The organism is uncultured Devosia sp. (assembly GCF_964244875.1).
GTDB lineage: Bacteria > Pseudomonadota > Alphaproteobacteria > Rhizobiales > Devosiaceae > Devosia.
Genome location: NZ_CAXTKA010000001.1, coordinates 394,566 through 449,952, shown reverse-complemented (window position 1 = coordinate 449,952; position 55,387 = coordinate 394,566). Strand labels below are relative to the sequence as shown.

At 64.0% G+C, this 55,387-nt stretch carries 57 protein-coding genes and 2 riboswitches (2 of these 59 only partly in view); of the genes, 30 read left to right on the top strand and 27 right to left on the bottom strand.

What is annotated here, in order from left to right:
- The 4 genes from ACFE8X_RS02165 to edd all read left to right on the top strand — a co-directional run.
- Window positions 1-119, top strand: partial view of a BadF/BadG/BcrA/BcrD ATPase family protein gene (locus ACFE8X_RS02165; protein ID WP_375449787.1) — the 3' end only. It extends 829 nt beyond the left edge of the window; only the last 119 of its 948 coding nucleotides appear in the window; its start codon lies off the left edge, out of view; it ends in the stop codon at window positions 117-119.
- Window positions 120-134: 15 nt separating this feature from the next.
- Window positions 135-1,616, top strand: a complete 1,482-nt coding sequence (zwf, locus tag ACFE8X_RS02160) for a glucose-6-phosphate dehydrogenase (RefSeq protein ID WP_375449786.1) — start codon at window positions 135-137, stop codon at window positions 1,614-1,616.
- A 207-nt stretch (window positions 1,617-1,823) separates the two neighbouring features.
- Window positions 1,824-2,519, top strand: coding sequence for a 6-phosphogluconolactonase (gene pgl, locus ACFE8X_RS02155; protein WP_375449785.1), 696 nt, complete (start codon window positions 1,824-1,826; stop codon window positions 2,517-2,519).
- A 63-nt stretch (window positions 2,520-2,582) separates the two neighbouring features.
- Complete coding sequence (gene edd, locus ACFE8X_RS02150; RefSeq protein WP_375449784.1) at window positions 2,583-4,397, top strand: phosphogluconate dehydratase; 1,815 nt, start codon at window positions 2,583-2,585, stop codon at window positions 4,395-4,397.
- Between the two features lie 3 nt (window positions 4,398-4,400).
- Here edd and ACFE8X_RS02145 read toward each other — a convergent pair whose 3' ends face one another.
- From ACFE8X_RS02145 to mutL, 3 genes are all read right to left on the bottom strand, one after another.
- Window positions 4,401-4,706, bottom strand: coding sequence for a HigA family addiction module antitoxin (locus ACFE8X_RS02145; protein ID WP_375449783.1), 306 nt, complete (start codon window positions 4,704-4,706; stop codon window positions 4,401-4,403).
- A gap of 12 nt (window positions 4,707-4,718) precedes the next feature.
- Window positions 4,719-5,000 (bottom strand): type II toxin-antitoxin system RelE/ParE family toxin, encoded by a 282-nt coding sequence (locus ACFE8X_RS02140; RefSeq protein ID WP_375449782.1) that lies wholly within the window; start codon window positions 4,998-5,000, stop codon window positions 4,719-4,721.
- Between the two features lie 65 nt (window positions 5,001-5,065).
- On the bottom strand, window positions 5,066-6,859 hold the full coding sequence (gene mutL / locus ACFE8X_RS02135) for a DNA mismatch repair endonuclease MutL (protein ID WP_375449781.1): 1,794 nt from the start codon (window positions 6,857-6,859) through the stop codon (window positions 5,066-5,068).
- 155 nt (window positions 6,860-7,014) lie between these two features.
- Here mutL and fabV point away from each other — a divergent pair, with 155 nt between their 5' ends.
- Together fabV and ACFE8X_RS02125 are read left to right on the top strand one after the other, a co-directional pair.
- On the top strand, window positions 7,015-8,190 hold the full coding sequence (gene fabV / locus ACFE8X_RS02130; RefSeq protein ID WP_375449780.1) for an enoyl-ACP reductase FabV: 1,176 nt from the start codon (window positions 7,015-7,017) through the stop codon (window positions 8,188-8,190).
- A gap of 5 nt (window positions 8,191-8,195) precedes the next feature.
- Window positions 8,196-8,660: a nucleoside deaminase gene (locus ACFE8X_RS02125; protein ID WP_375449779.1), complete on the top strand. Its 465-nt coding sequence runs from the start codon at window positions 8,196-8,198 to the stop codon at window positions 8,658-8,660.
- Here ACFE8X_RS02125 and ACFE8X_RS02120 read toward each other — a convergent pair.
- Both ACFE8X_RS02120 and purD read right to left on the bottom strand, forming a co-directional pair.
- On the bottom strand, window positions 8,657-9,529 hold the full coding sequence (locus tag ACFE8X_RS02120) for a patatin-like phospholipase family protein (protein WP_375449778.1): 873 nt from the start codon (window positions 9,527-9,529) through the stop codon (window positions 8,657-8,659). The genes ACFE8X_RS02125 and ACFE8X_RS02120 overlap by 4 nt on opposite strands.
- A 96-nt stretch (window positions 9,530-9,625) precedes the next feature.
- Complete coding sequence (gene purD / locus ACFE8X_RS02115) at window positions 9,626-10,900, bottom strand: phosphoribosylamine--glycine ligase (RefSeq protein WP_375449777.1); 1,275 nt, start codon at window positions 10,898-10,900, stop codon at window positions 9,626-9,628.
- Between the two features lie 240 nt (window positions 10,901-11,140).
- Here purD and xseA point away from each other — a divergent pair, with 240 nt between their 5' ends.
- The 3 genes from xseA (at window position 11,141) to ACFE8X_RS02100 (ending at window position 14,228) form a co-directional block, all read left to right on the top strand.
- Window positions 11,141-12,760: an exodeoxyribonuclease VII large subunit gene (gene xseA, locus ACFE8X_RS02110; protein WP_375449776.1), complete on the top strand. Its 1,620-nt coding sequence runs from the start codon at window positions 11,141-11,143 to the stop codon at window positions 12,758-12,760.
- A gap of 97 nt (window positions 12,761-12,857) precedes the next feature.
- On the top strand, window positions 12,858-13,079 hold the full coding sequence (locus ACFE8X_RS02105) for a DUF2093 domain-containing protein (protein WP_375449775.1): 222 nt from the start codon (window positions 12,858-12,860) through the stop codon (window positions 13,077-13,079).
- Window positions 13,080-13,082: 3 nt separating this feature from the next.
- Window positions 13,083-14,228: a hypothetical protein gene (locus ACFE8X_RS02100; protein WP_375449774.1), complete on the top strand. Its 1,146-nt coding sequence runs from the start codon at window positions 13,083-13,085 to the stop codon at window positions 14,226-14,228.
- 16 nt (window positions 14,229-14,244) lie between these two features.
- Here the strand turns inward: ACFE8X_RS02100 and ACFE8X_RS02095 are convergent, their stop codons facing one another.
- Together ACFE8X_RS02095 and ACFE8X_RS02090 are read right to left on the bottom strand one after the other, a co-directional pair.
- Complete coding sequence (locus tag ACFE8X_RS02095) at window positions 14,245-14,484, bottom strand: DUF4170 domain-containing protein (RefSeq protein ID WP_375449773.1); 240 nt, start codon at window positions 14,482-14,484, stop codon at window positions 14,245-14,247.
- A 43-nt stretch (window positions 14,485-14,527) separates the two neighbouring features.
- Window positions 14,528-15,334: a 3'(2'),5'-bisphosphate nucleotidase CysQ gene (locus ACFE8X_RS02090; protein WP_375449772.1), complete on the bottom strand. Its 807-nt coding sequence runs from the start codon at window positions 15,332-15,334 to the stop codon at window positions 14,528-14,530.
- A 320-nt stretch (window positions 15,335-15,654) separates the two neighbouring features.
- On the opposite strand from ACFE8X_RS02090, the gene ACFE8X_RS02085 reads away from it, so the two are divergent.
- Complete coding sequence (locus ACFE8X_RS02085) at window positions 15,655-16,167, top strand: DUF6101 family protein (RefSeq protein WP_375449771.1); 513 nt, start codon at window positions 15,655-15,657, stop codon at window positions 16,165-16,167.
- Window positions 16,168-16,273: 106 nt separating this feature from the next.
- Here the strand turns inward: ACFE8X_RS02085 and ubiA are convergent, their stop codons facing one another.
- Window positions 16,274-17,212 (bottom strand): 4-hydroxybenzoate octaprenyltransferase, encoded by a 939-nt coding sequence (gene ubiA / locus ACFE8X_RS02080; protein WP_375449770.1) that lies wholly within the window; start codon window positions 17,210-17,212, stop codon window positions 16,274-16,276.
- Between the two features lie 177 nt (window positions 17,213-17,389).
- Between ubiA and ACFE8X_RS02075 the strand changes: the two genes are divergently transcribed.
- Window positions 17,390-18,139, top strand: coding sequence for a 16S rRNA (uracil(1498)-N(3))-methyltransferase (locus ACFE8X_RS02075; protein WP_375449769.1), 750 nt, complete (start codon window positions 17,390-17,392; stop codon window positions 18,137-18,139).
- A gap of 73 nt (window positions 18,140-18,212) precedes the next feature.
- Window positions 18,213-19,583 carry a glutamate--cysteine ligase gene (locus ACFE8X_RS02070; RefSeq protein WP_375449768.1) on the top strand — a complete coding sequence of 457 codons (1,371 nt, stop codon included), beginning with the start codon at window positions 18,213-18,215 and terminating at the stop codon, window positions 19,581-19,583.
- Window positions 19,584-19,636: 53 nt separating this feature from the next.
- On the opposite strand, the gene ACFE8X_RS02065 is transcribed toward ACFE8X_RS02070, so the two are convergent.
- Entirely contained in the window at window positions 19,637-20,527 is an 891-nt protein-coding gene (locus ACFE8X_RS02065) for a LysR family transcriptional regulator (RefSeq protein WP_375449767.1), read from the bottom strand.
- Window positions 20,528-20,674: 147 nt separating this feature from the next.
- On the opposite strand from ACFE8X_RS02065, the gene ACFE8X_RS02060 reads away from it, so the two are divergent.
- A complete protein-coding gene (locus ACFE8X_RS02060) occupies window positions 20,675-20,935 on the top strand; it encodes a hypothetical protein (protein ID WP_375449766.1) in 261 nt (86 codons plus the stop codon).
- Window positions 20,936-21,161: 226 nt separating this feature from the next.
- Here ACFE8X_RS02060 and ACFE8X_RS02055 read toward each other — a convergent pair whose 3' ends face one another.
- Together ACFE8X_RS02055 and ACFE8X_RS02050 are read right to left on the bottom strand one after the other, a co-directional pair.
- Complete coding sequence (locus tag ACFE8X_RS02055; protein WP_375449765.1) at window positions 21,162-21,419, bottom strand: PilZ domain-containing protein; 258 nt, start codon at window positions 21,417-21,419, stop codon at window positions 21,162-21,164.
- Window positions 21,420-21,436: 17 nt separating this feature from the next.
- Window positions 21,437-22,057: an invasion associated locus B family protein gene (locus ACFE8X_RS02050; protein ID WP_375449866.1), complete on the bottom strand. Its 621-nt coding sequence runs from the start codon at window positions 22,055-22,057 to the stop codon at window positions 21,437-21,439.
- 189 nt (window positions 22,058-22,246) lie between these two features.
- On the opposite strand from ACFE8X_RS02050, the gene coxB reads away from it, so the two are divergent.
- From coxB to ACFE8X_RS01990, 12 genes are all read left to right on the top strand, one after another.
- Entirely contained in the window at window positions 22,247-23,197 is a 951-nt protein-coding gene (gene coxB, locus ACFE8X_RS02045) for a cytochrome c oxidase subunit II (protein WP_375449764.1), read from the top strand.
- A 24-nt stretch (window positions 23,198-23,221) separates the two neighbouring features.
- Window positions 23,222-24,919 carry a cytochrome c oxidase subunit I gene (gene ctaD, locus ACFE8X_RS02040; protein ID WP_375449763.1) on the top strand — a complete coding sequence of 566 codons (1,698 nt, stop codon included), beginning with the start codon at window positions 23,222-23,224 and terminating at the stop codon, window positions 24,917-24,919.
- Window positions 24,920-24,973: 54 nt separating this feature from the next.
- On the top strand, window positions 24,974-25,909 hold the full coding sequence (cyoE, locus tag ACFE8X_RS02035) for a heme o synthase (RefSeq protein WP_375449762.1): 936 nt from the start codon (window positions 24,974-24,976) through the stop codon (window positions 25,907-25,909).
- The gene (locus ACFE8X_RS02030) at window positions 25,906-26,088 is read left to right on the top strand and encodes a hypothetical protein (RefSeq protein ID WP_375449761.1); all 183 of its coding nucleotides are present in this window, start codon (window positions 25,906-25,908) and stop codon (window positions 26,086-26,088) included. Before cyoE ends, ACFE8X_RS02030 begins: the two co-directional genes overlap by 4 nt.
- Window positions 26,088-26,651: a cytochrome c oxidase assembly protein gene (locus tag ACFE8X_RS02025; protein WP_375449760.1), complete on the top strand. Its 564-nt coding sequence runs from the start codon at window positions 26,088-26,090 to the stop codon at window positions 26,649-26,651. Before ACFE8X_RS02030 ends, ACFE8X_RS02025 begins: the two co-directional genes overlap by 1 nt.
- A gap of 2 nt (window positions 26,652-26,653) precedes the next feature.
- Window positions 26,654-27,502: a cytochrome c oxidase subunit 3 gene (locus ACFE8X_RS02020; protein ID WP_375449759.1), complete on the top strand. Its 849-nt coding sequence runs from the start codon at window positions 26,654-26,656 to the stop codon at window positions 27,500-27,502.
- A gap of 69 nt (window positions 27,503-27,571) precedes the next feature.
- Window positions 27,572-28,336, top strand: coding sequence for an SURF1 family protein (locus tag ACFE8X_RS02015; protein ID WP_375449758.1), 765 nt, complete (start codon window positions 27,572-27,574; stop codon window positions 28,334-28,336).
- A gap of 116 nt (window positions 28,337-28,452) precedes the next feature.
- The gene (gene thrC / locus ACFE8X_RS02010; protein ID WP_375449757.1) at window positions 28,453-29,850 is read left to right on the top strand and encodes a threonine synthase; all 1,398 of its coding nucleotides are present in this window, start codon (window positions 28,453-28,455) and stop codon (window positions 29,848-29,850) included.
- A gap of 42 nt (window positions 29,851-29,892) precedes the next feature.
- Window positions 29,893-31,155: a M16 family metallopeptidase gene (locus tag ACFE8X_RS02005; protein WP_375449756.1), complete on the top strand. Its 1,263-nt coding sequence runs from the start codon at window positions 29,893-29,895 to the stop codon at window positions 31,153-31,155.
- Window positions 31,156-31,172: 17 nt separating this feature from the next.
- On the top strand, window positions 31,173-31,781 hold the full coding sequence (locus ACFE8X_RS02000) for a GNAT family N-acetyltransferase (protein WP_375449865.1): 609 nt from the start codon (window positions 31,173-31,175) through the stop codon (window positions 31,779-31,781).
- A 174-nt stretch (window positions 31,782-31,955) separates the two neighbouring features.
- A complete protein-coding gene (locus ACFE8X_RS01995) occupies window positions 31,956-32,126 on the top strand; it encodes a hypothetical protein (RefSeq protein ID WP_375449755.1) in 171 nt (56 codons plus the stop codon).
- Between the two features lie 217 nt (window positions 32,127-32,343).
- Window positions 32,344-35,211, top strand: coding sequence for an EAL domain-containing protein (locus tag ACFE8X_RS01990; RefSeq protein ID WP_375449754.1), 2,868 nt, complete (start codon window positions 32,344-32,346; stop codon window positions 35,209-35,211).
- 86 nt (window positions 35,212-35,297) lie between these two features.
- Here the strand turns inward: ACFE8X_RS01990 and ACFE8X_RS01985 are convergent, their stop codons facing one another.
- Window positions 35,298-35,873: a YqgE/AlgH family protein gene (locus ACFE8X_RS01985; protein ID WP_375449753.1), complete on the bottom strand. Its 576-nt coding sequence runs from the start codon at window positions 35,871-35,873 to the stop codon at window positions 35,298-35,300.
- A gap of 129 nt (window positions 35,874-36,002) precedes the next feature.
- Between ACFE8X_RS01985 and ACFE8X_RS01980 the strand changes: the two genes are divergently transcribed.
- The 3 genes from ACFE8X_RS01980 to ACFE8X_RS01970 all read left to right on the top strand — a co-directional run bounded on the left by ACFE8X_RS01980 (window position 36,003) and on the right by ACFE8X_RS01970 (window position 38,022).
- On the top strand, window positions 36,003-36,809 hold the full coding sequence (locus ACFE8X_RS01980; RefSeq protein WP_375449752.1) for a protein-disulfide reductase DsbD domain-containing protein: 807 nt from the start codon (window positions 36,003-36,005) through the stop codon (window positions 36,807-36,809).
- Between the two features lie 89 nt (window positions 36,810-36,898).
- Window positions 36,899-37,396 carry a peroxiredoxin gene (locus tag ACFE8X_RS01975; protein WP_375449751.1) on the top strand — a complete coding sequence of 166 codons (498 nt, stop codon included), beginning with the start codon at window positions 36,899-36,901 and terminating at the stop codon, window positions 37,394-37,396.
- 23 nt (window positions 37,397-37,419) lie between these two features.
- Window positions 37,420-38,022 carry a hypothetical protein gene (locus tag ACFE8X_RS01970; protein ID WP_375449750.1) on the top strand — a complete coding sequence of 201 codons (603 nt, stop codon included), beginning with the start codon at window positions 37,420-37,422 and terminating at the stop codon, window positions 38,020-38,022.
- A 57-nt stretch (window positions 38,023-38,079) separates the two neighbouring features.
- On the opposite strand, the gene gcvPB is transcribed toward ACFE8X_RS01970, so the two are convergent.
- The 12 genes from gcvPB to ACFE8X_RS01910 form a co-directional block, all read right to left on the bottom strand.
- Window positions 38,080-39,627, bottom strand: coding sequence for an aminomethyl-transferring glycine dehydrogenase subunit GcvPB (gcvPB, locus tag ACFE8X_RS01965; protein ID WP_375449749.1), 1,548 nt, complete (start codon window positions 39,625-39,627; stop codon window positions 38,080-38,082).
- Complete coding sequence (gcvPA, locus tag ACFE8X_RS01960; protein WP_375449748.1) at window positions 39,624-40,967, bottom strand: aminomethyl-transferring glycine dehydrogenase subunit GcvPA; 1,344 nt, start codon at window positions 40,965-40,967, stop codon at window positions 39,624-39,626. The genes gcvPB and gcvPA overlap by 4 nt, the downstream gene beginning before the upstream one ends.
- A gap of 62 nt (window positions 40,968-41,029) precedes the next feature.
- The gene (gene gcvH / locus ACFE8X_RS01955) at window positions 41,030-41,395 is read right to left on the bottom strand and encodes a glycine cleavage system protein GcvH (RefSeq protein WP_375449747.1); all 366 of its coding nucleotides are present in this window, start codon (window positions 41,393-41,395) and stop codon (window positions 41,030-41,032) included.
- Between the two features lie 14 nt (window positions 41,396-41,409).
- Complete coding sequence (gene gcvT / locus ACFE8X_RS01950) at window positions 41,410-42,573, bottom strand: glycine cleavage system aminomethyltransferase GcvT (RefSeq protein WP_375449746.1); 1,164 nt, start codon at window positions 42,571-42,573, stop codon at window positions 41,410-41,412.
- A gap of 49 nt (window positions 42,574-42,622) precedes the next feature.
- A riboswitch (glycine riboswitch) is annotated at window positions 42,623-42,726 on the bottom strand.
- Between the two features lie 9 nt (window positions 42,727-42,735).
- Window positions 42,736-42,823: riboswitch (glycine riboswitch) on the bottom strand.
- An 80-nt stretch (window positions 42,824-42,903) separates the two neighbouring features.
- Window positions 42,904-43,389, bottom strand: coding sequence for an ATP F0F1 synthase subunit B (locus tag ACFE8X_RS01945; RefSeq protein WP_375449745.1), 486 nt, complete (start codon window positions 43,387-43,389; stop codon window positions 42,904-42,906).
- A 6-nt stretch (window positions 43,390-43,395) separates the two neighbouring features.
- Complete coding sequence (locus ACFE8X_RS01940) at window positions 43,396-44,016, bottom strand: F0F1 ATP synthase subunit B (protein ID WP_375449864.1); 621 nt, start codon at window positions 44,014-44,016, stop codon at window positions 43,396-43,398.
- A gap of 98 nt (window positions 44,017-44,114) precedes the next feature.
- The gene (locus ACFE8X_RS01935; protein ID WP_236896378.1) at window positions 44,115-44,342 is read right to left on the bottom strand and encodes a F0F1 ATP synthase subunit C; all 228 of its coding nucleotides are present in this window, start codon (window positions 44,340-44,342) and stop codon (window positions 44,115-44,117) included.
- A gap of 64 nt (window positions 44,343-44,406) precedes the next feature.
- Window positions 44,407-45,183 (bottom strand): F0F1 ATP synthase subunit A, encoded by a 777-nt coding sequence (locus ACFE8X_RS01930; RefSeq protein WP_375449744.1) that lies wholly within the window; start codon window positions 45,181-45,183, stop codon window positions 44,407-44,409.
- A 21-nt stretch (window positions 45,184-45,204) separates the two neighbouring features.
- The gene (locus ACFE8X_RS01925) at window positions 45,205-45,594 is read right to left on the bottom strand and encodes an AtpZ/AtpI family protein (protein WP_375449743.1); all 390 of its coding nucleotides are present in this window, start codon (window positions 45,592-45,594) and stop codon (window positions 45,205-45,207) included.
- Between the two features lie 268 nt (window positions 45,595-45,862).
- Window positions 45,863-49,318, bottom strand: coding sequence for a chromosome segregation protein SMC (gene smc / locus ACFE8X_RS01920; RefSeq protein ID WP_375449742.1), 3,456 nt, complete (start codon window positions 49,316-49,318; stop codon window positions 45,863-45,865).
- A gap of 216 nt (window positions 49,319-49,534) precedes the next feature.
- On the bottom strand, window positions 49,535-50,311 hold the full coding sequence (locus ACFE8X_RS01915; protein WP_375449741.1) for a thioredoxin domain-containing protein: 777 nt from the start codon (window positions 50,309-50,311) through the stop codon (window positions 49,535-49,537).
- Between the two features lie 88 nt (window positions 50,312-50,399).
- Complete coding sequence (locus ACFE8X_RS01910; protein WP_375449740.1) at window positions 50,400-50,921, bottom strand: DUF721 domain-containing protein; 522 nt, start codon at window positions 50,919-50,921, stop codon at window positions 50,400-50,402.
- Window positions 50,922-51,039: 118 nt separating this feature from the next.
- Here ACFE8X_RS01910 and ACFE8X_RS01905 point away from each other — a divergent pair, with 118 nt between their 5' ends.
- Window positions 51,040-52,092, top strand: coding sequence for an A/G-specific adenine glycosylase (locus ACFE8X_RS01905; protein ID WP_375449739.1), 1,053 nt, complete (start codon window positions 51,040-51,042; stop codon window positions 52,090-52,092).
- Window positions 52,093-52,182: 90 nt separating this feature from the next.
- Here ACFE8X_RS01905 and ACFE8X_RS01900 read toward each other — a convergent pair whose 3' ends face one another.
- The 3 genes from ACFE8X_RS01900 to ACFE8X_RS01890 all read right to left on the bottom strand — a co-directional run bounded on the left by ACFE8X_RS01900 (window position 52,183) and on the right by ACFE8X_RS01890 (window position 55,157).
- A complete protein-coding gene (locus tag ACFE8X_RS01900; RefSeq protein WP_375449738.1) occupies window positions 52,183-53,316 on the bottom strand; it encodes a site-specific DNA-methyltransferase in 1,134 nt (377 codons plus the stop codon).
- Window positions 53,317-53,430: 114 nt separating this feature from the next.
- The gene (locus ACFE8X_RS01895) at window positions 53,431-54,078 is read right to left on the bottom strand and encodes a ribonuclease HII (RefSeq protein ID WP_375449737.1); all 648 of its coding nucleotides are present in this window, start codon (window positions 54,076-54,078) and stop codon (window positions 53,431-53,433) included.
- A 191-nt stretch (window positions 54,079-54,269) separates the two neighbouring features.
- The gene (locus ACFE8X_RS01890; RefSeq protein WP_375449736.1) at window positions 54,270-55,157 is read right to left on the bottom strand and encodes a phosphotransferase family protein; all 888 of its coding nucleotides are present in this window, start codon (window positions 55,155-55,157) and stop codon (window positions 54,270-54,272) included.
- 77 nt (window positions 55,158-55,234) lie between these two features.
- Here ACFE8X_RS01890 and ACFE8X_RS01885 point away from each other — a divergent pair, with 77 nt between their 5' ends.
- Window positions 55,235-55,387: the start of an HAD family hydrolase gene (locus tag ACFE8X_RS01885; RefSeq protein ID WP_375449735.1), read on the top strand. The gene runs 543 nt beyond the window's last position; 153 of the gene's 696 nt are visible here — the first part of the coding sequence; it begins with the start codon at window positions 55,235-55,237; its stop codon lies beyond the right edge, outside the window.

The window sequence follows — 55,387 nt, the reverse complement described above, 5'->3', positions numbered from 1 at the left end:
AACGCATTTTTCCGCTGTTGCAGCAACGTTATGGCGACTTTGTCGCCTTGCCGCTTTATGAACCGCTGCATGGCGCGGTGATCCTCGCCAAGCAGAATTTTGCCCAAAGCCCGACTTGAGAAGGACTTAACCTCGTGTCCAGCCGCATCATTCCGGTTCAGCCTTTCGATTACGTGGTGTTCGGCGCCACCGGCGATCTGACCAAGCGCAAGCTTATTCCCGCGCTTTATCATCGTTTCAAGGATGGCCAGTTCGACGAGCAGTCCCATATCATCGGCGTTTCGCGCTCCAAGCTCAGCGATGCCGATTTCCAGAAACTGGCGCGCGATGCGGTCACGGAGTTCGTGGAAAAGGAATATCAGGATGCCGCGGTCATCGACCGCTTCGTCACCATCTTTTCCTATATTCCCAACGATGTCAGCGATCCGGCGAAATGGACCGATATCGGCAAGGCGCTGCGCGACGACCCCAAGATCGTGCGCGCCTTCTATTTGGCCGTGGCGCCCGACCTGTTCGAGCCGATTGCCGAATACCTGTCCAAAAAGAAATACTATCGCCGCGACGCTCGCGTCGTCATCGAAAAGCCGTTGGGCCATGATCTGGCCTCATCGATGGAAATCAACGATGGCGTGGCCAAGATCTTCCGCGAAGATCAGGTTTACCGGATCGATCATTACCTGGGCAAGGAGACGGTCCAGAACCTCCTGGCGCTGCGCTTTGCCAATACGCTGTTCGAGCCGATCTGGAACTCGGCCCATATCGACCATGTGCAATTGACCGTGGCCGAGTCAGTCGGCGCCGGTACGCGCGGCTATTACGACGAGTCCGGCGCTCTGCGCGACATGATCCAGAACCACATGCTGCAGCTATTGTGCCTCGTGGCCATGGAGCCTCCCGCATCCGACGACGCCAATGCGCTGCGCGACGAAAAGCTCAAGGTGCTGCGCTCGCTCAAGCCCATCGTCAATGGCGATGTGGCGCGCATGACCGTGCGCGGCCAATATCGCGGCGTGAAGTCGGAAACCACTTCGGTGGCCGGCTACCAGGATGAATTGCCGCCCGAAAAGAAGGGCAGCCGCACCGAGACCTTCGTGGCGCTCAAGGCCGAAATCGAGAACTGGCGCTGGGCCGGCGTGCCGTTTTACCTGCGCACCGGCAAGCGCATGGCCAGCCGCGTGTCGGAAATCTGCATCCAGTTCCGCTCCATTCCCCATTCGATCTTCGATCATGCCGAGGGCGCGCCCAAGGCCAACAAGCTGATCATCCGCCTGCAGCCCGACGAGGGTGTCAAGATGATGATGATGATCAAGGACCCGGGCCCCGGCGGCATGCGCCTGCGCGAAGTGCCGCTCAACCTGAGCTTTGCCGCCACCTTCACCGAGCGCACGCCCGAAGCCTATGAGCGGCTGTTGCTCGACGTGATCCGGGGCAACCAGACCCTGTTCATGCGCCGCGACGAGCTGGAAGCGGCCTGGCAATGGGTCGATCCGATCCGCGAAGCCTGGGACAATTCGCCCGAGCCGACCCAGCCCTATACCGCCGGCACCTGGGGCCCGACGGGCGCCATCGCCCTGATCGAGCGTGACGGCCGCACCTGGTACGAGGGTGATAATTAATCCCATGATACGTGGACCGATCATCGATTGTCAGGACTGCCTCACCTCGCCCCTCCGGGGAGAGGTCGGCGCGTCAGCGCCGCATGAGGGCTGCGATGCTGCAGAAATGAGTGTTCTCCTCGCATCGCACCCCTCACCCTGGCCCTCTCCCCGGAGGGGCGAGGGGACGCAAGAACTGAAGCATCCCTTGCCCAGCGAGTCGGTCCAATGACGATCGAGCGCCGCAGCTTCGCCGATAAGCCGACTCTGGCCAAGGAGCTGGCCGAGGCCGTTGCCGAGCGCATCCGGACGGCAATCGCCGAGCGCGGCGCGGCGGCTGTAGCGGTCAGCGGCGGCTCGACGCCCGGCCGGTTTTTCCAGGCCTTGGGCAAGACCAGGGACATCGACTGGTCCAAGGTCATCGTCACCCTGGTCGACGAACGCTGGGTGGATGAAACCAACGACCGCTCCAACGCCCTGCTGGTCAACGAGCGCATGCTGCAGGGACCGGCAGCGATCGCCCGCTTCCTGCCGCTCTATTCGGGCGGCGACGAGCCGACGCCTGAGCAGGTCGAAAAAACCAATGCCGCGCTGGCCAATCTGCCGCGCCCGTTTGCCGCGGTCATTCTCGGCATGGGCGGCGATGGCCATACGGCCTCGTTCTTTCCCGGCGGCGATACGCTCGTCGCAGCGCTGACCGAACCGGGTCCCGCGCTTGCCATCCACGCTCCCGGCGCCGGGGAGGCGCGCATTACCCTTACCCTTCCGTATCTGCTGAACACGGATGGGCTCTACCTTCATATCGAAGGCGAAGAAAAGGCCGTCGTTCTCGACACGGCATTGAGTGAAGGTCCCACAGAGGCCATGCCCATCCGTGCCGTGCTGCGCTCCGGCCAGACTGTAACCGTCTATTGGTGCCCATAGTCCCCGTCGCGGTCCCCAATCGACCGCCTCGGCCACTATAGCGGCTCCACCAAAGGAGCTCCGATGTCTGTCCGCCAATCCATCCTGGATGTCACCGATCGTATCGCCGCCCGCAGCCGCGACACCCGCCGCGATTACCTCAACCGGCTCGACGCCGCCAAGGAAGCCGGCGTCTATCGCTCCAGCCTCTCCTGCGGCAATCTCGCTCATGCCTTTGCCGCCTGCACCCCCGCCGAAAAGGCCGCGCTCGCCGGCAGCAAGACGCTGAACCTGGGCATCGTCACCTCCTACAACGACATGCTCTCGGCCCATCAGCCCTACCAGTTCTATCCCGATATCATCAAAGCCGCTGCCCGCGAGACCGGCGCGACCGCCCAGGTCGCCGGGGGCGTGCCGGCCATGTGCGATGGCGTGACGCAGGGGCAGCCCGGCATGGATCTGTCGCTGTTTTCGCGCGACGTGATCGCCATGGCCACCGCCATTTCGCTCAGCCACAACATGTTCGACGCCGCCGTCTATCTGGGCATCTGCGACAAGATCGTGCCGGGCCTGTTGATCGGGGCCCTCAGCTTCGGCCACCTGCCGGCCGTGTTCGTGCCCGCCGGACCAATGCCCTCCGGCATGCCCAACGACGAAAAGAGCCGCATCCGCCAGCTCTATATGGAAGGCAAGGTCGGCCGCGCCGAACTGCTCGAGGCCGAGGCCAAATCCTACCATTCGGCCGGCACCTGCACCTTTTACGGCACCGCCAATTCCAACCAGATGCTGATGGAAATCATGGGTCTGCACCTGCCGGGCGCCAGCTTCGTCAATCCCGGCACGCCCTTGCGCGACGCGCTGACCCGCGAGGCGACCCGCCGCGCCCTGTCGTTGACCGCGCAGGGCAACGACTATACCCCGGTCGGCCATGTCATCGACGAGAAGTCCATCGTCAACGGTCTGGTCGGCCTGCATGCCACCGGCGGCTCGACCAACCACACCATGCACCTGATCGCCATCGCCGCCGCCGCAGGCCTGCAGGTCACCTGGGATGACATGAGCGATCTTAGCGACGCCACCCCGCTGCTGGCCCGCGTCTATCCCAATGGGGTTGCCGACGTGAACCATTTCCATGCCGCCGGCGGCATGGGGTTCCTGATCCAGGAACTGCTGGAAAGCGGCCATCTGCACGAAGACGTCAAGACGGTCTGGGGCAATGGCCTGAGCGGCTACGCCGTCGAGGCCAAGCTGATTGAGGACAAGCTGACCTTTGAAGCGTCACCCAGGCAATCGGCACTGCCCAAGGTGCTGACCACGGTGGCCAATCCGTTCCAGACCTCTGGCGGGCTCAAGCTGCTCACCGGCAATCTGGGCCGTTCGGTCATTAAGGTCTCGGCCGTCAAGCCCGAGCACCGCGTTATCGAGGCGCCCGCCCGCGTCTTCCACGGCCAGGAGGGCCTGCAGGCCGCGTTCAAGGCGGGCGAACTCAATGGCGACATGATCGCCGTCGTTCGGTTTTCCGGTCCCCGCGCCATCGGCATGCCCGAGTTGCACAAGCTGACGCCCGCACTCGGCGTCTTGCAGGATCGCGGCTTCAAGGTCGCGCTCTTGACCGACGGCCGCATGTCCGGCGCCTCGGGCAAGGTGCCCGCCGCCATCCACATGACCCCCGAAGCCGTCGACGGCGGCCCCATCAGCAAGCTGCGCGATGGCGACATGATCCGCCTCGATGCCAATGCCGGCACGCTGACCTTCCTCGGCGACGAACGCGAACTGCTCTCGCGCACCCCGGCCACCGAGGACTTGCGGCCGCAGCATTTCGGCATGGGTCGGGAGTTATTCGCTGGGTTCCGGAGCCTTGTGGGCGTGGCGGACCGGGGGGCGAGCGTGTTTCAATAAGGCTCAGGCGGCCGGAAGACGCATCGGCTCGATCGCCTGGATGTCGGCATTGGCCGCCATTTCGGTGATCGTCAGGTCGTAGAGGCCCTGCATGTTGATCCAGAATTCCGGCGTCATCGAGAAGAACCGGGCCAGCCGCAAGGCTGTGTCCGGGGTAACGCCGGTGTCTTCCCGCACCAGCCGCTCGATCCGCGTTCGCGGCACGCCGAGCTTTCCTGCCAGCCCATAGGGCGTCAACCCGAGCGGTTCGAGAAACTCCTCGCGCAAATACTCGCCCGGATGAACGGGCGGCGTGATCCGAACTGTCATGGTGCAGACTTTCTAATGGTAGTCGACAATTTCAACATCCTCCGCCCGTCCCTCGCTCCAGCGAAAGCAGATGCGCCACTGGTCGTTGATCCGGATCGAGTGTTGACCCGCGCGACTGCCGCTGAGTGCTTCCAGCCGATTGCCTGGCGGCACCCTCAAGTCCGCCAGTTCCGAAGCCGCAATCAGCGCCGCTAGCCGCCGTTGAGCCGGTCGCACCAGGTCGGCTGGATATCCCTTGGGACACCGCCCGGTCGCGACTGCCGCGCTGAACTTTCCCTTGAACGATGCTATCAATGCAGCCTCGCGTATCTGTGGATGATACTATCGCCATTGAGACGACGGATCAAGTGCTGATACGTTTACCGGCTTCGCCCGAACAGCCTTTCGATATCGCGCTTCTTGAGCTCAACATAGGTCGGTCGGCCATGGATGCATTGCCCGGAATGGGGCGTGGCCTCCATGTCGCGGAGCAGGGCGTTCATTTCATCGACCCGGAGGCGCCGACCCGAGCGGACCGAGCCGTGGCAGGCCATGCGGCCGATTATGGCATCCATGCGATCGGCCAGCGCCGAACTGGTTTCCCATTCGGCCAGGCCATCGGCGAGATCGCGGACGAGGCTGGAGACGTCGGTTTGCCCCAAAAGGGCAGGGGTCTCGCGCACGGCGATGGCGCGTGGACCGAAGCGCTCGAGATAAAGCCCGAAGCGTTCCAGCTCGGGCGCGGCGTCTTCGAGGCGGGCGCAGTCCTCCTCGGGCAGTTCGATGACGACGGGAATCAGTTGCGCCTGGCTGGCGATCGGGCCGGAGGCGAGCTGGGCCTTGAACCGCTCATAGACCAGGCGTTCGTGGGCGGCGTGCTGGTCGACCAGCAGCAGGCCCTCGGCGTTCTGGGCGATGATGAAATTGTCGAACATCTGAGCTCGCGCCGTGCCGAGGGGGAACGCGACTGGGGCGCTTTCGCTCTCGGCCATCATCTCGACGCGAGCGCTCGGTTCGGTGAAGCCGGCCAGTGTGGAGGCGAAGCCCGGCTCCTGCATGTGCCGCGCGAATTCGGTGCCGTGTGCGGCCTGCACGAAGGACGTGGGCTCGGGTGCTGGCTGGTAGGCAGGCGCCGTGAAGGCGCCCAGCACATCGTCGGCCACGCTGCTCGAGGCCTTGAACCCTCCCGCGTGCAGCGCCTCGCCGATGGCGCGGATCACCGCGCCGCGCACGCCGCCGGCATCGCGGAAGCGCAGTTCGGCCTTGGCCGGATGCACGTTGACATCCACATCGGCCGGATCGATCGCCAGATAGAGCGCGATCACCGGAAAGCGGTCGCGGAAAACATAGTCGGCATAGGCGGCGCGCACGGCCCCGATGAGCACCTTGTCGCGCACCGCGCGGCCATTGACGAAGTAGAACTGCGACAGCGAACTGGCGCGATTATAGGTCGGCAATCCTGCAAGGCCGGCGACCACGACGCCATGGCGGGCCGTTGCCAGCGGCACGGCATTGCGCGCGAAATCGTGGCCGATCACCTGCGCCAACCGGGCTTCGAGTGCTCCGCCACCGGCCATGGCGGGCCAGTTGGCGGGGCTGCGATCGCTGCCATCGAGCACGAAATGCACGCCGGGATTGGCCATGGCGAGCCGCTTGACCACATCGGTGATGGCACCGGCCTCGGCCCGGTCGCTCTTGAGAAACTTGAGGCGCGCCGGAATATTGGCGAAGAGGTTCTTGACCTCGACGACGGTGCCCCGGTTCATCGCCTGCGGCACCGGGCCGTGGCTGACGCCATTGCGGACCTCGAGCCGAAGTCCGTTTTCCCCGTCACTTGTGCGCGACGCGATGCTGAGCTCGCCAACCGAGCCAATCGAGGCCAACGCCTCGCCGCGAAAGCCCAGCGTACGGATATCGTCCAGCGCGTCGGCGCCCAGCTTGGAGGTGGCATGCCGGGCCACCGACAGCATCAGATCGGCCCGGTCCATGCCATGGCCATCGTCGGCGATGCGGATCAGGCCCTTGCCGCCCATGGCGGTGGTGACCACGATCCGGCCAGCCCCAGCGTCGATGGCATTTTCCACCAGTTCCTTGACGACGCTGGCGGGCCGCTCGACGACTTCGCCGGCGGCGATGCGGTTGATCAGGTCTTCGGGCAGTTGGCGGATGGGCAAGGGTGATTCTCCTGGGCCGCAATATAGGCGATACACGCAGGGTTTCCGACCCGGTTCGCGCTCTTGCACATTTCGCTGCAGTGCTCTTCGCACCGGTGTGACAGACCACCGCTCGTCTGCTATGTGCGGTTGCAGATCTTTTGCGGAGCGCTGCCTTGATCATCGAACCAAAAATTCGCGGTTTTATCTGCACCACGGCCCATCCGGTCGGCTGCGCCACCAATGTGCAGCGCCAGATCGACCATGTCGTGGTCAAGGGCCCCGTTCCGTCCGGCTTCAAGCGGGTGCTGGTGCTGGGTTGTTCCACGGGCTATGGCCTGGCCTCGCGCATCGTCACCACCTTTGGCAGTGGCGCCGACACCGTTGGCGTGTCCTTCGAGCGGCCCCCGGCCGAAGGCAAGACGGCGAGCGCCGGCTGGTACAATAACCGCGCCTTCGAACAGCGGGCGAAGGCGGCCGGCCGCGTGGCGGTCACGGTGGAAGGCGATGCCTTTTCCAACGCCATCAAGGCCGAGGCGATAGAGGCCGTCAGGACCAATCTGGGCCAGGTCGACTTAATCGTCTATTCCGTTGCCTCCCCGGTTCGCACCGATCCGGTGGACGGCATGACCTATCGCTCGGCCATCAAGCCCTATGGCAGCGCGGTCACCTCCAAGACGCTCAATACCGGCACCGGCGAAGTCTCCGAAATCGCCGTCGAGCCGGCGACCGAGGAGGAGGCCGCCTCCACGGTCAAGGTGATGGGCGGCGAAGACTGGGAACTCTGGATTGCGGCATTGTCCGAAGCCGGGGTCCTCGCCGATGGTTTCCAGTCGCTGAACTACACTTATCTGGGCAGCGAACTGACCTGGCCGATCTATCACAAGGGAACGCTGGGCAAGGCCAAGGCGGATCTGGATCGCGCCGCTGCCGCCATCCGCGCCCGGTTCGGCGCGCACGCCGCCCATGTCGTGGCGCTCAAGGCCGTGGTGACGCAGGCCAGCTCCGCCATTCCGGTGGTGCCGCTCTATGGCACCCTTCTCATCAAGGTGATGGATGAAATGGGTATTGGCGAAGGCACCATCGAGCAGATCGACCGCCTGTTCCGCGTCAAGCTGCAGGGCGATATCGCGCTCGACGAAGACGGCCGCGTCCGCGTCGACGACTGGGAACTGTCCGGCATCGTGCAGGCCGAACTCAAGAAGCGCTGGGCCGCGTTGACGACCGAGAGTCTGCCCGCGCTGGCCGACCTGCCAAAATATCGCCAAGAATTCCTCAAGCTGTTCGGGTTCGGCCTGGGTGGGGTCGATTATAGCGCCGATGTCGATCCGCAGGTCGTTCCCGCCAACTGACTGGCATGACCACCCCAATCGCACCCATGGACCTTGCCCTGGCGCTCGCCCAGGAGGCGGCAGCCGATGGCGAAGCGCCGGTGGGGGCGGTGGTGGTGGAGAATGGCGTCGTGCTGGCCGCCGAGCGCAACCGCATGCGGGCACTCGCCGACCCCACCGCCCACGCCGAAATGCTGGCGATCCGCGCGTCCTTGGCCAGGCGCGGCAGCGGGCGGCTGGATGGCTGCGATCTCTACGTCACGCTGGAGCCCTGCGCCATGTGTGCCGGGGCCATCGCCCACGTCCGGCTGCGGCGGCTCTATTTCGGGGCCGAGGACAGCAAGGCGGGCGCGGTGGAGAACGGGGTGCGGCTGTTCACCCAGCCCAGCTGCCACCATGTGCCCGAGGTGATCGGCGGTATCGGGGCCGAACGATCCGAAACCCTGCTCAAGGACTTTTTCGCCGGCCTGCGTCGACGCATGACGCCTTAGCTCGGCAGCACCGGCTGCCGGTTGGCGATCCAGGCTTCGATCTTGCTGTCGAGGATGCGCTTGAAGCGGTCCTTTTCCTTTTCAGCATGCATGACGATTTCCCTGACCCGCCAGAATTCCATGGCCCCGAACGTGCCGACATGGGGGCGGATATAGATATCGGGCGGATAGGCGGCCATCATGTGGGCGGTCAGCGAGTGCATCATGATCTGAGCCGAGCCGAACCACAGGTCGAGCGCCTTGTGGTCGGTCTTGCTGATGCCTTGGGAGGGATCGCCATTGACGTCGATGCCGATCAGGAAATCGGTGTCGATATCGGCCTGGTCCAGCGGCAGCGGATTGACCACGCCGCCATCCACCAGGATGTGGTTGGCATAGACCACCGGCTTGAACAGGCTCGGAATGGCGATCGAGCCGGCAATGGCGGGCCGCAGATGGCCGGTATTGAACACCACCTGGTGCCAGGACTGGAAATCGGTCGCTACGACGTAAAGCGGGATTTTAAGCTCCCGGAACTCCAGTGGAAAGCCGGGCGGTGTGAACGCGTCGACAATGCTGGTGGCATCGAGCTGGATGGAAATGCCATTCTTGAGAATGCCGCCAAGGCCACGCAATTGCGTGGCCCACAGCTTGCCGGCGATAATGCGCATGGTGCCCAGCACCTGGTAGGAATGCTCGCGCAGCTCCGCTCCGGTCATCCCGGCAGCCCAACCCGCCCCGATCAGCGCGCCGATCGAGGTGCCCGCAATCACCGCGGGCCGGAGGCCCAATTCGTCCATGGCCTCGATATAGGGAATATGGGTAAGCCCGCGCGCCGAGCCTCCGCCCAGGGCAACACCGATGCGTGGACCTGAAAATGTGCCTGCCATGTCCCGCTCCTTGCCCTCGCGCTCGATCGGCGCCGGGCCGGTATCTGCGCAAAAGCAGTTCACAGATAGGGTAGGCTCGCGAGGTTTACGAAGGGTTCAGGCCTGGTTACGCAGGATTTCGCGCCAGCCGATGTCGCGCCGGCAAAAGCCTTCCGGCCAATCGATGCGCTCCACCGCCGCATAGGCACGCCGCTGCGCCTCCGCCAGATCCGCCCCCAGCGCCGTGACGTTCAGCACCCGCCCGCCATGGGCCAGCACGCGCTTGCCCTCGCGCCGCGTTCCGGCATGAAAGACCTGCACTGTGTCGCTGTCGAGCCCGTCGGCCCCCCTGATTTCCGAGCCGTTGCCGTAGGGGCCGGGATAACCCTTGGTGGCCAGGATCACCGTCAGGGCATAGCGGTCGCTCCAGCGCACCTCGCGGCCCGCCAGGTCGCCGGTGGCGGTCCACACCAGCAATTGCAGCAGGTCCGACTGCAGGCGCAGCACCATCGCCTGCGTTTCCGGATCGCCGAAGCGGGCATTGTACTCCACGAGCTTGGGCCCCTCTTCGGTCAGCATCAGCCCAGCATAAAGCACGCCCTGATAGGGGGTGCCGCGGGCGCGTAGGCCCTGCACGGTGGGCGCGATGATCCTGGCCAGGACCTCTTCATACACTGCACGCGTCAGCACCGGAGCCGGCGAATAGGCGCCCATGCCCCCGGTATTGGGTCCGTTGTCGCCATCGAATGCGCGCTTGTGATCCTGTGCCGTGGTGAGCGGCAGAATGTTTTCGCCATCGCAGAGCACGAACAGGCTGACCTCCTCGCCCTGCATGAACTCCTCGATGACCACCGAGGCGCCCGAGGCACCGAACGCGCCGGCAAAGCAGTCGATGATGGCTTCCTCGGCCTCTTCCACGCTCATCGCCACCGTGACGCCCTTGCCGGCGGCCAGGCCATCGGCCTTGATGACGATGGGCGCGCCATGGGCGTAAAGATAGGCGAGCGCCGATGCTTCATCATCGAAGCGGCCATAGGCGGCGGTGGGGATGCCCATCTCGTCGCACAAGGCCTTGGTGAAGCCCTTGGAGCCTTCGAGCTGCCCCGCAGCCTTGCTCGGGCAAAAGCAGGTAAACCCGGCGGCGCGTACGTCATCGCCAAGCCCGGCCACGACTTGCGCATCGGGGCCGACGACGACGAAATCGATCGCTATCAGCTTGCAAAAATCTATGACCGCCTTGTGGTCGGCGATGTCCATAACGACGTTTTCCGCAACCGATCCGGTGCCGCCATTGCCCGGCGCGATGAACAGTTTGGTCAACAGCGGCGACTGCGCGATTTTCCAGGCCAGCGCATGCTCGCGGCCGCCGGAGCCGATGATCAGGACGCGCATATAGTTCTCCTGGCTCGCGGTGGTTCCCTTGTCCCCTTGTGGGAGAAGATGCCCGAAGGGCGGATGAGGGGGCTTGTTGCAGGCAGCAAAGCATGGGCTTGTGCAGAACCCCTCACCCTGGAATTCTGCTGGACGCAGAATTCCTGTCCCTCTCCCACAAGGGGAGAGGGGGAGCAAGAGCCCAGTGCGCCGCTGTCGCCAACTCTTGACGCCTCCGCCCCGATGGCGCACCACACAGCCATGGCCGAAACCCTCACCAATGCTGCCGAATATACCGTTTCCGAGATTGCCCAGGCAGTCAAACGCGCGGTCGAGGAGGAGTTCGGCTCTGTGCGGGTGCGCGGCGAAATCTCGGGCTTTCGCGGCCAGCATTCCTCGGGCCACGCCTATTTCACGCTCAAGGACGAGAACGCCTCGATGGACGCCGTGGTCTGGAAGGGCAATTGGGCGCGGCTGGCCTTCAAGCCCGAGGAAGGGCTCGAAGTCATCGCCACCGGGCGGCTGACGACCTTTCCGCGCTCGTCCAAGTACCAGATCGTCATCGACAATATCGAGCCGGCCGGGGCCGGGGCACTGATGGCCCTGCTGGAGGAGCGGCGCAAGAAGCTGCTGGCCGAGGGCCTGTTCGACCGCGAGCGCAAGCGCGAACTGCCCTATCTGCCGCGCGTCATCGGGGTGATCACCTCGCCGACGGGCGCCGTGATCCGCGATATCCTGCATCGCCTGGCGGACCGGTTCCCCAGCCACGTGCTGGTCTGGCCAGTGCGGGTGCAGGGCGATACCTGCGCCCCCGAAGTGGCCAACGCCATCGAGGGGTTCAACGCCATGCGGCCCGATGGCGCCATTCCCCGGCCGGACCTGTTGATCGTGGCGCGCGGTGGCGGCTCGATCGAGGATCTCTGGGGCTTCAACGAGGAAGCCGTGGTCCGCGCCGTGGCGGCCAGCGGCATCCCTGTGATTTCGGCCGTCGGCCACGAGACCGATACCACCCTGATCGATTATGCCGCCGACATGCGGGCGCCCACGCCGACAGCGGCGGCCGAGGCGGCGGTGCCGGTGCGGGCAGAACTGGTGGGCTATGTCGACGATCTGGGATCGCGGCAGCGCCAGACGGCGCGGCGGCTGTCCACCAGCGCCCGCGACCGGCTGCGGGCGGCGGTGGCGGGATTGCCGCGGCCAGCCGATCTGGTGGCCACCCAGCGCCAGCGCCTCGACCATGCGGCAACCAACCTGCTCAGTTGCCTGCGCCATTCGGTGCAAGGCCAGCGTGTCCGGTTCACCCGGATCGAGCCGCGTCTGGGGCCCCAGGTGTTGCAGCGGCGCAGCCTGGACCTGGGCACGAGGCTGGCCAATGCGGCGATGCGCGGTGGGGCCGGGCTGCGCCAGACCATCGATCGCGCGCGGTTGACTTACGATCCACGCGCCGGGCGGCTGGAAGTTTCGGCGCGGTTGCTGCTCGAGCGCAAGGGCAGCGTCTTGGCAGCGCTCGGCCCCAAGCTGTCGCCAACCGTGCTCCGCGCCGAATTGCGCCAGACCCGCACACAATTGGCGCCGCTGTCACCGCGTCTGCTGGCCGGTTTCGGCGCGGGTCTGACGCAGCGACGATCCGCGCTGGAACAGGCGGGTAAGCTGCTGGCATCGGTGGGATATCACAGCATTCTGGCGCGCGGCTTTGCGATCGTCACCGACGCCGACGGCCACCTGGTCAGAAGCAGCGCTGGCCTTGCCCCCGGCGATCCCCTGACCATCCGCCTTGCCGACGAGCAGACCGTCCCGGTTGTCGTGGCCGGCGCTTATGCGCCACAACGGAAAAAGCCGCGCTCTCGCAGCCCCGACGATCCGCAGGAAAGCCTGTTTTGAGCCGCCCCGCCCCTCGGCCTTCGCGGCCCCGCGCCGAAAACCGCGTCGCACTTTTTTTCATGATGGTCTATAGCCTTGGCCAGCAAGGAATTGTGCCATGAACATTTTCGACAAGGGCTTTACCCCCGCCGAGGCGGTGGTGCGCTATCTCGACGGTGACTATGTCGTGATCAAGCCGGGCAGCTTCGTGCGCTGTGCCCTGACCGGCAAGCCCATCCCGCTCGATGAGCTGTTTTACTGGAGCGTCGACCGCCAGGAAGCCTATGCCGATGCGGTGGTGGCCAACCAGGCGCTCGAACGGTTCGGCCGCGGGATTTGAGGCGTGGCTGTAGCGTCCGGCCGATCCCGATTGCTGTTTGTTTCCAACGGTCATGGCGAGGATGCGATCGCCGCGGCCATCATTAGCCGCCTGCCCGACAGCGTCGCCGCCGAGGCCTATCCGATGATCGGCTCCGGCGCGGCCTATGTCCATATCTGCCCCGTGGTCGGCCCCCGCGCCGCCCTGGCCTCGGAGGGCTGGCGCAACGTCAAGGGTTCGCTGCGCCGCGACCTCACCACCGGCGGATTGGGGACGATACCGCCGGCACTGCGCTTCCTGCGCCATATCCGCGGCAGCTACGATCGCGTCGTCATCGTCGGCGACATGGTGGGCGTGTTTGCCTGCCAGACCACCGGCCATCGCGACCTGTTCTATCTCGATGTCTATAAAACCGGCGCGGCGCGGCTGTATTCGACCCTGGAGCGCTGGGCGATCAAGGCCAGCTGCAAGACCGTCTTTTGCCGCGCCGACAACCTGGCCGCTACGCTGCGCGCTGTCGGCATCGATGCGCGCTGCGCCGGCAACGTGATGATGGACAGCATTCCGCACGGTCACTACGACGCGGCCAGCCGCCGGGCGCGGGCGCTGGCGGTCACCCTGCTACCGGGCAGCAGGGCACTGACCGCCGAAAGCTTCGCCCTGCAGATCGCCGCTTTGCGCAAGCTCGACGCGGCCACCTTGCCCGACATTTTCCTTGCCGTGGCGGGCGGCGTTACCATCGACGATCTGGCGCGCAAGGCAGGCCTGCAGCGCACCCCCACGCTCAGCGCCGACCCCGATGACCTGGGCGAACTGGCCGATGGCCGCCTCAACGTGCATATGGCGCGCGGCCGCGCGATGGGCAATTTGCTGGAGCAGTCCGACCTGGTCCTGTCGCAGGCCGGAACGGCCACCGTGCAGGCCTTGGGATCGGGTATTCCCGCCATCACCTTCCTCAATCCCCGCGACCGCCGCTCGCGCTTTCGCGACGAGCAGGCCTTGTTCGGGGAGGCCCGCGTGGTGGTCCCCGCCGAGGTCGATGCCGTCGGCGACATGCTGGCCCAGTTGCTGGCCGAGCCCGCCGATCGCATGCGGCTGGGCCGGCTGGGTCGCGACCGCATCGGCGGCCCTGGCGCGGTGGAGGCCATCATCGGCGCGCTGCTGGGGTAGCGCTGGTCGGAAAGGATTATTCCTTGTGCGTTTCCGGCTCCAGCAGCCGATGCAGGTGCACGATGAAATAGCGCGTCTGGGCGCTGTCCACGGTCATCTGCGCTTTCTGTTTCCAGGCCGCATAGGCGGTGGCGTAATTGGGATAGAGCCCGACGATGTCGACGGCGCCCAGGTCCGAGAAGGTCACGCCCTCGATGCTCGACAGCTCGCCGCCGATCACGAGATGGAGCAATTGCTTGGGAGAATCGGTTGCCATCTTTGTCGTCCGTTTTATGGGGTTGGGCCTTGCGTCGCCGGCTCTAGCCGGGACAGCCGTAAACCTTGATCAGCGCCGCATGCACCAGCGGTTGTAAGCTCATGTCGCCAAGCGCCGCAAGCGCACCGTGGCGCACATCTCGTTTGTTGAATTGGGGGAACCCGACACACACATCGGCAAAGCCGATGCCGGCCTCGTCCAGGATCAATGCCGCCGCCGCGATGTCCCAATCCTGCGAGCCGCGCCGCGATACGGCGGCATCGATCTTGCCGGTCGCCACCTGCACCAGCCGATAGGCCAGCGATGGATAGGCCGGTCCCCGCACATAGTCGAGCCCCGCCGCCTGCATCTCCTGGTGCACGGCCCCGGGCGCCGGTATCAGCGGCGCTGCGCCAGCGCGCCGTCGCCGGACGAGCGGCGCGCCGTTGAAACGGGCCCCGCCGCCGCGAATGGCGTCATAGAGCTCGTTGCGCGCCGGCGCATAGACCACCCCGGCGATGGGCACGCCATGCTCGACCACGGCCAGGCACACCGTCCAGCTGTCCTCGCCATTGATGAAGCCGCGCGTGCCATCGATCGGATCGACGATGAAGACGCGATCGCAACCGAGGCGCGATGGATTGTCCACCGTCTCTTCGCTCAGCCAGCCATAACCTGGCCGCGCCGCCAGCAGCGTCGCCGCCAAATAGCGGTCGACCACGATATCGGCCTCGCTGACCGGGGAGGCATTCTCCTTGGTCCAGGTCTTGACGTCATGGCGGAAATAGCCGCTGGCGATGATGCCCGCCGCCACCGCACAGGAGCGCAGCAGTTCCAGATCCTCGGTGGCGGTGGGGAGCGGCTTGGTCATTGCGCTGGCTTTTAGGCGTGCGCCGCGCTTTGGACAAGGGCAGGGCGCGGGTGCTGCATCAACACCGGTTGATGGCTGTCGCTGCATCCTCAAGGACATAGCGGCCGAACGCGCCCGATTGTACCAAACCGGCTGGTTAACGTGTCGCAATCAGACCCGGTTAATTGCTTCCTACACCTGGTCAGACACTGCTAACCCTCTCGGAAAACAACATAAACTTAACCGAACGGATTAAGCTGGCGGGTAACGGGACGCGCTATGGTGAGCCCACTAAAGAGAGCGCCAACAAGCTCTCGAAGTTGACAGAAAGGCAGTTTCAGATGGTTCAAAGCGTGGGAATGGAGGGTGCCTCGGTCGTGCTGGCTTTCGGGCGGCCGGCCGTGACGGACAAGCGCTTCGTGGCGGCCAACGACAATGGCCCCAAGCAACCAGTCAAGACCGTGACCGTGCGCAAACAGCTCGAAAAGAGCGGGGTCGCCATCAAGATCAAGGTGCCGGTCGATGAATTCATCGGCGTCGCCGTTTCCACCAATATTTCCGAGGATGGCGTGCTGCTGTCCTCCATCGAGCTGGTGCATGGCGACAGCGAATTGAACTACCAGGTGTTCGAGGAAATGGGCAATCACAACGTCGTCGCCGAGTGGCAGAACTGGGGCCGCAAACTGCGCCTGCCGCTGCTGATCAAGGCCGGTGACGGCAACTACCTGCCCTATTCGCAGCAGGTCGACGGGGTGGCCCTGGGCACCTCCGCTGCCCGCCGCAAAATGGCGGCGGCCGCCAATCGTCGCCCGCGCTTCCTCAACCGCCGCAAGCCCGGCCAGGAAGCCAACTAAACCCCTTTTGGAGCGGCGCCCCCGCCGCTCCCACGCGTTCTACCCTGCCTCCAAAGCAACGAAAGACCGGTCGGTGGTGCGGCCGGTCTTTTCGTTTAGCAGGAGGCTACCACACCCATTCGGCCAGCATCGCCAGCGCCAGCGCCAGGCCCACCAGGTGGTTGGATCGAAAACGCGCCAGCGCATTGCCGGGCAGCCTGGCATCGAGCGACTGCACTTGCCAGGCCAGCAATCCCGCCGGCACCAGCGACAGCACGAAATACAGGATGCCCCCGCCGGCCATGATCGCGGCGGCTAGCCAGAACAGCCAAGCGGCGGCATAAAATCCCGCAACGATTGCCCGCGCACGACGGCCAAACAGCAGCGCGGTGGATTTGATCCCGACCAGCGCATCGTCCTCCACGTCCTGCATGGCGTAGATGGTGTCATAGCCGATGGTCCACAGGATGCAGCCGAAATACAGCAGCAGCGGCACCACCGAAAGCCCACCCATCAGCGCGCTCCAGCCCACCAGCGCGCCCCAGGAAAAAGCCAGGCCCAAGAACGCCTGCGGCCACCACGTTACCCGCTTCATGAACGGATAGATCGCCACCAGCGCCAGCGAGGCGATGGCCAGGATGATCGTGAAGATGTTGAACTGCAGCACGATCAGCAGCCCCACCAGCGCCTGCAGCCCCAGAAAGATCGCCGCATTGCGCACGCTGACCTGGCCCGAAGGAATAGGCCGCGAGCGGGTGCGCGCCACTTTGGTGTCGATATCGCGATCGACGATGTCGTTGAAGGTGCAACCGGCGCCCCGCATCACCACCGAACCGAACAGCATCAGGATCGCTTCCCGCCATGGCAGGCCCAATCCGGCGCCTGCAAGGCTGGCCAGCGACAACCCGAACGCGCATGGCCAGAACAGCAGCCAGAACGGCAGCAGCCGGTCCCACCGCGCCAGCCGCGCATAGGGCTTGAGCCATGGGGGCGCGTACTGATCCACCCAATTGCCGGCTGGGGCATCGGCGACCTTGCCGGGTCGCGGGAAATTGGTGTCGCTCATTGTCCGTCCCACATCACCACGTCATGCCCGCGAAGCGGGGAAACCATTCGCCCATGCACCAGGCCGAGACGGGGTTTCCGCCTAAGGGAATGGTGTTCCCGAGCGCAAGCCCGGTCTTGAATCCATGGCCGCTTCAGTCCTAACTGCGCCATCGGCCCCGCGCAACTCACCAGACCCATGCCCCGCACCCATGCCAGCCTGCCGCGCCTTTATGTCGAGCCCGACCTGGGGCAGGACACCCCGATCACGCTCGGCAAGGAGCAGTCGCTTTATCTTGCCGCCGTGTTGCGCAAGACGGTTGGCGATACGGTCGTGCTGTTCAATGGCCGCGACGGCGCCTGGCTCTGCCGGCTGACGGGTGATGCAAAGAAGGCCGTGGTACTGCACGCCGTCGAGCAGATCGCGCCGCAGACCCCGGGGTCCGATCTCTGGTACGGTTTCGCCCCGCTCAAGACCGAGCGACTCGACTATGGAATCCAGAAAGCCACCGAAATGGGCGTCGGCGTGATCCAGCCGGTGCTGACCCAATTTACCCAGGTGAGCCGGCTCAAGCACGAGCGGCTGGTGGCCAATGCCATCGAGGCGGCCGAGCAATGCGAGGTGCTGAGCGTGCCCACCGTGTGTGGCGAGGTCACGCTCGACCGGCTGCTCGATGGCTGGGCAGGCGAGCAGGGCAGCCGGCTGCTGGTCCTGGCCGATGAGGGGGAGGGTTCGTCCTCCCCGCTGGAGGCGCTTGCTGCGCTCAAGGGCAATCCCGTCGGGCTGCTGATCGGCCCCGAGGGCGGGTTTTCCGATGCTGAACGGCAACGCTTGCGAGCCCAGCCCTTCGTCGTGCCGGTGAGTCTGGGCCCCCGGATTTTGCGGGCCGATACCGCCGCCGTCGCCGCGCTGGCGGTGATTCAAGCGACCATCGGCGATTGGCGATAAAAGGCGATTGCTTTCAGCGGAGTGGGCGTTATGGTCGCGCGCACTTCCTGACCCCTCAACACCAGAGGACCCTATGGCCGGCGCCGACACTTCCTCGCCTCCCATCGAATCACGCGCCGACCTGATCGAGGCAATGGCAAGGGGCGCTAAACCCGCCAGCGAATGGCGCATCGGCACCGAACACGAAAAGCACGTTTTCCACACCGATCCGCTGCGGCCCGTCATCTATGACGGGCCCGACGGTATCCATGCCCTGCTGACGGGCGTCGCCGAGCAGACCGGCTGGGAGCCGTTCTACGATGGCGATAACCCCATCGGCCTGCGCAATGACGGCGTGGCCGGCGGCATCTCGCTGGAGCCCGGCGGGCAATTCGAACTGTCGGGCGCGCCCCAGATCGATCTGCACGGCACCGCGGCCGAAACCGCTGAGCATCTGCGCATCGCCAAGGATGTCGCCGCCCCGCTCGATATCCATTTCCTGGGCCTGGGCGTGACGCCGCTCTGGTCGGTCGGCCAGATTCCGTCCATGCCCAAATCGCGCTATGCCATCATGGCGCCCTATATGGACAAGGTCGGCACGCTGGGCACCTCCATGATGTTCCGCTCCTGCACGGTGCAGACCAATCTGGATTTTTCCTCCGAAGCCGACATGGTCAAGAAGCTACGCGTCTCGCTTGCCCTGCAGCCGGTGGCCACCGCCCTGTTCGCCAATTCGCCCTTCGTCGATGGCAAGGACAGCGGCTTTCTGAGCTTTCGCAGCCACATCTGGCTCGACACCGACAAAGCCCGTACCGGCATGCTGCCTTTTGCCTTCGAGCAGGGCTTCGGCTTCGAGCAATATGCCGACTACGCGCTCGACGTGCCGATGTATTTCGTCATTCGCAACAAGCAATACGTCAACGTGGCCGGCGAGAATTTCCGGGCTTTCCTCGAAGGCCGGCTGCCCCAATTGCCGGGCGAAAAGCCCAGCATCAAGGACTGGGAAGATCATTTGTCGACCCTGTTCCCCGAGGTGCGGCTCAAGCAGTTCCTCGAAATGCGCGGCGCCGACATGGGCGACGAGCAATCGGTCACCGCGCTGTCGGCCTTCTGGGTCGGCTTGCTGTATGACGATATCTCCCTCGAAGCGGCCTGGGAAATGGTCAAGCCCTGGACCGAGGCACAGCGCGAACACATGCGCCGCGAGGTTCCGCGCCTGGGCCTCGCCACCCCGTTCGATCGCTCCAACCTCTACGACATTGCCGCCCAGGCCGTCGGCATCGCCGAAGCAGGCCTGGTGCGGCGCGATATTCGCAACGCGCAAGGCAATGACGAGACGATCCATCTGGCCCCGCTCGAGCAAACCATCCGCCTGGCCAAATCCCCCGCCGACCGCTGGCTGGACCTGTATCGCGGCGCGTGGAACGGGGATCTGACGCGGATCTTCAAGGCGGCGGAGATTTAAGCGGAAGTATCGGGGCTAAACCGTCACTCCTCGGTCTATCACTCACCCAATGACTACTCCGCCGCCTGTGCCGCGACCGCGCGCGTATTCAGGTTGCCCATGCTTTGCACGATGTGGTTGGCCAAGACGTCGTAAATGCCGCCATAGGCATGGCTGCCGCGCATCAGGGCGATCTGGGCGTCGGCCAGCCGGGGCATGCCCTGCTCGTCGCCCAGAACCCGCATGCCCGGCTGCAATGCACTTTCGGGCAGGAAGCCAACGGCGAGGTCCGACAGCACCGCGCTGGAAATCGCCGTAGCGTTCGAGGAGGTATAGGCGATGCGGTAATCCTTGCCGACACGGTTGAGCGCTTCCACCGCCTCCGTCCGCCAGATACAGGTCTGCGATCCGCTGGCCAGCGCCAGTGGCTCGCTCGCCAGCGCCCGGCCGCCATGGCTGGCGACCCAGAACATCTTTTCGGTGCGGAACAGTTCGCCGAAATTCTGATCGGTCCCCTGCGTGAAGACGATCAGATCGTATTTGCCCGCCTTCATGCCCTCCAGCAATTGCTCCGATGCCATGCAGGCGACATCCACCCCGATCTTGGGATGGGTGCGCTGGAAGCTGGACAGGATGACCGGCAACAGGCGCACGGCGTAATCGTCGGGAACCCCGAAGCGGATCGAGCCGGTCAGGTCGCCCTTGGAAAAATGGTCGAGAATCTCGGCATTGGTGCGCAGCATCTTGCGGGCGCGGGCATAAAGCACCTCGCCATGCTGCGTCAGCGCCACGCTGCGCCCGTCGCGCGTCAAAAGCGGGTGGCCCAAACGCTCCTCCAGGCGCTTGATCTGCATCGACACGGCCGACTGGGTCTTGTTCACCCGCCGCGCCGCTTCGGTAAAGCTGCCGCAATCGGCAATAGCGCAAAAGCTTTGCAATTGGTCCAGATCGAGGGGAGCAGTCATCGCATCATCACTGAAATTGATCGGTTGGATGAAATCTATTTGTTAGACGAATAGATGTCCAGCACGATATTGCTCTATCCATCGGCACCAAAACGGTGCTGGACCGCGCCGGTCTCCCCCGGCACAACCACATTTTCGAGACTTCCCATGGCTCTCTCGCTGTTTGGCGAGCGGCCCCACGCGGCCGCCATGCCCGCCGATCCGTTTGCCAAGTTTGCCCGCTGGCTTGCCAAGGCCCAGGCCGCGCGAACCCGACGGACCGCGCTGGCGGCTTTGCTCGAACTCGATCACGCCCGGCTTAATGATTTGGGCATCGACCGGCGCGATGTACTCGACGCCTTGCAGGCCCGGGGCAGTGGGCTGGGCCATCGCCTCAATGCCGCACGCGCCGCCAGGGCGCGCCTCTAGCCCGCTTGCGCCACGATTTCGCCGAAACCGGCGCGCACGAGACGGACAGCGACAGTTGGCCCTTCAAGGGTCGTCGCGCTTGAATTTGCCCATGGCCCGCGCCATGTGCCTCAGCGTTGGCATGAATTGTCCGTCCGGACCGCTCGTGCCATCTCCCGGGCCGGTTTTGCCACCGGCCTTGTTTCCTGAAAACTTGCCGGATGGGCGCGTGCGCTTGTCCGGCTTTTTATTGCGGCGCGATGAAGCTGACGCCCAATTCGCTCTCGCGCCGCCAGATCACCTTGCAATTAAAGCTTTGCCCGTCGTCCAGCACCAGCTTGAACTGCTCGGGAATGCCGATGATGCTGGCAATGCGCAGATTGGCGCCGATCTCCGAGAAATTGCGCACGGTGCAGGCAAAAGTCGAAAAACCGTCATTGATCACGATCTTGGCGCCCTTGAGCACCCGACGCCGCGCGATCTTGCGTTTTTCTTCTTCGTCCATCACCCAATCTCGACACGCTATGGAAGTTGCGCGAAACCATCCTTGAAGCCGTTGAGCGACACCGGAATGCCAATGCCCTCCTCCGGAGTCTTGAACACCACGAAAATCGCGTCCGTGCCGCTCGAAAGGGTCTGGATCATGGTATCGTCCAGCACCACTTCGGCCACGCAGCCATTGGGCAGGCAGCGCACGAAGGCGACGCGGCCCATGTCCTTGCCGTCCACGTTCAAGCCCAGTCCGTTGGGCAACAGCACCCCCAGCGGCGCCAGCACGCGCAACAGCCGCGCCTGCTGATCGGCCGTCTTCAGCACGATCACCGACAGCCCCACATTGGGCTGGTCCTCGGCCATGACGTTCTGGATGATGGCGCATTGCTCAAAACTGGCGCCGGGAGGCGTATCGCAGCTCATCTGCCAGTCGCCGAACTGGGCGCGGACCACGCCTTGCCCGCTCGCGGCGCTGCCGCCAAGCGCCAATATCGTCGCGGCAAGGCCGGCTAACACCAGATTGCGCTTCAAAATCGCCTTCACTCGATCAATTCTCCCCTCGAATCGCGCATGCGCGAGGACTGTTGTCTGTTTCGGACAGCCATGAGGCCCTGTCAACCAAGCCCCGGTTTGCGGGCGATATGGGCTCATAAGTGCGGCGGCGATGAGGCCATTCCGCCCCGTGCGGGGCGCATTATGACGCATGCCGGAGCCGATTGGCAGAATGGACTTGGTGCATGCGATGTGATTTAGCTCAAGGCCGAGTTTAGCGCTCCGAAGTTGAGTCGGGGCGGCGTTTGCTATGCCGCACATCCCCCCTCAATCCGGCGCCGCATGATAATGGCAGTCCATAGGGGGTTTTCAGTGACCGGGCAGTTCAAAAGGCGTTTAGGAGCCGTAGCCGCCACCGCGCTGGCATGTGTCCCCGCGCTGGCCTATGCGCAGGACGCGGCGCCCGAGCCGACCGGCCATCCCAATCCGGGCCAATTCCACCTGCAGCGCTCCGTTACCCCCATCATGGACTCGATCGTGACGTTCCACGATGGCATCCTGATGTGGACCATTTCGCTGATCGTGCTGCTGGTGCTGGTGCTGCTGGTCGTCGTGGCCGTTCGCTTCAACGCCAAGGCCAATCCGACCCCGTCGCGGACCACGCACAATACGCTGGTGGAAATCCTGTGGACCGTGCTGCCGATCGTCGTGTTGATCATCATCGCCATCCCCTCCTTCGGCGTACTCTCCGATCAGTTGACCACCCCTGACGGCGAACGCAAATATCTGGGCTCCAATATTTTCTCGTTCGGCGAGGTCGATGTCCCGGCCCCGGGCCTGACGGTCAAGGCGACCGGCCAGCAATGGTATTGGGACTATGAATATGTGGATCAGGCGCAGTCCTTCAGCTCCTCGATGTTCAACGAGACCGACCGCACGGCCAACAAACCGAACCAGCCGCGCTTGCTCGCCGTTGACAACGAATTGGTGGTGCCGGTGGACACGACCGTGCGCATGCAGGTCACATCCGATCCCACCGGCGTGATCCACGCCTTCGCCGTGCCCTCGTTCGGCATCAAGATCGACGCGGTGCCAGGCCGCCTCAACGAAACCTGGTTCAACGCGCGTGAAACCGGCATCTTTTATGGCCAGTGTTCCGAGCTCTGCGGGCAGAACCATGCCTTCATGCCGATCGCGGTGCGCGTTGTCACCAAGGACGAATTTGCCGCGTTCATGGCCAGCTACGAGAGCAGCGGCGACTACGCGACCGCCAATGCCACCCTCGCAGCAGTGCAGTAAGATCAAGGGTTAGGGACCTCAGCCATGGCCGATACAACTCATCTCGAAGCGCACGCGACCGGCCATGACAGTGCCGACGCCCATGAGCATCACCTGCCCAGCGGCTGGCGTCGCTATGTCTATTCCACCAACCACAAGGACATCGGCGTGATGTACCTGGTCTTCGCGATCGTCGCGGGGATCATCGGTGGCTTGCTGTCGGGCTTCATGCGCATGGAGCTGCAGGAGCCGGGCATCCAGATTTTCCACGGCCTGGCCGCCATGACCTATGGCCTGGAAGGCGACGCTGCGCTGGACGCCGGCAAGCATATGTACAACGTTTTCACCACCGCGCACGCGCTGATCATGATCTTCTTCATGGTCATGCCCGCCACCGTGGGCGGCTTCGGCAATTATTTTGCGCCGCTGATGATCGGCGCGCCCGACACGGCGTTCCCGCGCATCAACAACATCGCCTTCTGGCTCCTGCCGCCGGCATTCATCCTCTTGCTGATGTCCCTGTTCTTCGAAGGCCCGGCCGGCCTTTACGGCACCGGCGGCGGCTGGACCATCTATCCGCCTTTGTCCACCACCGGCCAGCCCGGCCCGGCCATGGACTTCGCCATCCTGGCGCTCCATGTGGCCGGTGTGTCGTCCATCCTGGGCGCGATCAACCTCATCACCACGATCTTCAACATGCGCGCACCCGGCATGACCATCCACAAGATGCCGCTGTTCGCCTGGTCCATCCTGGTCACCGCATTCCTGCTGCTCTTAGCGCTGCCGGTGCTGGCGGGCGGCATCACCATGCTGCTGACCGATCGCAATTTCGGCACCGCCTTCTTCAAGTCCGATCAGGGCGGCGATCCCGTGCTGTTCCAGCACCTGTTCTGGTTCTTCGGCCATCCCGAAGTCTACATCATGATCCTGCCGGGCTTCGGCATCGTCAGCCACATCATCTCGACCTTCTCCAAGAAACCCGTCTTCGGCTATCTCGCCATGGCCTATGCCATGGTCGCCATCGGCTTCGTGGGGTTCGTCGTGTGGGCCCACCACATGTATACGACCGGCCTGAGCCTTGACGTGCAGCGCTACTTCGTGGCCGCCACCATGGTCATCGCGGTGCCCACGGGCGTCAAGATCTTCTCCTGGATTGCCACCATGTGGGGCGGCTCCATCAGCTTCGAGACCCCCATGCTGTGGGCCATCGGCTTCATCTTCCTGTTCACCGTCGGTGGCGTGACCGGCGTGGTGCTGGCCAATGCCGGTGCCGACCGCGTGCTGCACGATACCTATTACGTGGTGGCCCATTTCCACTACGTGCTGTCGCTGGGCGCGGTGTTCTCGATCTTTGCCGGCTGGTACTACTGGTTCCCCAAGATGTTCGGCTATCTCTACAACGAGACGCTGGGCAAGATTCACTTCTGGTCCATGTTCATCGGCGTGAACCTGGTGTTCTTCCCCCAGCATTTCCTAGGCCTTGCAGGCATGCCGCGCCGTTATATCGACTATCCCGACGCCTTCGGCATGTGGAACCGCGTGTCCTCGATCGGCTACTACATCACCTTCCTGTCGATGGCGCTGTTCTTCTACGCCACCTGGGAAGCCTTCCGGAAAAAGCGCCCGGCAGGCGACAGCCCGTGGGGCGAGGGCGCGACGACGCTGGAATGGACGCTGAGCTCCCCGCCGCCGTTCCACCAGTTCTCGACACTGCCCAAATTCGACTCGACCGACGCGCACTAGGCGCAATCGACATCCCGGATCGCCCCTGGCGGTCCGGCCAACAAGGCAAGGCGTGTGGCATATATCGACGATAGCGGCAGCATTCCCGTCCTGGCGGGTGAAGCGCGAGTGGAAGATTACTTCGCGCTGCTGAAGCCGCGTGTCATGTCGCTGGTGGTGTTCACCGCCATTGTCGGCCTGCTGGTGGCGCCTGGCGCCATCAATCCCGTTATCGCGGTCATTGCCATGCTTTGCATCGCCATCGGCGCCGGCGCCTCGGGCGCACTCAACATGTGGTACGATGCCGATATCGACGCCGTCATGAGCCGCACCGCCAATCGCCCGATCCCGGCCGGCCGCATCTCGCGCCAGGAAGCCCTGGTGTTTGGCCTGGTGCTGTCCGTGTTTTCGGTAACGCTGCTCAGCCTCGCCACCAATTGGGTGGCCGGCGCGTTCCTGGCCTTCACCATCGTGTTCTATGCCGTGTTCTATACCATGTGGCTCAAGCGCTCGACGCCGCAGAACATCGTCATCGGCGGCGCCGCCGGCGCTTTCCCGCCCATGATCGGCTGGGCCGCGGTCAATGGCACCATCACGCTGGAAAGCCTGGCGCTGTTCCTGATCATCTTTCTGTGGACGCCACCCCATTTCTGGGCCCTGGCGCTCTACAAGCAAAGCGACTATGGCGCGGCCGGCATTCCCATGATGCCCAACGTCAGGGGCGAGGCATCGACCAAGCTGCAAATCCTGCTCTATTCGGTCCTGCTGGCCGGCTCGAGCCTATTGCCGGCCGTGCTCGGATTTTCCGGCCTGCTTTACGCCGTCGTCGCCGGCCTGACCGGGGCGGTCTTCCTCTATCTGGCCTGGAAGCTCTATCGTTCCGCCGATGGCGTACCCATGCGCAAGGCGGCGCGCACCCTGTTCACGTATTCGCTGAGCTATCTGTTCATCGTCTTTTTCGCGTTGTTGACCGACAATCTGCTGGCGCGCTTCGGAAGTGTTGTTGCATGAGCGCACCCAATGAAATCCGCGAGGTCGTGGTCTACCCGCCCGAGATCGAGGCCGCACGCGCCAAGGTGCGTCGTCGTCGCTCGATCGCGCTGGGGCTGGCGCTGGCGTTGTTTGCTCTAACCTTTTACGTGCTGACCATCATCAAGATGGGCCCGGCCCTGTTCGATCGGGCGCTCTGATGGCGCGGGCGACCACCCTTCCGCCGGTGACCCCGCAGATGCGGCGCAACCAGCGCGTCGGCATGATCTGCCTGGCTGTGGTGGCCGCCATGGTGGGGCTCGCCTATGCCTCGGTGCCGCTTTACCAGTTGTTCTGCGAGGCGACCGGCTATGGCGGCACCACCCAGATCGCCGCCGACAATCCCAAGGGCGTCATCGCGCGGCCCATGACCGTGCGCTTCGACAGCAATGTGGCCAGCGGCCTGCCCTGGACGATCGTGCCGTCCAAGCCGATCACCGACGATATCGGGCGCGTCGACACAGTCAATTTTACCGCCACCAACCGCTCCGACAAGCCGGTGACCGGCCAAGCCATCTTCAACGTCTCGCCCGAGCGCGCCGGCTACTATTTCAACAAGATCGAGTGTTTCTGCTTCACCGAGCAGACGCTGCAGCCGGGTGAAACCGTGCAGATGCCGATCGTCTTTTTTGTCGATCCGGATCTTGACCAGAACGCTGAACTCGACACCATAAAAGAGCTGACGCTCTCCTACACCTTCTATCCAGTCAACGAGGGAGGCTGAACATGGCCGCGATTACCAAGAATCACGACTATCACATGGTCGAGCCCAGCCCCTGGCCCTTCGTCGGCTCGGTCGCGACCCTGATCATGGCCATCGGCGGCGTCTTCTGGATGCACCAATGGACGCCTTGGGTGTTCTTTATCGGCTTGGCCGGCGTACTCTACACCATGTTCGCCTGGTGGTCCGACGTGGTCAGGGAAGCCAATAACGGGGTCGACCATACCCCGGTGGTGCAGATGCATCATCGCTACGGCATGATGCTGTTCATCGCCTCCGAAGTCATGTTTTTCGTGGCCTGGTTCTGGGCCTATTTCGATGGTTTCTTCCGCCTCGATGACGTCGAGCAATATGCCCGTGTCGCCGCGACGTCCGGCGTCTGGCCACCGACAGGGGTCGAACTGTTCGATCCCTTCCACCTGCCGCTGTTCAACACGCTGATCCTGCTGACCTCGGGCACCACCGTCACCTGGGCCCACCATGCCCTGCTGGAAGGCGATCGCAAGGGTCTGCGCTGGGGCCTGGTGCTGACCATTGCCCTTGGCCTCTTGTTCTCCTGCGTGCAGATGCTGGAATATTCCGAGGCCGGGTTCCTGTTTGGCGGGGACGGTGCGACCATGTACGGCGCCACCTTCTTCATGGCGACCGGTTTCCACGGCTTTCACGTGTTTATCGGCACCATCTTCCTGGCCATCTGCCTGGTGCGAGCCGAGCGCGGCCAGTTCACGCCGGAGCGCCATCTCGGCTTCGAATTCGCCGCCTGGTACTGGCACTTCGTCGACGTGGTCTGGCTATTCCTGTTTGCATCCATCTATGTTTGGGGCAGCTGGGGCGTGGCGGTCGGCCACGGTTGACCTGACGTCGTTGATTCTGACAGGGCGCAGCATGGTCTGCGCCCTTAACTTTTTTCCAAGGCACGACGGATGGACAGCCCTGCGCCGCCCCATCGATTGAGCGCTGCGCTGCGCTGGAGCTTCATCGCTCTGATGCTGGCGCTCACGGTGGCATGCGTGTTCCTTGGCATGTGGCAACTGCAGCGGCTTGCCGAAAAGGAAGCCCTGATCGCCGCCGTTGCCGAGCGCCTGCATCTGCCACCCGTGCCGCTGCCCCCCCAAGCGCAATGGACTGGGCTGGACCTTGATCTGCTCAATTTTGCCCCGGTCAGCCTGACCGGCACCTTCAGGCACGACCAGGCCGTCACCGTGTTCACCAGCCTTGTGGATGCCAGGGGCCCTGCATCCGGACCCGGCTACTGGGTGGTCACCCCCTTCGTGCTGGCTGGGGGCGGCACCGTATTCGTCAACCGCGGTTTCGTGCCTGAAAACCTGCAAGAGGCTGCCCTCAACGATCCGGGTGGCCCACAAGGCCGGGTGACGATTACCGGCCTGTTGCGGCCCGCCGAGCATGCCGGCTGGTTCGTGCCCGAGGCCGATACCTCCAACCGCATCGAATGGGTGCGCGATCCGGCGCGCCTGGCAAACCTGGTCGATCCGGCGCTTGCGCCCTTCGCGCCGTTCTATGTCGACCAGGCTGCCGGCCCGGGCGCCACCTTGCCGCAGGGTGGGGAAACCGTCGTCGAATTCCCCAACAATCATTTCGGCTACGCCCTGACCTGGTTCGGCTTTGCCATCATTGCTCCGGTCATGCTGGGCTTCTGGCTGTGGCGACAGCGGCGGACGAAAGTGTGACGCCGATTACGGGCTGCGCCCTTCTTCCCTCGAGGGCGGGGCAGAACAGCGTAGAGGTTGCGCCGCACCCCCGCTTTGACTAGGTTGCACCAAATCTTCAAGGGCTCTTCCCCTCAATGCAGTTTGTATCCACGCGCGGCCAGGCGCCGGCGCTCGGCTTCTCCGACGCCGTCCTGGCTGGCCTTGCCGCCGATGGCGGGCTCTATGTGCCGCACAGCTGGCCGCAGATCGGCGCCAACGAGATCGCCGGTTTCGCCGGCCAGCCCTATGCCGATGTCGCCTACGCAATCATCTCGCGCTTTGTCGGCGACGAGATCGCTCCGGCAAAACTCAAATCGATCATCGATGACGCCTATGCCGGTTTCCGCCACCCTTCGGTCGCGCCTTTGGTCGAGCTGGAACCGAACCACTTCGTGCTCGAGCTGTTCCATGGCCCTACGCTAGCGTTCAAGGACGTCGCCATGCAGTTCCTCAGCCGGATCATGGACCATATCCTGACCAGCCGCGGCCTGCGCGCCACCATCGTCGGCGCCACCTCCGGCGATACCGGCTCGGCCGCCATCGAGGCCTTCCGCGGCCGCGACACCACCGATATCTTCATCCTGCATCCCCGGGGGCGCACGTCGCCCGTCCAGCGCCTGCAAATGACCACGGTGCTCGACGCCAACGTGCACAATATCGCGCTCGACGGCACGTTCGACGATTGTCAGGATCTGGTCAAAGCTCTGTTCAACGATCATCCGTTCCGCGACGCCGTGCGCCTGTCGGGCGTCAATTCCATCAATTGGGGCCGCATCGTCGCGCAGATCGTTTATTACTTTACCGCCGCAGCCTCCCTGGGAAGTCCTGGGCGCCTGGTGAGCTTTACCGTGCCGACCGGCAATTTTGGCGACATCTTTGCCGGCTACGCCGCCAGGCGCATGGGCCTGCCCATCGACCGGCTGGTCATCGCGACCAATGCGAACGACATCCTGGCCCGCACCATGGACACCGGCCATTACCAGATGGACGGGGTCGAGCCCACCATCAGCCCATCCATGGATATCCAAATTTCCTCCAATTTCGAGCGGCTGCTGTTCGACGCGACGGGGCGAGATGCCTCCGCGCTCAACGCCATGATGGCGAGCCTCAAGCAGTCCGGCGGCTTTGCCGTGCCCGAGGGGGCGCTGGCCGCCATCCGGGCCGAATTCAGCGCCGGCACGACCGGGGAGGCCGAAACACGGGCGACGATTGCCCAAGTCTGGAAAAACGCCGCCTATCTGCTCGATCCGCACACCGCCGTCGGTGTGCATGTAGCGAAAGCCCTGCGCCAGTCCGCCATTCCCATGATCACCCTGGCGACCGCCCATCCGGCCAAATTCGCCGATGCGGTGCTGGGTGCCAGCGGCGTGGCGCCCGAATTGCCCGCCTGGCTCGCCGATCTGCACGAGCGTCCCGAGCGCCTGAGCGTTCTGGCCAACGAGCAGTCCGCGATCGAGGATTTCATCAGGGCGCGAACGCGTGCTGCACAGTAAAAGGTACGGCGCGGTCGCTGATCGCACCGCCGGGAGGATTGCGTGAGCCTACAATCGACAACCCTGGACAATGGCATGGTCGTGGTCACCGACGACATGCCCCATCTCGAAAGCGCCTCCCTGGGCGTCTGGGTCAAGGCCGGCGCCCGCAGCGAACGCAAGGCCGAACACGGCATTTCCCACCTGCTCGAACACATGGCCTTCAAGGGCACGACGTCGCGCTCCGCTTTGCAGATCGCCGAGGCCATCGAGGATGTCGGGGGCGATCTCAATGCCGCGACGTCCATCGAGCATACCGGCTATTTCGCCCGCGTGCTGAAAGAGGACGTGGTGCTCGCCGCCGATATCTTGTCCGATATCCTGCAGAACTCGCTGTTCGACGAGAAAGAGCTCGAGCGCGAGCAGCAGGTGATCGTCCAGGAAATCGGCGCGGCGCGCGATAATCCCGACGATCACGTGTTCGACCTGTTCCAGGCCGCCGCCTTTCCCGAGCAGCCGATCGGCCGCACCATTCTGGGCACCGTGGAATCGGTGCGCGAGTTCAAGCCCGAAGTGATCCGCAAGTACATGAATCGCAATTATGTCGGCGATCACATGGTCATGGCGGCCGCCGGCAATGTCGATCACGATAAGCTGGTCCGCGTTGCCGAACAGCGCTTTGCCGAACTGAAGCCACAGGGCGCTCCGGCCCCGCAAAGCGCCGACTACAAGGGCGGCGAGGAGCGGCTGGTGTCGGACCACGAACAGGCCCATATCGTGGTGGGCTTTGAGGGACGCGCCTACAATTCGGATGGCTTTTACGCCGCCCAGGTCCTGGCCTCGATATTGGGCGGCGGCATGAGCTCGCGCCTGTTTCAGGAAGTGCGCGAAAAGCGCGGCCTATGCTATTCGGTCTATGCGTTCCATTGGGCTTTTGCCGATAGCGGCGTCTTCGGCGTTGCCGCCGCTACCGGCGAGGACGAGGTCGGCGATCTGGTCCCCGTCGTCATCGACGAGCTGCGTCGCGCCACCCAGACCATCACCGACGAAGAAGTGGTCCGCGTTCGCAACCAGATCCGCGCCGGGCTGTTGATGTCGCTGGAAAGCCCATCCGCCCGCGCCGGCCAATTGGCGCGCCAGCAAATCTTGTGGGGACGTCCAATTCCCATGGCCGAAACGGTCGAGCGCATCAACCGCATCACCACCCAGCGGGTCAAGGACGTAGCCGAACAGATTTTCCTCTCCGGCACGCCCACCCTGGCGGGTATCGGCCCCATCGCGGCGCTGCCCGACCTCGAAGCCGTCGGCACCCTGCTCAAGCGATAAGGGGCATTGCGGTGCCGATGCTGTGGCCCTGGTCGTCGCCCGCCCAACTCATCGCCCTGCGCAGCCCGGACCTGTTGCTGCGGCTGCCCCAGATCGGCGACTACCCGGCCTGGTCCGGGTTGCGCAAAGCCAGCCGGCCATTCCTCAAGCCGTTCGAGCCGCGCTGGACCGAGGCTGATCTGGCCCACTCCGTGTTCGCCACCCGCGTCAAGCGGGCGCGCCAGGAAGCCGAGGACGGCACCGACTATTCGTTTCTCATTTTCAATCTAGCCAACGGCAGCGAAACGCTGGTAGGCGGCGTAACCCTGTCCAATATCCGTCGCCGTGCCGCCCAGTTCGTCAATCTGGGCTATTGGATGGGCCAGCAGTTCGCGGGGCAGGGGCTGATGACCAAGGCCGTGGCACTGACGCTGCCCTTCGTGTTCGAAAGCTGCGATCTGCACCGCATCCATGCCGCCTTCCTGCCCGGCAATATCGCGTCGCGCCGCGTCCTTGAAAAAAACGGCTTCATCGAGGAAGGCTTCGCCGCCGGCTATCTGCAAATCGATGGCCGCTGGGAGGACCACGTCCTGTTCGGGCTGACGCGCGAGCGCTACGAACTGCGCCGCCACGGGCGCAAAGCCTGAGCCCGAAGTTTCGAATTTATGCTTTTCTTATCCCTGGCCGTTCCGAAAAAAGCCCGAATACAGCGCCAAAGCGCGCTTTTGCCCGCCGCTACGCTTATGACATCTCCAATTGCCGATCATCCTGTCGCGGCAGATATTCGCCACATCTTCAATTGGCGCAGGCCCGGCCCTTCGATGTCTTCACTTTTTGCAACGTCCCATAACCATCTGACCCACCGGGTGATCCCCGCCCCGATCGCCCCCGCGCGCAACCGCGACTGGGACAAGGGCGCCTTGCTGATCCTGGCGATCGTCGTCATTCCTGTCATCGTCGCGTCCGCCGTCGCCATCGCACTGGCGCTATAACCGGCGCTGCATCGCCGCTCTGCCATCAGCCTCTGTTGCCAAACGGCAACAGAGGCTGATGCTTGTCGCATGGGTCAATCCCCGCTACCAAAGGGCGCTCCCCTCAAGCGGACGCCACTCCGGTCACGACGCCAACGAGTCGGGCGCCGTTCACTGCCACATTGAAGCCCAGCCCAGGATATACTCGCCTCCGATGCGTCACCTTTTAGCACTCGCGATGTGGCTTGTATTCGCCTTGGCAGCCCTCGCTCCCGCCGCCGCGTTCGAAGTGATTTCTGTCCCCGAAGACGTCAACGCCGTCAACCTGTCCGAAGTGGTCGAGGTTTTGCCGGGCGCCGACGGGCGCATCCAGCTCTCCACCGCCCCCGGCGAAGACGGCATCATCCGCCGCATCGAAGTGCTGGCCAGCGAGCAGGGCACCAATCCCGATTGGGCATTGTTCGCCCTGCGCAATGAAGGCGACCAGCAGATCGAACGCCTCCTCGTGGCGCCGTTTTTCCGCCTGCCCGGATCGGGCGTCTTCAGCCCTGATCTGGGCGACGACCGGCTCGACGCGCTGACCCCCAGCGCGGGCATCCGCCCGGTGCGGCTGGCCGATCCCGAAGCCGACGTGTTCGAGGTCACGCTCGATCCGGGTGCCACCGTCACCTTCGTGGCCGAGCTCTCGTCCGGCCAATTGCCCGAATTGTACCTGTGGCAACCCAACGCCTATCGCGACTACATCAATTCCTTCACCCTGTTTCGTGGCGTGGTGCTTGGCGTCGCTTCGCTGGCGGCGGTCTTTCTCACCATCATGTTCGTGGTCAAGGGCCGCGGCGTCTTTCCGGCCACGGCAGCCTTCGCCTGGTCGGTGCTGATCTACCTGTTGATCGATTTCGGCGTTCTGGGGCGTCTGCTGGGCTTGTCCAGCGGCGGCATGCAGCCGTTGCGCGCTGCCTCCGAGGCCAGCATCGCCACCGCACTGGCGGGATTCTTGTTCATCTATCTGAATCTGCATCGCTGGCACCTGCGCTTCATCCACCTCGCACTTGGGCTGGCAGCCCTGTTCCTGGCGCTGTTCGCCTTCGCCTTTTTCCAGCCCGCCATTGCCGCCACCATTGCCCGCCTGGTGCTGGCCCTGCTCGGCGTGTCCGGCTTTTTCCTGATCCTGTTGCTGGCGCTGCGTGGCTATGACCGAGCCGTGCTGCTGGTGCCCACCTGGATCATCCTAATCGCCTGGCTGTTCTATGGCTGGCTGGTCATTACCGGACAGGTGTCCAACGATATTGCCCAGCCGGCGGTAGCGGGCGGCCTGGTGCTGCTGGTCATGCTGCTGGGGTTCACGGCGGTGCAACACGCCTTTTCCGAGGGGCAGGTGTCCATCGGGACGCTCTCGGAGGTCGAGCGTCGCGCTTTGGCCCTGACCGGCTCCGGCGATTTCGTCTTCGATTGGAACATCGAGCGCGACCGCGTTTCGGTCAGCGACGAGCTGTCCACGCGCCTGGGCGAGCGGCGCGGGGCCCTGCGCGGCGCCATCAAGCGCTGGCTTGACCGCGTCCATCCCGATGACCGCGACCGTTTCCGTACTGCCTTCGACACCCTGGTCGAACTGCGCCGCGGCAAGGTGTCCGCCGATATGCGCATTGCCGGGCACGACGGCAGCTACCGTTCGTTCCGCATGCGGGTCAAGCCGGTGCTGGGCGGCGATGGCCAGGTCAACCGTATCGTCGGCACGCTGCAGGACGTGACCGAGGACCGCGCCGCGCGCGAGCGCCTGCTCCATGATGCGGTCCATGACAGCCTGACGGGCCTGCCCAACCGGCAATTGCTGCTTGACCGGCTGGAGCGCGCCTTGGTGCGCGCCCGCACGCCTGGTGGCACCAAGCCGGCGGTATTCCTGATCGATATCGACCGCTTCATGGATCTCGAGGAGCGCATCGGCCATTCCGCTGCCGATTCGGTGCTGCTGGCCGTCTCGCGCCGCATTGCCCGCATCATGCGTCCGCTCGATACCGTGGCGCGCATCGCCGGTGACCAGTTCGCGGTCATCCTGTCCTCCGAACAGGCCGCGGGCAAGATTGCCGAAACCGCCGAGCAGATCCGCAAGGCGCTTAAGGCGCCATTCAATTTCGGCGACCGCGACCTGACGCTATCGGCCTCCATCGGCGTTACTATCTATGACAGCAATCCCGCCTCGGCGGCCGACGTGCTGCGCGATGCCGAACTGGCGATGTACTATGCCAAGCGCCTGGGTGGGGACCGCATCGAGGCCTATCGCGCCTCCGCCCGCTCGATTTCGGCTTACAACCGCGCCAGTGAGGAAGACCTCGAGCGCGGCATGAAGCAGGGCGAATTGCAGGTACAGTTCCAGCCCATCATGGACATCGTTTCGGGCCGCATCGCCGGCGCCGAAGCGCTGATGCGCTGGTTGCATCCGACGCGCGGCATCGTGGCGCCATCCGAATTCATCACCCTGGCCGAACGCTCCGGCCAGATCGAGCGGCTGGGCCGCATCGCCTTCGAGCAGGCCGCCTACCAGACGCGCGACTGGATGACGTCGATCCCCGGCCTGCCCGAAGAATTTTTCGTTTCAGTCAATCTGTCGCCCGGCCAGCTAGCGGCGCCGACCCTGCTCAACGATATCCGCTCGGTGGTGGCGCAGAACGCCGGCATTGCCAGCCGCATCAAGCTCGAATTGACCGAGTCGCAGGTGATGACCAATCCCGAACACTCCGCCTTCATGCTCGAAGCGCTGCGCGGCATGGGCCTGGGCCTGGCGCTCGATGATTTCGGCACCGGCCATTCCTCGCTGAGCTATCTGCACCGCTTCCCGTTCGACACCATCAAGATCCCGGCCGATTTCGTCAAGATCGGCGACAATAGCGGCATCGGTCACACCCAGGGCCCGATCATCCGCGCCATCGTCGCGCTCGCCAACGATCTGGACATCACGGTGATCGCCGAGGGCGTGGAAACCCCCGGGGAAGTCGAGCGCCTGCGCCAGTTCAACTGCCGGTTCGGGCAGGGCTTTGCTTTCGGCGCCGCCATGACCGCCCCCGAATTCGGCAAGCAGCTGATGGCCCAGGTCGCGCGCGTTCCGGCTTGAGATCGCGCCATCCTGTCCGCGAACGCGCGATTGACGCCGTTTCTGGATGGATATGAGTAGCGTTGTGAGCGGTCGGGCAGGCGCCCTCAGGCATGCCCTGCGTCCGGGCTCAGCGTCGCCCGCGTGATGCGCAGCATGCCCAGCGCCGCCTCGTAGCGCTCGTCCACCGGAGTCTCGAACAGCAGTTGGCGCGAGAACGGCACGGTCAGCCAGCCATTACGCCCGATTTCGCCTTCCAATTGTCCCGGACCCCAGCCACAGCAACCCAAGGCGAACAGCGCCGCCTTGGGTGCGGGCCCGAACGCCATGGCCTTGAGCACTTCCAGCGTCGCCGTCAGGCAGATTTCGTTGGCGACCGCATAGGTATTGCCGCTGGAAAAATCGGCTGAATGCAGCACGAAGCCGCGGCCCCGCTCGACCGGACCGCCCCGCATCACCGCCCGTTCGCGAATGGCATCGGGCAGGCGGATCACCATGTCCGGATCGCCCAGGTCGAGCTCGTCCAGGATATCGGAAAAGCGCAGGTCTTCCAGTTCGTGATTGACCACCAGCCCCATGGCGCCATCATCGCTGTGCCCGACGAGAAAAATCACGCTTTCGGCAAAGCGTTCATCGGCCATGTCCGGCATGGCGACCAGGAATTGTCCTTCAAGGGAGTTCATGGTCTCACTCTAAAGCCTGCCGGCTGTACTGCCAAGACGAGGCAACGCCATGCCCGCATTCCAGCCTTCACGAAGCGATGAACATCAGGTGCTATGCCGCGCCGCTAACCTGGGTTACAGCATCTTCCCATGCGTCATGCCCCTTTTTTACTCGGCCTGCTTGTCCTTCTCGCAACCCCGCTTGCCGCGGCCGAAACGCCGTGGCAGACCGTTGCGCCCGGCGTCGCCATGCGCCTTGTCAGCACCGGCCAGATCAAGGCCGACGGCACCACCCTGGTCGGGGTGGAAGTGGACATGCCCGCCGATACCAGAACCTATTGGCGCGTGCCTGGGGAAACCGGCCTCGTGACCGAACTGGATTTTGCCGGCTCCACCGGCATCACCGCCCATCGCATCCTGTGGCCCTATCCACAGCGCATCGAGGCTGGCGGTTATCTCGATTATGTCTATCTGGGCCCCACCGTGCTGCCGGTCGAGCTGACCCTTGATGCGCCCGCGGGGCAGGCCGAAGTCTCGGTTGTCATGGGGATCTGTTCGGACATCTGCATTCCGGCGCAGGCGCGTTTCAGCCTGCCGATCGATGGTGCCAAGGACATGCCCAATGGCGTGCGCATCCGCCAGGCCGCGGCCATGGTGCCCATCGCCTGGGACAATGCGCGCCAGCCCATCGGCGCGGTGCGCTACGATGCCGCCGACCGGCTCCTTTCGGTGCAGCTGACCGACCCCGATATCGATCCGGCCTCCTTGATTGCCGCGACCGAAGATGGCGAGCCGCTGTTCGGCTTGCCCCAAAAAAGTCCCGAACCCGACCTAGTGCTCATTCCGGTTTTAAGCAAAAGCCACGAAATTGACTTGGAAAGCCAGCTCATTCAGCTCACATTCACCACTGGTATGGGAGCATACGTCGTAAACCGGTCTGTCCAGGCCACCGACTAGACGATCCGAGCAGGACCCTGTAGCCGGTCAAATCACTAAAGCTGAGCCGATGGTGGCAGACGCCGGCGGCATTTGGGGGCAATCTGTCTATGATCGAACGCGGCAATCCGGTTCCCTCGGTCCCGGTCAAACTCGTGGATGCCGACGGCACCACCGACAGCACCAGCGACGCCGTGCTCGGAGGCGGGCTCGTGGTGTTCTTTTCCGTTCCCGGCGCCTTTACGCCCACCTGCCATGTCAATCATCTTCCGGGTTTTATCGCCAACGAGGCTAAGCTGCGTGCGGCCGGGGTAACCCGCATAGTCTGCGCCTCGGTCAACGATGCCCATGTCATGAAGGCCTGGGCGGAAGCATCGGGCGCGTTGGGCAAGATCGATTTCATCGCCGACGGCAATGGCGAACTGGCCAAGGCGCTGGGTCTTGACAAGGATTTCAGCGGCGGCGGCATGGGCACGCGCTTCGCGCGCTCGGCCATGATCATCCGCGACGGCATCGTCGACAGCGTTTTTGTGGAGGACGCGCCCGGCGTTTCGGGCAGTGGCGCTCCTGCCATCCTCATGGCTCTCGAAACGGCCAATAACACCTAGTGTCCGCGTCAGGAGACGATTTCATGCATCACGCTCCCATTGCCACGCTCGCCCGTCGCAGCCTGGTTTTCGCCGGGACCGGCCTTCTCACGGCACTGCTGGCCGGTTGCAGCATGGGCGGCATGTTTGGCGGCGGTGCCCCCGCAGCAGACGCCAATCTGGCCAATACCAGCCCCAATCCGGCAGCAATGGCCCAGGCGCAGACCAATGCACTGCCGGCCATCGCCACCGAATGCCCCCCGATCCGGGTGCGGCCCGGCAGCGAGGCCATGTTCTATTATGGCAATGGCCGCACCGGCGACCCGCGGGCGCTGCAATACCAGGGCGTCATTGACAAAAGCACACGCAATTGCATCGTCTCCAACGGCCTGATCACTGTGCAGATGGGCGTCGAGGGGCGCGTACTCCTGGGACCGACCGGCAGCCAGAGCTCGGTCACCGTGCCGGTTCGCTTCGCCGTCGAGCGCGACGGGCAGGCGATTTTCTCGGAAAAATATTCCATCCCCGTTGCCATCAGCCCGCCCGCTCAGTCCGCTGGCTTCGTCAAGGTGGTGCAGAACGTCGCCATCCCCTATCTGGGCGGCGAGGACATCAAGATCTGGGTCGGGTTCGACACGGGTCGGTAGGGTTCTAACGCCACCTGACCGCCTTACCAGGAGAAGGTCAGGTGGCAGTGTTGGGTTTTACTCCGCCGCCTGCGGCAATGGCTCCGGACGGTCCCAGCGCAGAATGGGAGACCGCGCCGCCCGCGTTTCGTCCAGCCGGCGACGCGGTGCCTTCATTGGTGCGGCGGTGAAGCGGACGGTGTTCCCGGCCTTGGCATCGGCGGCCAGCTCTTCCATGACATCGCAGAACCGGTCGAGCGTCTGCTTGCTCTCGCTCTCGGTCGGCTCGATCAGCATCGCGCCATGCACCACCAGCGGGAAATACATGGTCATGGGGTGAAAGCCCTCGTCGATCAGCGCCTTCGCGAAGTCGAGGGTCGTGACGCCCGTACCCGCCAGGAAGCTGTCGTCGAACAAGGCCTCGTGCATGGTTGGATAAGCGCCGAACGGCACGGAGAACGCATGGGCGAGGCGCGCCTTGATGTAGTTGGCATTGAGCACCGCGTCTTGCGCCGCCTGCGCCAGCCCGTCGCCGCCATGGCTGAGCATATAGGTCAGCGCGCGCACATACATGCCCATCTGGCCCTGAAACGCGGTGATGCGGCCCAAAGCGTCACTCTCGGCGTGCTCGACCAGTTGAAGAACTCCGGCATGCTGGCGCACGAAGGGCACTGGAGCGAACGGCGCCAGCGCCGCCGACAGCACCACCGGACCCGCCCCCGGACCCCCGCCGCCATGCGGCGTCGAGAAGGTCTTGTGCAGATTGATATGCATGGCGTCGATGCCCAGATCGCCCGGCCGCACCACGCCCATGATGGCGTTGAAATTGGCCCCGTCGCAGTAGAAAAACGCCCCGGCATCATGCACCGCCTGGGCAATCTCGATGACTTGCGGCTCGAACAACCCGCAAGTGTTGGGATTGGTCAGCATGATCGCCGCCACTTCGGGCGACAGCGCAGCCTTGACGGCCTGCACATCCACCGTACCATCGTCGCGCGCCGGAATCGGCTTGACGGTATAACCCAGAAACGCAGCGGTGGCCGGATTGGTGCCATGGGCGCTTTCGGGCACCAGCACCACGGTGCGTTGGGTCTGCCCGGCCGCATCCTGCGCCGCCTTGATTGCCATCATACCCAGCAATTCGCCATGCGCGCCGGCCTTGGGCGTCAGCGCCACGGCGGCGGTATTGGTCAGCGTCATCAGCCAGTGCGACAACTGGTCCATCAGCTCCAGCGCGCCTTGCACGGTCGAGACCGGCTGTAGCGGATGGATATCGGCAAAGCCGGGCAGGCGCGCCATCTTTTCGTTCAGCCGCGGATTATGCTTCATCGTGCAGGACCCCAGCGGATACATGCCGCTGTCGATCGAATGGTTGAGGCGGGACAGGCGCACATAATGCCGCATAGCTTCGGGCTCGGTCAGCCCGGCCAGATCGAGCGGGCTCTTGCGCTCGAAACCGCCGAGGCGGTCCGTGGAAATTTCTGCGTCCGGCAAATCGACGCCGGAATGCTCGGTGTCGCCGATCTCGAACAGCAGCGGCTCGTTGGGCAGCATGGAGGAGCCCGAGGTGGAGGCAAACCCGGACGTGCCGGTGCCGGTGGGGCGGCCTTGATTGTTCAAGCTCATGCCAGTTCCTCGCTCAGCGCCGCCGCCAGCGCCGCAATATCCGCATCAGTGGTCAATTCGGTTGCTGCCAGCACGATCAGATTGGCGACAGCGGGATTGTCCGCCTCCAGCCGGCTGACCGGTACGCCGGCCAGAATGCCTCGCGCAGCAAGCGTTTCCACCAAAGCTGCCGCCGGCATCGTCACGCGGATGGTCACTTCATTGAAAAAGCTTTGATTGAGCAATTCGACGCCGACAACGGCGTCCAAGGCATCGGCGAGCGCACAGGCGCAGGCATGATTGAGCCGCGCCAGCCTGGTAAAACCGGCCTCGCCCAACAGCCCCATATGAATCGAGAACGCGAGCGCGCAGAGCCCTGAATTGGTGCAGATATTGCTGGTCGCCTTCTCGCGGCGGATATGTTGCTCGCGCGTCGACAGCGTCAAAACGAAGCCGCGCTGCCCGTCGGCATCGACGGTCTCCCCGCAGAGCCGGCCCGGCATCTGCCGGATGAAATCCTTGCGCGTTGCCATCAGCCCTAGATAGGGCCCGCCAAAATTGAGCGCATTGCCGATCGACTGGCCCTCGGCGACAACGATATCGGCGCCATAGGCCCCGGGCGATTCGAGAAGACCCAGCGACACGATCTCGGTGACCACCACGACCAGCAACGCGCCTTTGGCGTGGGCGGCGTCGGCGGCGGCCTTGAGATTGTGCAGATGGCCATAAAAGTCTGGCGTCTGGATCACGATGGCCGCAGTGGTATCATCGATCTGCGCCAGAATATCGCCCTGTCCTTCGGGCGATGGCGCAAGGCAAACCAGGTCCACATCGTCCTTGAGATAGGATTTCACCACGTCGCGATAATGCGGATGCAGTCCGCCCGATAGCACGATCTTGCTGCGCCGCGTCAGGCGGCGCGCCATCAGCACGGCCTCGGCAGTAGCGGTGGAGCCGTCGTAGAGCGACGCGTTCGCTACCTCCATCCCGGTAATCTTGGCGACCTGGGTCTGGAACTCGAACAGCATCTGCAGCGTGCCCTGCGAAATTTCCGGCTGATACGGCGTATAGGCCGTCAGCCATTCCGAACGTTGGATCAGGTGATCGACCGTCGCCGGCATATGATGGCGATAGGCGCCCGCACCGACAAAGAACGGCCCGTCGCTACCGGCCCGGTTTTTGCCCGCCAGCGCCCGCATATGCGCTTCCACCAGATATTCCGGGCTGTGCCGGGGCAGGTCCAGGTCGAAATTCTTGAACGCCTTCGGTGGCACGGCGCTGAACAGCGCGTCGATCGAGGTCGCGCCGATGACGCCGAGCATCTCGGCACGTTCGGCATCGGAATGGGGCAGGTAGCGCATCGTTGAGTTTCCAGTTGCGGCCAGCATGCTTTCCCTCGTGACAAGGGCAGGGGTCTGTTGGATTAAAGCGTCAGCTCGGCATAAGCGTCGGAGTCGAGCAGGCCATCGATTTCGGCGCTGTCGGTGATGGCAACCTTGTAGATCCAGCCGCTGGCTTCGGGATCGGAATTGATAAGGCCCGGATTGCCCGAAAGGGCGGCATTCACCTCGGTCACGGTGCCCGACACCGGCGCGTAGATTTCCGAGGCGGCCTTGACCGACTCGACCACCGCAGCTTCGTCGCCTTTCTTGAGCACCTTGCCGACGCTGGGCAGGTCGACGAAGACGATGTCGCCGAGTGCCTCCTGGGCAAAAGGCGTGATGCCGACAATGCCGGTCGAGCCTTCGACACGGATATATTCGTGCTCCGGGGTAAACTTGGTGGTCATGATCGATCCCTCAATTAGGATTTGGCTTTGCGAAAATAGCGATGCGGCACGAAGGGGGTGGGGACGACCTGTGTGCTCTGGGCACGGCCGCGCACGGCAACTTGCAGCTTGCTGCCGATGGCGGCAAAGGCCGGTGGCACGAAGCCCAGCGCAATGGCCTTGCCCAAGCTCGGCGCGAACCCGCCGCTGGTGACGACGCCGATGGCGGTTCCCGAAGCGTCGAGAATTTCGGCGCCTTCGCGGGCAGGGGCCCCCTCGACGATCAGGCCGACGCGGACACGGGCGAGATCTCCTGCATATTCTTTCAAGACGCGGTCGGCGCCAGGAAAGTCCGCGGCCTCGCGACGGCGCTTGGACACCGCGAAATTGAGTCCCGCCTCGGTCGGGGAAATCGTTTCGTTCAGGTCATGCCCATAAAGCGGTAGGCCGGCCTCGAGCCGAAGGCTGTCGCGGGCGCCCAGCCCTATCGGCCTGACACGGTCATCGGTCAAGAGCGTGTCCCAAAGTGTTTCGGCAATTTCGGCATCGCACAGGATTTCGTAGCCGTCTTCCCCGGTATAGCCCGAGCGGGCGATGATCAACCTGGAGCCGTTCCAGTCGAATGGCGCATAGGTCATAAAGCCAAGTTCCGCCACGCCTGCAACGATCGCCTCAAGCGCCGCCACCGCCTCAGGTCCCTGCAGTGCCAGCAGCGCGCCATTGTCCGCCCGGGTCAACTTGGCCTTGTCGCCGGCCGCTTTGGCGATGATGGCAAAATCATTGTCCTTGGTGCCGGCGTTGACGACAATATAGAGCGAGCCAGGGAACAGCGGCGAACGGGCAATCATCAGATCGTCGATCGTGCCGCCGGCGTCGTTCAGCATCAGCGTATAGCGCACCTGACCGGGTTTGAGCCCCAGGATATCGCCGCAGACCAGCGGCTCGATCAAGGCCGCGACAGTCGCGTGATCGGCCTCCGTATCGCCGCCGGGATTGGCCAGCGTCAGAAAACTTGGCCCCATATGCGACACGTCGAACAGCCCAGCATGCGCACGCGTCCATTTGTGCTCGGCCATGATGCCGCTGGCATATTGCACCGGTAGGCTATAACCCCCGAACGGCACCATGCGTCCACCGGCCGCGACATGGCGTTGATAAAGCGGCGTCGTGAGCAGATTTTCAGCATTGGCCTCGGCCATGAGCATACCCCGGATGACAAGAGCGGCACGCGCGCCTTTCGGCGTCGTTCGTGCCCCCTCTGTCCTTCTCACCTGAGAGATTTCCCCGCTGTGGCGGGTTGCTCCTTCGGTGGGACCGTGCAGCGCGCCGGTCCGCTTTCCAGAGTTTCATGCTGGGTTTTCACCCGGACTGCGGTCCGTTTGCCTGAGAGTTTCCGGGGCGGTTGCTCCTTCGGCGCTGGAGAAAACCAGTCTCTCCCGCAATCGAGGCCACCATGCTGGAGATTCCCGAAGGCGTCAAACAAAAAGGCGGGCCTCGCGACCCGCCTTCAAACCTCAACCCGCCGAACGTTAGTTCAGCCGGCTACCGACATCGGCGATGGCCTTGTCCACAACGGCGGCGCCCTTGCGGTTCATTTCGTCGGTCAGCACCAGCCGGGCCGCTTCGATGGCAACGTCGGCCGAGCGGGCGCGCACTTCGCCGAGCGCCTGCGCTTCGGCCTGGGCGATCTTGTCTTCGACCGATCGGGTGCGCCGCGCAACCAGATCCGCCAGCGATACCTGCGCTTCGGCGGTCAGCCGACTAGCCTCTTCCTTGGCGGCGGCGATGATGCCCTCGGCTTCGCTCTCGGCAGCGACACGCTTCTGCTCGTATTCGACCAAGAGGGCGGCGGCTTCCTCGCGCAGCTTCTTGGCCTCCGCCAGATCTTCGGCGATCTTGTTGATCTGCCCGTCCAGCATCTTTCCCACGATCCGCGGAATGCCGAAATACGCCATCATGCCGAGGAAAATGACAAGCGCAACAAAGGCGTAGAAGCTGTTGTCCATCCATTCCATGACGGCTTACTCCTTGGCCTTGGCAACTGCAGCGCGAACGCTGTCGGCCGAAACGTCGCCCACCAGCTGGGTCACCACCGTCTGCGCCGTTTCAACGGCAATTTCGTCGACATGGGTCAGCGCTTCGCTCTTGGTCGCCGCGATGCGGCTTTCGGCAGCTGTGACCTTGGCGCTGAGATCAGCCTCGACGGCGCTGCGCTTGGCCGCCAGATCGGCCTGGATGGCTTCGCGTGTTTCATTGGCAATGCCCTGCGCCTTGGCCTTGGCGTCAGCGAGGGCCGCTTCGTAGGCGGCGATGGCAGCATCGGTTTTTTGCCGGGAGGCGTCCGCTGCCGCAAGGTCGGCATCGATGATGGCCTTGCGGTTTTCCAGGATGCCGCCGATGCGCGGCAAGGCGATTTTGCTCATCAGCAGGTAGAATGCGCCAAAGCTGACCGCGAGCCACAGCAATTGGCTGGGGAAACTGGCTGGATCGAAAGGGGGAAACACGCCCGATTCATGCGCACCGGCTTCGGTGGCGGCATGGGTGCCGGCAGTTGGATCGGCATGGCCCGCGTCGATCGCGCCCTCGACAGGCTCCTCGGTCGGCGTTGCCGCTTCTTGGGCGTAGGCTTGCGTTACCATCAGGCAAAGGTCCCGTTAATCCGGTCTGCCGGCAAGACGCCGGAAGAATTGGAGGCAGCCGGGACTTGATCCCGGCCGCAACAGATCATGTCAGATCGGTCTCAGGCGACGAACAGCAGGATCAGGGCAACCAGGAACGAGAAAATGCCCAGGGCTTCGGTCACGGCAAACCCGAAGATCAGGTTCGAGAACTGGCTCGGCGCCGCCGACGGATTGCGCAGGGCGCCCGACAAGAAGTTGCCGAAGATGTTGGCCACGCCAATAGCGGCGCCGGCCATACCGAAACAAGCAATACCGGCACCGATGTACTTTGCGGCTTCAGCTTCCATTTTTTAGTCCTTTCAAGCGACTTATTGAGCGGTGTTCTGGCTGAACGGCCCGCCGTTACGGGAGTTAGTGAGAGGGGTGGATCGCGTCGTTGAGATACATGCAGGTCAGGACGGCAAACACATAGGCCTGCACGGCACCGACGAGAAATTCAAGGCCGGTCAACGCTATGGCCATGATCAGCGGCAGCGCCGACCCCAGGATGCCCAGAAAGCCCAGGCTGCTCATGGTGACGATGAACCCGGTGAACACCTTGAGCGTGATATGGCCGGCAAGGATATTGCCGAACAGACGCACCGAGAGCGAAATCGGCCGCGAGAGAAACGAAATCACCTCGATCGGCGTCACGATCGGCAGGATATAGGCCGGCACGCCTGCGGGCACGAACAGCTTGAGAAATTTCGGGCCGTTCTTGACGAAGCCGTAGATGATGACGGTGAGGAACACCAGCATCGAGAGCGCGAACGTGACGATGATGTGGCTGGTGACGGTGAAGAAATACGGCACCATGCCCAGCATGTTGGCCACGAAGATAAAGGTGAACAGGCAGAACACCAGCGGGAAAAACTTCATGCCCGCCGTGCCCGCGGCGCTGCGCACCATATTGGCCACGAACTCGTAGGTCAGTTCCGCCAGCAATTGCGCCCGGCCGGGAACGACGCTTCGGGTACCGGTCGACAGCACCAGGTACAGCGAAATGATCGCCACGGTGGCAATCATGAACAGCGACGAATTGGTGAATGCAAAGTGCAGGCCCGATCCCTCGGTGCCATCCCCGCCAAGGGTGAACAGCGGGAACATGTCCTCGATGACGAATTGGTGGATCGGATCAGTACCGGCCAAGATAGCGCCCTCTAAGCAACATCATTTGTCATCTTCGTCTTCCACGTCGGGCCCCAGATCGGAGCCAGGCGGGGGAGGCGATGCGGCATTCATCTGCGCCACCACGCGGGTGACATTGAGTATTCCAGCGGCAAAGCCCACCAATAACAGGATGAGCAATCCCCAGGGGCTGGTGCCCAAGCCAAGATCGATAAGGTAGCCGATGCCGGCACCCACCAGGATCGCGGCGATGAACTCGGTGCCGATGCGCATGCCGCGCGCCATACCGCTCATCTCCGGGGAAGCGTCCCTCGAGGCTCTGTTGTCCTCGACCGCGCGGTCCCGTCTGGCCGAGGCGATACGCGATGCAAGCTCGCGCGTCACCCCTTCGGCGCTATCGGACTGTCCCTTGGTCTCTTGCGGCTTTACCATCCGCGCGCTCCCCTTGGTCAGCCACTCCGGTTACGGTCCGGCGCGCCTTTATTAGTCGCGCGCAACATAGGGAAGCGTACGGTGAGTGTCAAGACGACCGTGCTTGATGTAAGTAGCTGATATATATAGGTTTTTTGACCAAGCGCCAGGGTGCGGCATGCTGTCCGGGACTAATCGTGGCAAAGTGGGGGCAGGCGGCGGGGGATTCTATTCAGCCGAAATTTGAAACCGCCATTGCGGGCCTGCAATGGGCAGTGCACCGACGCAATCATACCGCCTCGAGAAATTGTTTCGCCATCGTCAGATCCACCGACACCAGCTGGCTCACGCCGCGCTCCGCCATGGTCACGCCGAACAGGCGATCCACCCGGCTCATGGTGATTGGATTGTGGGTGATGACCATGAACCGGGTCTGGGTGCGCTGGCGCATCGAATCCAGCAAATTGCAGAATCGCTCGACATTGGCGTCGTCCAGCGGCGCATCGACCTCGTCCAAGACGCAGATCGGCGCCGGATTGGTCAGGAATACGGCAAAGATCAGCGACATGGCCGTCAGCGCCTGCTCGCCGCCCGACAGCAGGGTCATCGTCTGCGGCTTTTTGCCCGGTGGCCTGGCAACAATCTCGAGCCCGGCCTCGAGCGGATCATCGCTTTCGACGAACTGCAATTCCGCCGTTCCAGCGCCGAACAGCGTGGTGAACAGTTCCTGGAAATGCGCATTGACCTTGCCAAACGCTTCGTTGAGCCGCGCCCGCCCTTCGCGATTGAGCGATTGTATGCCCTGCCGCAACTTGGCGATGGCTTCGATCAGATCGTCGCGGTCCCTGATCATCAGGTCCAGCTTTCCCTGCACCTCGACAGCCTCTTGCTCCGCTGACAGATTCACCCCGCCCAGCCGTTCGCGCTCGGCTTTGAGCCGCTCCACCTTTTGCTCGGTGGCGCTTTCGGCCGGCAACGGCTGCTCGGGCCTGATCCCCGAGGCTTCAAGGGTGCGGTGCGCTTCGATCCCCAGCGTCTCCTCGATCTGGCGCTCGATCTGCTGGCGCTGCGCGGTCAGGCCCTTGAGCCGCTCCTCGATACGTGTCAGCTCGATCCGCACCGCCGATAGAGCGTCCCTGGCCACGCGCAGCGCCTTGTCTGCTGCGCGATGACTGGTCTGGGCCAGACTGAATGTGTCGCTTGCCGCCACATGATCGGCTTTGGCGCGCTCGATCTGTTCGTGCAGCGCAGCGCTGCGGGCAGCAAAACCATCCGGCGTTTCACTGACATCGGCCAGTTGCGCTGCCACCTCCGCCGAACGGGCGTCAAGCGTGGCCATTTGCGCCAGAGCGCCATCGCGGCGACGCTGCCAGCTGGTGCTGTCCGTCTCCAATTGTGCCAGACGGCTGTCGCGCATCCGGGCCGCAGTTTCAAACGAGCCCAGCTTGAGCCGGGCCTGTTCGGCACGCTCGCGTACTTGCGCCAAGGCGGACTGGAATGTTTCGGCCTGCCGTGCCGCCTCGGTTTCGTCACCAGCCTCAAGCAGGGTCCGCTCCGTCTCGGCGCGCATGGCCTGCGCTTCGGTCAAGCTCACCGCGAGACGAACCTGCGCTTCGTCCAGAGCGCTTTGGCGGGTTGTCAGATCGCCGATGGCACGCTGCGCCGCGTCCACTTCGCCCTGCGCAGCGCCGATGGCGCGCTGAGCCACCCGCCAGCCGTCGCGGCATTCGCGTTCGGCCTGGCGCGCATCTGACAGGACAACGCCCAAGCCATCCACATCGCGCTTGCAGCCATTGCGTTCGATGCGAGCGCGGGCAATATCCTCGTCCAATTCGGCCAGCCGATTGCGCTGGGCCAGGCGCTGCGCGGCGGCGCTCGGCGCGTCGGCGGCGGCAACAAAGCCATCCCAGCGCCACAGCGCACCCTCGAGCGTCACCAGCCGCTGCCCGGGTTTCAGCGCCCGCATCAAGCCGGGACCGTCCGCTTCATGCACGAGCCCGATCTGGTCCAACCGGCGCTTGAGCAGGCTATTGCCCGAGACATGCCGCGACAACGGCTCGGCTGCCTGCGGCAGCGCGGGATCATCCGATCCATCCAGAGCCACGGCCCAATGCATCGGGGCCCCGCCATCCGAAGAGGCCTCCAGATCGTCGCCCAGCGCAGCGCCGAGCGCGGTCTCGTATCCGGGCGCAACCTTCAGCTGGTCGACGATAGCCGGCCACAGGCCTGCGCCGACATTGAGCATCTTGCCCAGGGTCGAGGCCTCTGCCTCCAGCCGGTTCAGCGCGGTTTCGATGTCCTGCAGTTTCGGCCGGGCCGCGTCGAGCCTGGCCTGCGCAAGGCCGGACCTCTCCTCGGCCGCCACGGCCTCGCGCTCCGCAATGGTGATGGCGGCCTGAACGCCGGCCAAGGCCGCGCGCTTGCCACTCAGCGTTTCATCCGCCCCGAGCCTGGCGGCGACCGATGCGGCTTCGCGTTCGACTTCGCCCAATTCCGCATGCAGCCGCGCCATTCGCGATGTTGCATCCTGGGCGCTGCGCTGGGCCTGCGACCGGCGGGCCCGGATTTGCGCCAAGGCGTCGGCGGCGCCACGCGCTTCCGCTTCTGCCGCGCCCACCAGCGAGCGTGCGGCGTCGGCCGCATTGCGGGCGGCGTCGAACTGCGCCTGCGCGGCTTCGCCTTCGCCGGCGAGCAGCGCCTGTTCCGCGGCGTGACGGGCCAGCGTGGTTTCGCTTTCGCTCACCAGCTCGCGTTCGCGGGCACCATCTGCGGCCAATTGGGTCAGCCGGTTTTCCAGCTCGGCCCGGCGCTGGCTGTTGCGCCGCGCTTGCTCCGCCAATTGTTCGGCCAGGATCGTATAGCGCTGCAGCACCGCGCCGGTGACCGCTTCGCGTTCTCGCAGCGGCTGCAGCGCCGTGTCGGCCGTCTCAAGCGCTTTTTGCGCCTGCAGATCGCCATGGTTGGCATCCGCCAGGCCGCGGATCAACACCGCCTGTTGGGCCTCGGCGTCCCGCTCGGCAAACCGCGCCGCCACCCAGCGCAGGTGAAACAGCGTTGCCTCGGCGCGTCTGATGTCGCCCGAGATCGAGCGATAGCGCATCGCCAACCGGGCCTGGCGCTTCAGCGTTTCCAGCTGCGCCTCGACCTGGGCGATGATGTCATCGACCCGCTCCAGATTGCTTTCGGCGGCACGCAGGCGCAGTTCGGCCTCGTGCCGGCGCGAATGCAGCCCCGAAATACCGGCGGCCTCCTCCAGCAAGGCGCGACGTTGCGTCGGCTTGGCAGCAATCAGCTCGCCGATCTGTCCCTGACGCACCATGGCCGGCGAATGCGCGCCCGTTGACGCATCGGCAAACAGCAATTGCACGTCGCGGGCGCGCACTTCGCGGCCATTGACGCGATAGACCGAGCCGGCCTCGCGCTCGATCCGACGGGTGACTTCCAGGATATCGGCGGTATTGAGGGCAGCCGGTGCGGTGCGATCCGAATTGTCGAGCACCAGCGTCACTTCGGCCGAATTGCGCGCCGGCCGGCCTCCCGAGCCGGAAAAGATCACGTCGTCCATGCCCGAGGCGCGCATGGCCTTGTAGGAGCTCTCGCCCATCACCCAGCGCATCGCCTCGACCAGGTTTGACTTGCCGCAGCCGTTCGGGCCGACAATCCCGGTCAGCCCCGGCTCCATATGAAGCACGGTTTCATCGGAGAAGGACTTGAAGCCGTGCAGCTTCAGGCGGGAGAATTTCACCCTGCACCACCTCCCCGTTTCCCCTTCTGGGACGTCGAGCCGTCCCGAAGGGCAAATCGCTCCGCTGGAGCGATTTGAGGAGAAAAGGCCCTAACGGCTATGCCCAAACGGCTGGTGGCGCGCAGCGCCGGATGAGGGGGCCGCGATGTCGGAAGATACCCCTCACCCGCTCTTCGGGCACCCTCTCCCACAAGGGGAGAGGGGAGGCAGATCGAATTACGGCGCGGGAGCAGCGGGAGCGGCCGGAGCGACGGGCGTAACTGTTTCAGCAGGCGTAACCGGCGTCGCCGTCTCTCCCGTCGGGGCGGGGGCAGGCGTGCTTCCAGCCGCTGGGACTGGCGCGGTGCCGGCGGGCAGCAGCGGGTCGATTTCGGCTGCGAGCTGTGCAAGCGATTTGTCCCCGGAAAGCGTCTTGCCATTGACATAAAAAGTCGGTGTGCCGGCAAGGCCAAACTCGTTGAGCGCCTGTTCGCGCAAGGATTCCATCCCGGTGAACAGCGCCTGATTCGTCAAGGCAGCGTCAAAGGTTTCCTGGGTAAAGCCCAACTGCTTGGCAATCTCCAGGATCGCGTCGCGGGGCTTGTCCGATGTGCCCCAGGTTTGCTGGGTCTTGAAATAGGTGGACACCACATTGTGGTAATTGGTTTCACCGGCCGCTTCGGCCAGCATGAACACGGCCGCATCCAGCACATTGCGCACGAACGGGCGCAGGATGAATTTGACATGCCCAGTATCGATATAGGCCGCCTTGAAGGGCTCATAGACATCGTTGGAGAACGCCGCGCAATGCGGGCAGGTGGGCGAGGCGTATTCGATCACCGTGACCGGCGCATCGGCTTCGCCCAGCACCTTGTCGGTAAAACCGGTTGGCGCCATCAGCTTGGCCATGTCCACCATATCGCCATCGGCGGCCTGAGCCGAAGCCACCCCGCAAAGGCTGAGCGCGGCCGCTGCAGCAGTCAAGACGAGGGTATCGCGACGGGTAAACTTCACTGGGAACGCTCCTGGTTGCTTCGGCGCGACACTACACGGCGCCAAAGTGTCGGCAAGTGGGCAGTTTCATCAACAGGCGGTGAACGCATCAGTCGCTTTTCCGCTCCGATCTGCTGGAGAGCGCATGGCCCAGGGTTCGCAACGCCTCCTTCAAACCCTCGTCCTCGACGGCATCGATCGCGGTGCCGACCTTGGCGACAACGCTCGGGCTGGGTTGAACAGCCTTGTGATCCGTCTTGACTGAATGCCCGCTGAATGGCTCCGCCGACAATCGCACAGCCCCCACCAGCACATAGCCAAAATAGCGATTGATCGCCGCAGCGATGGCCGGGCCCTCATGGGCAATGGCCAGCGCATGCCCCGGCATGGCGCGCAAGTATAGCGTCGCACCCTCGGCGCCGCGTTCGCCGCGCGGCCAGCTCAGTTTATCCGGAATGGCGACCTGGTCATACGGCTTGGGCGCCATGACCGGCCAATGCGCAATGATGTCGCGGCTGGCAAAACCGCGCTTTTTCAGCGCCGGATCCAGCGCGCTCGCCAGTGCATCGCCAATCGACAGCGATCGGTTGCGGCGCTTGGGCTCAGGTGGGGTCTTGGGTGGCTGGCTCATGGCGCAAGTTTAGCATCGGTTTGCGGGCTTGGCCTACCCCGCCTGTGATCTTCGCAATTGCGGGGATGTGAACCGAACGCTGCTTGCGCGAACACCAACCTTCCCTCAATTCTGCGCTATGCACCTGCCGTCTCCCGCCCCCATCGACGCGCCGGCCGTTCTCGCCTGGTATGATCGCCATGCCCGCGATCTGCCCTGGCGCATTCCGCCGGCCGACCGGGCTCGAGGCATTGCTCCCGATCCCTACCGGGTCTGGCTGTCCGAGGTCATGCTGCAGCAAACCACAGTGGCGGCGGTGCGCAAATACTTCGAGCGCTTTACGCTGCTGTGGCCCACCATCGCCGATCTCGCTGCCGCCCCGATTGAAGCCGTACTTGTCGAATGGGCCGGCCTTGGCTACTACGCCCGGGCGCGAAACCTGCATGCCTGTGCCGTCACGGTCGCTCGCGACCATGGCGGCGTCTTTCCCGGCACCGCGGCGGGTTTGCAATTCCTGCCCGGTGTCGGCGCCTATACCTCGGCCGCCATCGCCGCCATCTGCTTTGACGAGCCCGTCGCCGTGCTCGACGGCAATCTCGACCGGGTCCTGGCGCGCTATTATGCGCTCGATGTTCCCGTTCGCGATGCCAAGGATGAATTGCGCGCCGCCTTGCAAGCCGCGGTTCCCGCACGGGCTGGCGACTTCGCCCAGGCCATGATGGACCTCGGCGCCACCATCTGCGCCCCGCGCAATGCCCTGTGCATGCTCTGCCCACTTCAGCCCGGCTGCATCGCCACCAAGACCGGCGCGCCGACGCTTTACCCCATCAAACCCGAAAAAGCCGAGCGTCCGACCCGCAAGGGCCATGCCTATGTGATGACCGACGCGGACGGTGACGTGTACCTGCAGACCCGCCCCGGCACGGGGCTTCTGGCGCAGATGACGGAAGTGCCGGGTTCCGACTGGGCGGCCATGCTTCCGGCGCCGGACTATCCTGCGGCTGCCGACTGGCGCCATCGCGGACAGGTCATCCACGTGTTCACCCACTTCCGCCTGGAACTCGAAGTGTGGTCGGCAGTGGTCGATCCGACGCGATTGGATACGGGCTGGTGGTCCGATCCGAAAGGGCTCGAGGGCGAGGCGCTGCCGACGCTGTTTCGCAAGGTTCTGGCGGCGGCGGGGCTTGATTAGTCGTCACCGGATCGGTGGCAATCACAAACAAAAAGGCCACCGGGGCAAACCGGTGGCCGGAGGTAGGGCCTGAGTGATTGGAGGTCAGGATCAGGCAGAAATCAAATCAAGTCTTGCGCGAATGCCCGTACGCAGTTCATCGATAGGGGCCGTGCCCAACTCGGTGTCATGGTGCCAAAACGTCCACCCGTTGCATGCCTCGGAACCCTGGACCAGTGCACCCACCTTGTGGATGGAACCCTGGTGCGAACCCGAGACGAGTGAACCGTCTGCACGAACCATGGCGAAGTAACGCTTTGTTAAGTCGAAAAGTTGCGTACCCGGCTCGATTAATCCCTGCTCGATCAGCGAGCCGAACGGTATGCGCGCCTCCTTGCGCTTTGGCGTCACCGATTGCAGTGCCTCGAACACGCCGGGGCGAACAGCGGCGATTCGTTTCAATGCAGCGGCAACGTAAGTGTCCTCGCGTTCTATGCCGATAAAATGACGGCCCAGTTTGCGCGCGACGGCGCCCGTTGTGCCGGTGCCGAAGAACGGGTCGAGCACGATATCGCCGGGCTTGGTGGTGGCGTTCAAAATCCGGAACAGCAGCGCCTCGGGCTTTTGCGTCGGATGCACCTTGTCATCCGCATCGTCCTTGAGCCGCTCGGCGCCGGTGCAGATGGGAAACAGCCAGTCGCTGCGCATCTGCGTGTCGTCATTGGCCAGCTTCAAGGCCTCGTAATTGAAGGTGACACGGCTTTTCTGGCTCCGGGCGGCCCAGATCAGTGTCTCATGCGCATTGGTAAAGCGCGTACCGCGAAAATTGGGCATCGGATTGGCCTTGCGCCAGATGACGTCGTTGAGCATCCAGAAGTCGAGATCCTGCAACGCCGTGCCGACGCGGAAGATATTGTGATAGCTGCCGATCACCCAGAGCGCCCCATCGGGCTTGAGCACCCGCCGTGCCGCCGCGAGCCAGGCCCGGGTAAAACTGTCATAATGGGCAAAGCTGTCGAATTTGTCCCACGCATCATCGACCGCATCGACCCTGGATTGGTCGGGACGGGTCAGCCCTTGCTCCAATTGGAGATTGTAGGGCGGGTCTGCAAAGATAAGGTCAACCGAGCCGGCCGGCAGGGCATTCATGTGGTCGATGCAATCGCCCACCAGGATAGTATCGATCGGAAGCCGAACAGGCTCCTCCGCAGCGGCCGAAGGGGCCGTACGCGCGGTACGCAACATACACTTAACCCTAACAAGGACTAACCATCCCTTTGTAGGGCGTCAGGGTTAAAGCGCAATTAATGTAACGGGTTAGCAAGGCGTTAAAGGTGGGGTGAGTGGCGCGTAACCGCGCTAGGCCGAGGCACTGGCCAAGCGCCAGTTCGCCACTGGCGCGAACTCCGCCCGATGGTGCCGGCACGGACCGTGATCGGTCAGCGCCCGCAAATGCTGGGGCGTGCCATAGCCCTTGTGGGCGGAAAAGCCGAAATGGGGCGCGTCGCAGTCCATGATCGCGCACATTCTATCGCGCGTCACCTTGGCGACGATTGAGGCCGCGGCGACCGAAACGCTTCGCCCATCCCCGCCGATCAATGCAATGCCGTCGCAGGGCAGGGCCGGCGGAACATCGCGGCCGTCGATCAAAGCCCAATCGATGGCAACCGATAATCCGCATACCGCCTGGGCCATCGCCCATAGCGTCGCGCCGCGAATATTCCGGCTGAGGATGATGGACGGCGGCGCTACGACCACCGAAACGATGGCGCTGACCACGATCTGTTCGAACAGCGTCTCGCGTTGGGCTTCGCTGAGTTTCTTGGAATCATTGAGGCCGTCGGGAATATAGTTGGGGTCGAGCACCACCGCCGAGACCACCACCGGCCCGGCAAGCGGCCCGCGCCCGGCCTCGTCCACCCCGGCCACCAAACGTGCGCCACGCGCCTGCGCCGCCAACTCATGGCTGTAGTCCGGCGCTGCCTGCGGTATTGATTCGATAACCATGGCCGCAGCATCCGCGCTTGCGCCGCCGTGTCAACGCCAAGTGTGAACCGCACCGCATAAACGCCTGTGTTCAAGGCCTGTATTCGGCTCTCCAGCCTGCTATGATCGTGGCATGCCGGTGGGTAATCAGAGATCGATGATGCTTGCAAAACCGGTACCATGGCCAGCCCTGCCCGCAGGGTGGCGCAGTACTAGACCGGCTGCCGGTCTGCCCAATGGCGGTAAAAGCCCAGCAAGGTCGCCAGCATGTCAGGATTCTCGAGCGCCCAGGCGATCTCGACCAGATGCAGCACCCCGGTCAAAAGGTTGATCCGCTCGCGGTTCAGCGCTTTACCGGTCATTGCCTCGTATTCGCCAATGATCCTGGCCGTCAAGTCATGAGACACCAGGCTTGGATAGACAAATTCCTGCTGCAGCGGACCAAAGCCGGAATCGGCGAAATCGTAAATGCCGTTGAGCCGCCTGCGCTGGTGATCAAACGCCATGTTCCAGCCATGACCATCGAAAAATCCGTAGACCTCGCCAAGCGGGTCCGGTGGTAGCTCTTGCCAGGCGACCAGCGTGCGCTCGGCCAGGGCGCGATCCACGCCACTCAGTTGAGGCAGGGCGCGTTCGGCGACATAGTCCGGGTGGGGCCAGCCTTCGAGCGCCTTGGCGCCCGCGTCCGCCATCACCTGGCGCTCGAGCCTATGCAGTTGGGCAAAAAACTGTGCCATCGCCCGCGCCAGGTGTTGCCGGTCATCATCTGGCAGGCGCTCATAGTCGGCAGTCAGCAGATGCTCGCCCTTGAGCTTGCAATGTCGAGAGAACCGGCGCGGGGTCTCGAACACTTCCAGATCGGGCACCGGCGTGGCGATGACAGGGCGGATCGCGGCCAGCAGTCGCGCCTCCATAGCCAGCGCCCGCTCGGCGTCCGCGTTGCGCGGAAACTTGAAGATCAGCCTGTCATCGACATCGACCGCGACACTATCCCAGCCTTCCGACAACAGGCTGAAGCTGGAGCCGGCCAACTCGGGAAAGGTTGCAACAATGATCGGCGCAAGCTGGTCGAGCGACATGTCCGGGTCAACCATTGGCATTATACTCACTCCGTCAGGCAGTTGACTTTCCTCGCGGCGACGCTCAACTCATCACCGTTCATCAAGGTGGCAATCTCGTGCATCCAAGATCCGGCGCAGCCCTGCTTTTTGATATCGATGGTACGTTGGCCGATACCGATCCGCTACACCTCGAAGCGTTCAATCGCACTTTCGAGCCCTATGGCCATCATTTCGACAAGGCCCGCTTCGCGCTCGAACTGCAGGGCAAG

Bases quoted from the DNA above. Each gene is read 5' to 3' on its own strand.
- thrC (WP_375449757.1), top strand. From the start codon at position 28,453: ATGCAGTTTGTATCCACGCGCGGCCAGGCGCCGGCGCTCGGCTTCTCC.
- ACFE8X_RS02075 (WP_375449769.1), top strand. From the start codon at position 17,390: ATGCCCCGCACCCATGCCAGCCTGCCGCGCCTTTATGTCGAGCCCGAC.
- ACFE8X_RS01925 (WP_375449743.1), bottom strand. From the start codon at position 45,594: ATGGTAAAGCCGCAAGAGACCAAGGGACAGTCCGATAGCGCCGAAGGG.
- ACFE8X_RS02025 (WP_375449760.1), top strand. From the start codon at position 26,088: ATGGCGCGGGCGACCACCCTTCCGCCGGTGACCCCGCAGATGCGGCGC.
- purD (WP_375449777.1), bottom strand. From the start codon at position 10,900: ATGCGCGTCCTGATCATCGGCTCCGGCGGCCGCGAGCATGCGCTGGCC.
- ACFE8X_RS01945 (WP_375449745.1), bottom strand. From the start codon at position 43,389: ATGGAATGGATGGACAACAGCTTCTACGCCTTTGTTGCGCTTGTCATT.
- ACFE8X_RS02020 (WP_375449759.1), top strand. From the start codon at position 26,654: ATGGCCGCGATTACCAAGAATCACGACTATCACATGGTCGAGCCCAGC.
- ACFE8X_RS02090 (WP_375449772.1), bottom strand. From the start codon at position 15,334: ATGACCAAGCCGCTCCCCACCGCCACCGAGGATCTGGAACTGCTGCGC.
- ACFE8X_RS02085 (WP_375449771.1), top strand. From the start codon at position 15,655: ATGGTTCAAAGCGTGGGAATGGAGGGTGCCTCGGTCGTGCTGGCTTTC.
- ACFE8X_RS01905 (WP_375449739.1), top strand. From the start codon at position 51,040: ATGCACCTGCCGTCTCCCGCCCCCATCGACGCGCCGGCCGTTCTCGCC.
- ACFE8X_RS01900 (WP_375449738.1), bottom strand. From the start codon at position 53,316: ATGTTGCGTACCGCGCGTACGGCCCCTTCGGCCGCTGCGGAGGAGCCT.
- ACFE8X_RS01935 (WP_236896378.1), bottom strand. From the start codon at position 44,342: ATGGAAGCTGAAGCCGCAAAGTACATCGGTGCCGGTATTGCTTGTTTC.
- ACFE8X_RS02000 (WP_375449865.1), top strand. From the start codon at position 31,173: ATGCTGTGGCCCTGGTCGTCGCCCGCCCAACTCATCGCCCTGCGCAGC.
- gcvT (WP_375449746.1), bottom strand. From the start codon at position 42,573: ATGGCCGAGGCCAATGCTGAAAATCTGCTCACGACGCCGCTTTATCAA.
- ACFE8X_RS02070 (WP_375449768.1), top strand. From the start codon at position 18,213: ATGGCCGGCGCCGACACTTCCTCGCCTCCCATCGAATCACGCGCCGAC.
- ACFE8X_RS02095 (WP_375449773.1), bottom strand. From the start codon at position 14,484: ATGGCAACCGATTCTCCCAAGCAATTGCTCCATCTCGTGATCGGCGGC.
- ACFE8X_RS02065 (WP_375449767.1), bottom strand. From the start codon at position 20,527: ATGACTGCTCCCCTCGATCTGGACCAATTGCAAAGCTTTTGCGCTATT.
- edd (WP_375449784.1), top strand. From the start codon at position 2,583: ATGTCTGTCCGCCAATCCATCCTGGATGTCACCGATCGTATCGCCGCC.
- gcvPA (WP_375449748.1), bottom strand. From the start codon at position 40,967: ATGCGCTACCTGCCCCATTCCGATGCCGAACGTGCCGAGATGCTCGGC.
- gcvPB (WP_375449749.1), bottom strand. From the start codon at position 39,627: ATGAGCTTGAACAATCAAGGCCGCCCCACCGGCACCGGCACGTCCGGG.
- ACFE8X_RS02120 (WP_375449778.1), bottom strand. From the start codon at position 9,529: ATGGCAGGCACATTTTCAGGTCCACGCATCGGTGTTGCCCTGGGCGGA.
- ACFE8X_RS01985 (WP_375449753.1), bottom strand. From the start codon at position 35,873: ATGAACTCCCTTGAAGGACAATTCCTGGTCGCCATGCCGGACATGGCC.
- ACFE8X_RS01910 (WP_375449740.1), bottom strand. From the start codon at position 50,921: ATGAGCCAGCCACCCAAGACCCCACCTGAGCCCAAGCGCCGCAACCGA.
- ACFE8X_RS02015 (WP_375449758.1), top strand. From the start codon at position 27,572: ATGGACAGCCCTGCGCCGCCCCATCGATTGAGCGCTGCGCTGCGCTGG.
- ACFE8X_RS02125 (WP_375449779.1), top strand. From the start codon at position 8,196: ATGACCACCCCAATCGCACCCATGGACCTTGCCCTGGCGCTCGCCCAG.
- ACFE8X_RS02030 (WP_375449761.1), top strand. From the start codon at position 25,906: ATGAGCGCACCCAATGAAATCCGCGAGGTCGTGGTCTACCCGCCCGAG.
- ACFE8X_RS01970 (WP_375449750.1), top strand. From the start codon at position 37,420: ATGCATCACGCTCCCATTGCCACGCTCGCCCGTCGCAGCCTGGTTTTC.
- ACFE8X_RS01895 (WP_375449737.1), bottom strand. From the start codon at position 54,078: ATGGTTATCGAATCAATACCGCAGGCAGCGCCGGACTACAGCCATGAG.
- ACFE8X_RS01995 (WP_375449755.1), top strand. From the start codon at position 31,956: ATGTCTTCACTTTTTGCAACGTCCCATAACCATCTGACCCACCGGGTG.
- coxB (WP_375449764.1), top strand. From the start codon at position 22,247: ATGGCAGTCCATAGGGGGTTTTCAGTGACCGGGCAGTTCAAAAGGCGT.
- ACFE8X_RS02055 (WP_375449765.1), bottom strand. From the start codon at position 21,419: ATGGACGAAGAAGAAAAACGCAAGATCGCGCGGCGTCGGGTGCTCAAG.
- ACFE8X_RS01890 (WP_375449736.1), bottom strand. From the start codon at position 55,157: ATGCCAATGGTTGACCCGGACATGTCGCTCGACCAGCTTGCGCCGATC.
- ctaD (WP_375449763.1), top strand. From the start codon at position 23,222: ATGGCCGATACAACTCATCTCGAAGCGCACGCGACCGGCCATGACAGT.
- ACFE8X_RS01975 (WP_375449751.1), top strand. From the start codon at position 36,899: ATGATCGAACGCGGCAATCCGGTTCCCTCGGTCCCGGTCAAACTCGTG.
- ACFE8X_RS02050 (WP_375449866.1), bottom strand. From the start codon at position 22,057: ATGAGCCCATATCGCCCGCAAACCGGGGCTTGGTTGACAGGGCCTCAT.
- ACFE8X_RS02060 (WP_375449766.1), top strand. From the start codon at position 20,675: ATGGCTCTCTCGCTGTTTGGCGAGCGGCCCCACGCGGCCGCCATGCCC.
- ACFE8X_RS02145 (WP_375449783.1), bottom strand. From the start codon at position 4,706: ATGACAGTTCGGATCACGCCGCCCGTTCATCCGGGCGAGTATTTGCGC.
- ACFE8X_RS02105 (WP_375449775.1), top strand. From the start codon at position 12,858: ATGAACATTTTCGACAAGGGCTTTACCCCCGCCGAGGCGGTGGTGCGC.
- gcvH (WP_375449747.1), bottom strand. From the start codon at position 41,395: ATGACCACCAAGTTTACCCCGGAGCACGAATATATCCGTGTCGAAGGC.
- ACFE8X_RS01990 (WP_375449754.1), top strand. From the start codon at position 32,344: ATGTGGCTTGTATTCGCCTTGGCAGCCCTCGCTCCCGCCGCCGCGTTC.
- xseA (WP_375449776.1), top strand. From the start codon at position 11,141: ATGGCCGAAACCCTCACCAATGCTGCCGAATATACCGTTTCCGAGATT.
- pgl (WP_375449785.1), top strand. From the start codon at position 1,824: ATGACGATCGAGCGCCGCAGCTTCGCCGATAAGCCGACTCTGGCCAAG.
- ACFE8X_RS01980 (WP_375449752.1), top strand. From the start codon at position 36,003: ATGCGTCATGCCCCTTTTTTACTCGGCCTGCTTGTCCTTCTCGCAACC.
- ubiA (WP_375449770.1), bottom strand. From the start codon at position 17,212: ATGAGCGACACCAATTTCCCGCGACCCGGCAAGGTCGCCGATGCCCCA.